Origin of the sequence: Georgenia sunbinii (genome assembly GCF_036421875.1) — a bacterium.
Taxonomy (GTDB): Bacteria; Actinomycetota; Actinomycetes; order Actinomycetales; family Actinomycetaceae; genus Georgenia_B; species Georgenia_B sunbinii.
Window position 1 is genome coordinate 1 of record NZ_JAZGOL010000001.1, and the last position, 55,846, is coordinate 55,846.

Genomic DNA, 55,846 nt, shown 5'->3' on the forward strand with positions numbered 1-55,846 from the left:
AAGAACACTGGGTTGATAGGCCGGATGTGGAAGCGGGGTTAACCCGTGGAGCTGACCGGTACTAATTGGCCGATAACTTCACCACAACTAAAAGACTCAATTATGAGCGCGTCCACTGTATGGTTCTGAAGGAACCCCCCGCACCACCCCAGACTCTTGGGGTAGGTGGGCCGGAGGGATATCTTCATAGAGTTACGGCGGTCATAGCGAAGGGGAAACGCCCGGTCCCATTCCGAACCCGGAAGCTAAGCCCTTCAGCGCCGATGGTACTGCGTGGGAGACTGCGTGGGAGAGTAGGACACCGCCGAACACCCTTTCGGGTATGGGCCGCAACCCTCCGGTTGCGGCCCATACTTGTCTCTACACCCGGGTGTGCCAGATCGAGGAGAAGTTCATGAGCGAGCGAGACAGAGAATCCGGCACCAACGGTGGCGGACAACGCCGGGAGCAGCGGGCCGGCGGTTCCGGAGCTCGCTCTGGCGACGGGCGGCCGCCCACAGGTGACCGCCGTGCGCCCCAGTCGGGGAGCGACCGGCCGCGTTACGGTTCGGGCCCGCGTACCAGCGCCCAGCGCTCCGACCGTCCGCGCTATGACAAGGACCGTCCGGCTCAGGGCGCCGGCTCTCGCCGTGACAGCGACCGTCCGCGCTACGACAGCGACCGGGAGGGCGGGGCTCGCCGCGACGGCGATCGCCCTCGCTACGGTGCCGGCCCCCGCGACAGCTCACGCGGCGGCGACCGTCCGCGCTACGACAGCGACCGTCCCACGCGTGACGGTGGACCTCGTCGTGACGGCGAGCGTCCCCGCTTCGACAGCGACCGGCCGCGTCGCGACCCCCGTGATGGTGGCGGCGACCGTCCCCGTCATGGCGCGGGTCCTCGTGACGGCGCGCGGGGGAGCGACCGTCCCCGCTACGACAGTGACCGACCCGCACGCGACGGAGACCGTCCCCGCTACGAGAGGGATCGGCCCTCGCGCGACAGCGGATCGCGAGACGACGGCGGCGATCGCCCTCGCTCCGACAGCGATCGGCCGCGTCGTGATACCCGTGACAGTGGCGGCCGCGGTGACCGGCCGCGTTATGGCGCTGGTCCTCGTGACAGCTCGCGCGGCGGTGACCGTCCGCGCTACGACAGTGCTCGCCCGTCACGTGACAGCGGCCCTCGTCGCGACGGCGATCGCCCCCGGTACGACGGCGATCGTCCGACCCGCGACAGTGGTCCGCGTCGCGAGGGTGGTGCTGACCGGCCGCGTTATGGCGCTGGTCCTCGTGACAGCTCGCGCGGCGGTGACCGTCCGCGCTACGACAGTGAGCGTCCGTCACGTGACAGCGGCCCTCGTCGCGACGGCGATCGCCCCCGGTACGACGGCGATCGTCCGACCCGCGACAGTGGTCCGCGTCGCGAGGGTGGTGCTGACCGGCCGCGTTATGGCGCTGGTCCTCGTGACAGCTCGCGCGGCGGTGACCGTCCGCGCTACGACAGTGAGCGTCCGTCACGTGACAGCGGCCCTCGTCGCGACGGCGACCGTCCCCGGTACGACGGCGATCGTCCGACCCGCGACAGCTCGCGTGGCGGCGACCGCCCCCGCTACGACCGTGACCGTCCGGCCCGCGACAGTGGTCCGCGTCGCGAGGGTGGCGGTGACCGGCCGCGTTATGGCGCTGGTCCTCGTGACAGCTCGCGCGGCGGTGACCGTCCGCGCTACGACAGTGAGCGTCCGTCACGTGACAGCGGCCCTCGTCGCGACGGCGACCGTCCCCGGTACGACGGCGATCGTCCGACCCGCGACAGCTCGCGTGGCGGCGACCGTCCCCGCTACGACAAGGACCGTCCCGCCCGTGACAGTGGTCCCCGTCGTGACGGCGACCGTCCCCGCTACGACAAGGACCGCCCGGCACGCGACAGCGGACCGCGTCGTGAGGGCGCTGACCGCCCGCGTCACGATGGCGGCCGTTCCCGTCAGGAAGCGGGATCCCGCGGCGACTCCCGTGGCGGCGAGCGCCCGCGTTTCGGCAGCGACCGGCCAGGACGTGACGCACGCGACAACGACACCCGCGCGCCGCGCCCAGATCGTCGGGACCGCCCGGTGGAGCCGGAGATCGATGCGGATGTCGAGCCCCAGATGCTCGACCGCGAAGCCCGGTCTCGGCTCCGCACGCTGTCGAAGTCGAACTCCGACCATGTCGCTCAGCACCTCGTCATGGCGGGTCGGCTCATCGACAGCGACCCGGAGCGTGCCTACGAGCACGCCAAGGTAGCGGTGAGCAGTGCTGGACGGGTGGATATCGCCCGCGAAGCACTGGCCCTGACCGCCTACGCCACCGCCCGATACGCCGAGGCGCTCCGCGAGATCCGGACGGTACGCCGCCTCAGTGGCATCGACGCACACCCGGCGATCGAGGCGGACTGCGAGCGTGGCCTCGGGCGACCCGAGCGCGCGCTCGACGTGCTGACCGCTGCGCGAGGACTCGACCTTCCTGAGGACGAGCTCGTGGAGATGGCGCTCGTGGAGAGCGGCGCACGAGCCGACCTCAAGGAGTACGACGCCGGCCTCGTCGTGGTGGAGAACATGGCCTCTCGCGTCAAGGACCCCGCGCTGCGCCAGCGCCTCGACGCCGTCCGCGCGGACCGGCTCCAGGAGCTCGGCCGCGGCGCGGAAGCCACGGAGCTGCGGGCAACGCTCCCTGCCGTGCTGCTCGACGTCGTGGTCGCTGACCTCGCCGGCGACGAGCCCGAGCCCGAGCAGGCTCCGGCCGCGAAGGCTGAGCCTGAGCCTGAGCCTGCCCCGGAGCCGGAGCCGGAGCCCGAGCCGGAGCCGGAGCCGGAGCCGGAGCCGGAGCCGGAGCCCGAGCCCGAGCCCGAGCCCGAGCCCGAGTCCGAGCCCGAGCCCGAGCCCGAGCCCGAGCCCGAGCCTGCCCCGGAGCCCGAGCCGGAGCCGGAGCCGGAGCCGGAGCCGGAGCCCGAGTCCGAGCCGGAGCCCGAGTCCTCGCCGTCGCCCGAAGCAGAGCCAGAGCCCGCGCAGCTCGAGCTGTTCGAGACGCCCGCGCTGCCGCTGGACCTGAAGGACGATGAATGACAGCGACGCTCATCGGAGCACCGGTCCCGCCGGCCCAGGCGCACGACGCCGCGCTCTACGACCTCGACGGGGTGATCTACCTCGGTCCCGAGGTGGTTGCGCACGCCGTCGAGTCCGTCCTCGCCGCGACAGCGGCCGGTGCGCGGCCGCTGTACGTCACCAACAACTCCTCCCGGGAGCCGGAGACGATCGCCGCGCAGATCAGCGGCTACGGGTTGGCGTGCGCCGCGTCTGAAGTCGTGACGTCCGCCCAGGCGGTCGCGCTGCTGCTCGAGGAGATCCTGGAGCCAGGTGCGACCGTCCTGCCCGTCGGCGGGGACGGGCTCCGCACCGCGGTGAGGGCCCGCGGCTTCTCCCTGGTCGAGAGCGCCGCCGACCGTCCCGACGCCGTCGTGCAGGGTTTTGCTGCCGACCTCGGCTGGCGGGACCTCGCCGAGGCGGCGTACGCGATCGGCGCAGGCGCCCGGCACGTGGCCACCAACCTCGACGGCTCGATCCCCAACGAGCACGGGATCGCGCCCGGCAACGGCGCCCTGGTCCGTGCGGTGGTCGAGGCGACCGGCGTCCAGCCCGTCGCGTCGGGCAAGCCGCAGCCGGAGATCTTCCGCCAGGCCGCCGAACGGGTGGGCGCCCGCGCCCCGATCGCGATCGGCGACCGGCTCGACACCGACCTCGAGGGGGCACGGTCGGCCGGCATGCCCGGCATGCTCGTCCTCACCGGTGTCACCACCGCCCGCGACACTGTTCTCGCCGTGCCGGCGCAGCGGCCCTCGCTGCTCGCCACCGACCTGCGCGGGCTGCACGAGGTCCACCCCGAGCCGCGCCACGCCGATGGCTGGTGGCACTGCGGTGACGCCGGTGCGCGGGTCCGTGACGGCCGCCTCGAGCTCATCGCCGGCGACGACGTCCGCACCCTGGAGTCCGGCACCGCTGAGATCACCCTCGACGAGTGGCGGGCGCTGTGCGTCGCCGCCTGGGCAGCCGCTGATGCCGGAGCCGGTCCCGAGCCGCGCTCGGTGCCAGCCCTGAGCGTCTCCGGGCGGTAACCTGGTCACGGCCACGACAGCAGGAGGGGAGGCCACATGTCGCACAGCGCACCGGGCCCGACCGCGCCGCGTCCCGGCCCGCCGGTGACTGCCGAGTCGTCCGCGGCCGCGGCGCTCGAGCAGCTCGACACGCTGACCGACCGCCCCCTCGGCGAGCACGTCGCGGTCTTCACCGCCGTCCACGACGCGCTGGCCGGCCGACTCTCCGCTGCCGAGAACTGACGTGGCCCGTCTCATCCGGGTCGACGCCGAGCTCGTGCGGCGGGGACTGGCCCGCTCCCGCCAGCACGCCGCCGAGCTCATCGCCGACGGGCACGTGCTGCTCGACGGCGGTGCGGTCACCAAGCCGGCGCGCCAGGTCGACCCCGCTCAGGCACTGCGGGTCGTCGCGCCCCCGGCGGAGGACTACGCCTCGCGCGGCGCCCACAAGCTCGCCGGCGCGCTGGACGCGCTCGGTGACCGTGCGCCGGTCATCGCCGGACGCCGCGCGATGGACGCCGGCGCGTCCACCGGCGGCTTCACGGACGTGCTGCTGCGGCGCGGCGCAGCCCACGTCGTCGCCGTCGACGTCGGTTACGGCCAGCTCGTGTGGGCCCTGCAGCAGGACCCCCGGGTCACCCAGCTCGACCGGACCAACGTCCGCACGCTCGACCCGGCAGCGGTGGCACCCGCGCCGGAGGTCGTCGTCGCCGACCTGTCGTTCATCTCCCTCACCCTCGTGCTGCCGGCGCTGGCGGCCGCAGCAGCGCCCGACGCCGATTTCCTGCTCATGGTCAAGCCCCAGTTCGAGGTCGGCAAGGAGCGGCTGGGCCGCGGCGGGGTCGTCCGCGACCCGGCGTTGCACGTCGAGGCGGTACGCACCGTGGCGGACGCCGCTGGTGCGCTCGGGCTGGGCACCACGGCGGTCGTGCCCAGCCCGTTGCCGGGGCCGAGCGGTAACGTCGAGTACTTCATCGGCCTGCGCCGAGGAACGCCCGACGCCATCGCACCCGAGGAGCTCGACGACGTGATCACCGCTGCCGTGGCCGACCGTCCGGCGGTCGCACCGTGACCCGCCGCGTCCTCATCGTGCGGCACGACGGCCGTCCCGAGGCGGTGACCGCGGCGCACTTCGTCGAGGCACAGCTGGCGGCGCTGGGGATCACCCCGGTGCACGACCTCGAGGGGGAGCGCCCCGAGCTCGTGCTGGTCCTCGGCGGGGACGGCACCCTGCTGCGCGCCGCCGAGCTCGTCCGCGGCCTCGACATCCCGCTCATCGGCGTCAACCTCGGCCACGTCGGCTTCCTCGCAGAGGCGGACCCGGACGGGCTGGGCGACGTCGTCCAGCGAGTCGCGGACCGCGACTACTCCGTCGAGGAACGCATGACCATCGACGTCGAGATCCATACTCCGGCGGGTGAGACCCAGCGCGGCTGGGCGATCAACGAGGCGACCGTGGAGAAGGTCGAGCGGTCACGGGTGATCGAGCTGGCGCTCGGCGTCGACGGACGTGGTGTCTCCACGTTCGGCTGCGACGGCATCGTGCTCGCCACCCCGACCGGCTCCACCGCCTACGCCTTCTCTGCCGGCGGCCCCATCGTCTGGCCCGACGTCGAAGCCCTGCTCGTCGTCCCGATCGCCGCGCACGCGCTGTTCGCACGGCCGCTGGTCGTCGGACCGTCCTCCGGCCTCGCCGTCGAGGTCCTCGAGCGCAACCAGCTGCCCGGCGACGTGTGGTGCGACGGCCGGCGCCGGATGTCCGCCCCCGTCGGCTCCCACATCGACGTCCGCCGCGGCCGCGAACCCGTCATGCTCGCGAGGATCGCGCAGACCCCGTTCTCCGGGCGGCTGGTGGCGAAGTTCAACCTGCCGGTCGCCGGCTGGCGGGGGGCGAGGACCGACCCGTGATCGAGGAGATCCGCATCGAGAACCTCGGGGTCATCGCCGCAGCGACCCTCGAGCTCGGCGAGGGCCTCACCGTCATCACCGGTGAGACCGGCGCCGGCAAGACGATGGTCCTCACCGGCCTCGACCTGCTGCTCGGCGGCCGGGTCAACCCGGCGATGGTCCGCACCGGGGCCGACCGCGCCGTCGTCGAGGGCACCTTCCGGGTCCCGGCGACGGTCGCCGAGCGCGTCGAGGACGCCGGCGCGATCCTCGACGACGACCTCCTGCTGGTCTCGCGGACGATGCCCGCCGAGGGACGCTCCCGCTCCTTCGCTGGTGCCCGCTCGGTGCCGCAGGCGCTGCTCACCGAGATCGCCGACGAGCTCGTCACTGTGCACGGCCAGTCCGACCAGCTGCGGCTGCGCAACCCGGCCCGCCAGCGTGAGCTCATCGACGCCGTCGCCGACCACGCCCCGCTGCTCCAGCAGTACCGCACCGTCTGGCAGCAGCTGGCCGACGCGCGGCAGCGGCTCGAGGACTGGCAGGCGCGCAGCGACGAGCGCGCCGGTGAGGTGACCCGGCTGCGGCACGGCCTCACGCTGCTCGAGGAGCTCGACCCGCAGCCGGGGGAGGACGACTCGCTGCGGACCGAGGCCGAGCGGCTCGGCAACGTCGAGGAGCTGCGCGGCGCGGCCGGTCGCGCCCACGCCGCGCTCGGCGGCGCGGGCGCCGACGTCGACGTCGACGCCACCGTGCTCGTCGCCGAGGCCCGGCACAGCCTCGACGTCGGCGACCCGGAGCTGGTCGGCCTCGGTGCCAGGCTCGACGAGGTTGCCATCCTGCTCGCCGACATCAGCGGCGAGCTCGGCGGCTACCTCGCCTCCCTCGAGCCCGACCCCGCGCGGCTGCAGCACGTCCACGAGCGTCGCGCCGCGCTGCGTGACGCCACCCTCCGTCTCGCGCTCACCTCACCGGACGCGCTCGTCGAGTGGTCCGAGCAGGCCGTCGCCCGGATCACCGAGCTGGACGGCCCGCAGGACCTCGGCGCGCAGCTGGCCGCCGAGGTCACCGAGCTGCGCACCACGCTCGACGAGCTCGCCGGCCAGCTGCGTGCCGGTCGGCTCGAGGCCGCCCGCCGGCTGAGCGAGGACGTCGACGCCGAGCTCGCCGGCCTCGCGATGCCCGGCGCCCACCTGGCGGTGAGCGTCGAGGAGCTCGACGAGCCCGGGCCGTGGGGCACCGAGCGCCTCGCCATCCTCCTGCAGCCGCGCCCCGATGCCCCGCCCCGCCCGCTCGGCGAAGGGGCGTCCGGCGGTGAGCTGTCCCGGGTGATGCTCGCCCTCGAGGTGGCCTCGGGCGCCGCCCGGCTCGCCGAGACCGCACCGGCGGCCGGCCCGGCGCCCACCTTCGTGTTCGACGAGGTCGACGCCGGGGTCGGCGGCAAGGCAGCCATCGAGGTCGGCCGCCGGCTCGCCCGGCTCGCGCGCGGCGCGCAGGTCGTCGTCGTCACCCACCTGGCGCAGGTGGCCGCCTACGCCGACACGCACCTGCTGGTCGCCAAGGCCACCGACGGCGTGACCACCACCGATGTGCGTGGCATCACCGGGGCCGAGCGGGAGCGGGAGCTGGCGCGGATGCTGTCTGGCCAGGAGGACTCCGACGTGGCGCGTCGTCATGCCGCAGAGCTCCTCGCCCAGGCCGTCGTGGCACCATGACTCGTGTGACTCCACTCTTCCGACGACGCAGCGCGCCCGCCGACGGGCCCGGTGTCGGTGGCCCCGTCCGGGTCGACGCGCGCACGAAGAACCTCACCAAGCGACTGCAGCCCGGGGACATCGCCGTCATCGACCACCAGGACATCGACCGTGTCTCGGCCGAGGCGCTCGTCGCCTGCCGACCGGCAGCCGTCCTCAACGCGGCGCGGTCGAGCACCGGCCGCTACCCCAACCTCGGCCCGGAGATCATCCTCGCCGCCGGCATCCCGCTCGTCGACGACCTCGGCGGTGCGGTGATGGCGCTGCGCGAGGGCCGCCCGGTGCGCGTCGACGGCGGCGAGGTCTACCACGGCGCCACGCTCGTCGCCGAGGGCACCACCCAGGACGAGGAGTCCGTGGCGACCATCATGGCCGAGGCCCGTGAGGGGCTCTCGGTGCAGCTCGAGGCGTTCGCGGCCAACACCATGGACTACCTCGCGCGCGAGCGGGAGCTCCTGCTCGACGGCGTCGGAGTCCCGGACATCACCACCGACCTTGACGGCCGCCACGTGCTCATCGTCGTGCGCGGCTACCACTACAAGGAGGACCTGGCGATGCTGTCCTCCTACGTGCGCGAGTACCGCCCGGTCCTCATCGGCGTCGACGGCGGCGCAGACGCGATCCGCGAGGCGGGGCTGACCCCGGCACTCATCGTCGGGGACATGGACTCGGTCTCCGACGAAGCGCTGCAGTGCGGCGCCGAGATCGTCGTCCACGCCTACCGTGACGGCCGCGCGCCCGGGCTGAGCCGGGTCGAGCAGCTCGGCGTCGAGCACGTCGTGTTCCCCGCGACCGGCACCAGCGAGGACGTCGCGATGCTGCTCGCCGACGACAAGGGCGCCGAGCTCATCGTCGCCGTCGGCACCCACGACACCCTCGTGGAGTTCCTCGACAAGGGCCGCGCGGGCATGGCGTCGACCTTCCTCACCCGGCTGCGCGTCGGCTCCAAGCTGGTTGACGCCAAGGGGGTCTCGCAGCTCTACCGCACAAGGATCGCCAACAGCCAGATCCTCCTGCTGGCGCTCGCCGGCCTCATCGCGATCGGCGTGGCGCTGGCCACCACCGAGGCCGGCCAGACCCTCTACCTGCTCATCATGGCGCGGCTGGACGGTCTGTTCGCCTTCGTCAAGGACCTGCTGGGCATCGCCCCGGCCGTCCCCACCACCTGACCTGCGAGGCTCCATGATCGACTTCCGCTACCACCTCGTCTCGCTCATCGCGGTCTTCCTCGCGCTCGCGCTGGGCATCCTGCTCGGCGCCGGCCCGCTCAACCAGCCCATCGGTGACCAGCTCACCGGGCAGGTCGAGGACCTTCGCGAGGACCGTGACCGGCTGCGCACCGAGCTCGACGTCAGCCAGACCGAGGTCACCAACCGGGACAGCTTCATCGACGACAACGCCGCAGCGATCCTCGGCTCGCGGCTCGAGGCCCGCACCGTCGCGATCATCACGCTGCCCGAAGCCGTCACCGACGACGTCGCCGCGATCCGGCAGCGGCTCGAGCAGGCCGGCGCGGTCGTCACCGGTGAGATCGCGGTGACCGAGGCATGGACAGACCCAGACACCGCCGCGTTCCGGTCGAGCTTTGCCGGTCAGCTCCTCGGCTACCTCGAGCCGGCGCCCGAGGACGACGCCGCCCCCGGCGTCATCCTCGGCACCGCGCTGGGCCAGGGCCTCACCCGCGGCGACGCCGAAGGCGCGTTCACGACCAATGCCGAGACGCTGCTCGAGCTGCTCTCCTCGGCGGACAACCCGCTCGTGGAGGTCGTCGAGGAGCCTTCGGTGGCCGCCAACGCCACTGTCGTCGTCGGACCTCGCGGCCACGCCCCGGGGGCTGACGGCGCCGAGGAGGGCGCCGAGGACGTCGCCGAGGACGAGGACCGCCTGGCCATCGAGGTCGCCCTCGCCCAGGGCCTGGCGTCGACTGGTGAGGGCGCGGTGGTCAGCGGCTCCTCGGCGACCGAGCGCGACCTGGTCACCGTCATCCGCGCCACTGCCCCCGAGGCGGTGACCACGGTCGACTCCGTCGGCGAGGTCCCCGGCCAGGTCAACGTCCCGCTAGCACTGGCGGCGGCGATCTCCGGAACCGTCGACCACTACGGCTTCGGCGCCGACGCCAGCACCCAGGTGCCGCCGTCGGTCTACCTCGCGCCGCCGGCACTTCCCGGGACGGAGCCGGGGCCCGGGACGGAGCCAGAGTCCGAGACGGAGCCGGAGTCGACCGAGGACGCCGCGTGAGCCGGCTGCGGGCCGCGCTCACCGGCGTCGTCGCCACCGGCGCCGTCACCGCCGCGCTCGAGGCACGGCCGCCCGGCGGGCCGGAGCGCTGGCAGCGGACCAACTACGCCGGCCGGACCGTCAGCCTGCTCGGCGGCGCGGTGCAGGCGGGCGCCGCCGGCCTCGCCGCGCTGATGGTCGGCGGGCGGACCGGCGCTGCCGGCGCGGTCGCCGTGGCGAGTGCCGGCGCGATGGGCGCCGTCGACGACCTCACCGAGGCCGAGGACGACCGCCACATCAAGGGCCTGCGCGGTCACCTCGGCGAGCTGCGCCAGGGCAGGGTCACCACCGGCGCGCTGAAGATCGCCGGCATCGGCGCCGGCGCGCTGGCCGCCGCGGCGCTGCTGCCGCCCGACCGTCGCCGGGGGCCGGTCACCCGGCTGGCCGACGTCGCCGGCCGTGGCATGCTCATCGCCGCCACCGCCAACCTCCTCAACCTCTTCGACCTGCGCCCCGGCCGGGCCGGCAAGGTCAGCTGTCTCATCGCCGCACCGCTGACCGTCGCCGGTGGCCCGGGTGCGGCGCTGGCCGCCGGCACGCTCGGCGTGGCGGCCGCCGGTCTGCCCGACGACCTCGGCGAGCGCACCATGCTCGGCGACACCGGGGCCAACGCGCTCGGCGCGAGCCTCGGCACCGCATTGGCCGCCCACCCGAGCCGCACCGTGCGGCTGGGATCGCTGGGTGCCGTCGTCGGCCTGACCCTGCTGAGCGAACGGGTGAGCTTCTCCGCCCTCATCGAACGGACGCCTGTCCTGCGGACGGTCGACGAGCTCGGCAGACGGTGACCGTCGGATGACCCCGGAGGGAGCCGGCCGGCTGCGCCGGATCCTCGGTGGCGTGGCGGGTGCCGCCGGCATGATCGCCGTCATCACCGTGCTCTCGCGCGGCGTCGGCTTCGTCCGCTGGTTCGTGCAGTCCGCCACGCTGGGCGACTCCGCGACCGCCAACGCGTACGCGACGGCCAACATGCTGCCGAACGTGCTGTTCGAGGTCGCCGCCGGCGGGGCGCTGGCCGGCGCCGCGGTGCCGCTCCTGGCGGCGCCGCTCGCCCGCTCGCTGCGGCGCGACGTCGACCGCATCGCCTCCGCGCTGCTCACCTGGACCGTCGTCGCTCTCGTGCCGCTCGGCCTGCTCGTCGCGGTGCTCGCCGGACCGATCGTCGCGCTGCTGCCGGACTCGGTGGGGTCGGACGTCGAGACCCAGCGCGAGCTCGCCACGTTCTTCCTGCGGGTGTTCGCGGTGCAGATCCCGCTCTACGGCGTCGGCGTCGTGCTCACCGGGGTGCTCCAGGCCCAGCGACGGTTCTTCTTCCCGGCCATCGCCCCGCTCGCGTCCAGCCTCGTCGTCATCGTCGCCTACCTCGGCTTCGGGGTGTTCTCCCAGGGTCTGGCCGACGACCCCGCCCGCCTCACCCAGGCGGCGCTCAGCTGGCTGGCCTGGGGCACCACCCTCGGTGTCGCGGCGATGAGCCTGCCGCTGCTCGGCCCGGTGCTGCGCTCCGGGATCCGGTTGCGGCCGCGGGTCGCGATGCCGCCCGGCGTGGGGCGCCGGGCGCTGCGGCTCGCCGCCGCCGGCATCGGCGCGCTCCTCGCCCAGCAGGTGAGCGTCGTCGTGTTCATCGTCCTCGCCCGCGCCGGCGGCGTCGAGGGCACGTTGCCGATCTGGCAGTACGCCCAGGCGGTGTACTTCCTGCCCTACGCGGTGCTCGCGGTACCGGTGGCCACCGCGGTGTTCCCCCGGCTGGCCGAGCGCGCCGGTGACCCGGACCAGACCCGCTTCGCCGCGATGGCGGTGGGCTCCACCCGCTCGGTCGTGGCGGTCTCGCTGGTGGGCGGCGCGATCCTCGCCGCGGTCGCCCCCGCCGCCACCGCGGTGTTCTCGCTGCAGGGCGAGATGGCCGGGATGACGACGGCGGTGGCCTGGCTGGCGCCGGCCGTCGTCGGGTACGGACTCATCTTCCACGTCTCCCGCTGCCTGTACGCCGTCGACCGCGGCCGGGCCGCCGTCACCGCTACCGCGGCCGGCTGGCTCACCGTCAGCGTCGCCGCGTACGCGCTCGTCCAGCTGTGGGCGCCCGACGGCGGCGACGGACCCGCGACGCTCCGGGCGCTGGCCGTGGGCACGACGGTGGGGATGACCGTCGCCGGGATCGCGCTGCTCGTCGCGCTGCGGCAGACGCTCGGCGCCGGGGCGCTGCACGGCCTCACCCGCACCATCGCGGTGGGCGCCGTCGGCGGCACGCTCGGTGGCGCGGCGGGCCGGGCGGTGACCGACGTCGTCCTCGACGGCGTCGGGCCGATGCTCGCGGGCGGGCTGAGCGCCGCGGTCGTCGGTGGCCTCGTCGCCGGGGCGGTCGCCCTGGGCGTGGTGCTCGTGGGTGACCGCAGTGCCCTGCGCGTGGCAGGCTGGTCCTGACGCCGGCCGGCGGCGTCGTGAGTGGCGGGCAGGAGCACGGGTGCGGATCGTCCAGCTGACCTCTTCCAGCGCGGGCGGCGTGGCGAGGCATGCCCGCCAGGCCGCCGAGCTGCTCGCCGCGGCCGGGCACCGGGTGCTGCTCGCCGGCCCGCCCGCCGTCGTCACCGACCCGCCGGTGCCCGCCGTCGTCGTCGACATCGCCGACCGGCCCCGTGCCAGCGACCTCCGCGCGCTACGAGACCTGCGCGACGTGCTGCGGGGCGCCGACCTCGTCCACGCCCACGGCCTGCGCGCGGGGGCCGCCGCGGTGGTCGCCGCCGTCGGGCTCCGTCCCCACCCCACGATCGTCGTCACGCTCCACAACGTTCCGGTCGGCGGCCGGCGGGTGCGGGCGGTGGCAGCGGTGCTCGAGCGGGTCGTCGTGCGCGGCGCCGACGTGGTCCTCGGGGTCAGCGGTGACCTCGTCGCCCGCACGAGGAGGCTCGGGGCACCGGGGGAGCGGGCCCTCGTGCCGGCGCCCGCCCGCGCCGCCGTCGACGACGGCGTGGCCGGCGCCGAGCTGCGCGCCGGCCTCGGGCTGCGCACCTACGAACGACTCGTGCTCACCGTGGCACGGCTGGCCCCGCAGAAGGGGCTCGACGTGCTCGCCGACGCCGCCGCCCTGCTCGACGGCGAGGTCGCGGCCGGCCGGCTGCCCTCGCTGCGGTGGGTGGTCGTCGGGGACGGTCCGCTGGCGACTGAGCTCCAGCAGCGGGTCATCCGGGACTCGCTGCCCGTCGTCGTCGCCGGGCGCCTGGACAATGTGCCGAACCTCATGGCCGTCGCCGACGTCGTCGTCTCCACGAGCAGCTGGGAGGGGCAGCCGCTGGTGGTCCAGGAGGCGCTGCAGGCGGGCGCGGCGATCGTCGCCACCGACGTCGGCGGCACCGGCGAGGTGGCGGGCGACGCCGCCGTCCTCGTGCCGTTCGACGCCGCCGCGCTGGCCACCGCCGTCGGGCGCGTGCTGCGTGACGACGTCGAGCGGGACCGGCTGCGGGGGNCCGGGCCCGGGCGCGGGCTGCCGAGCTGCCCACGCCGCAGGACATGCGCGCCCAGCTCGAGCGGATCTACTCCCACGTCCGGGGCTCGGGGTGCTAGGGTCGAAATCCGTGGTCACCCTTCAGCGTTCCGGTCCAGACTCGGTCACTCGACACATCTTCGTCACCGGCGGTGTCGCCTCGTCGTTGGGCAAGGGGTTGACGGCTTCCAGCCTCGGCCAGCTGCTCCGCGCACGCGGCCTGCGCGTGACGATGCAGAAGCTCGATCCCTACATCAACGTCGATCCAGGGACGATGAACCCGTTCCAGCACGGTGAGGTGTTCGTCACCGAGGACGGCTCGGAGACCGACCTCGACATCGGGCACTACGAGCGCTTCCTCGACGTCGCGCTCTCCGGTGCGGCCAACGCCACCACCGGCCAGGTGTACAACTCGGTCATCGCCAAGGAGCGGCGGGGGGAGTACCTCGGCGACACCGTCCAGGTCATCCCGCACATCACCGACGAGATCAAGGCGCGGATGCGCGCCCAGGCCAACCCGACCGACGGCAGCGCACCGCCGGACATCATCATCACCGAGATCGGTGGCACCGTCGGCGACATCGAGTCGCAGCCGTTCATCGAGGCCGCCCGGCAGGTCCGCCAGGACATCGGACGCCAGAACGTCTTCTTCGTGCACGTCTCGCTGGTGCCCTACCTCGGCGCCAGCGGTGAGCTGAAGACCAAGCCCACCCAGCACTCGGTGAGCCAGCTGCGCAGCATCGGTATCCAGCCCGACGTCATCGTCGCGCGCACCGACCGCGCGCTGCCCGAGGGTGTCAAGGCCAAGATCGCGCTCATGTGCGACGTCGACCGCGAGGCCGTCATCGAGTGCCAGGACGCCTCGTCGATCTACGAGATCCCCGCCGTGCTGCACCGCGAGGGGCTCGACGCCTACGTCGTGCGCCGCCTCGACGTGCCGTTCCGCGACGTCGACTGGGACCAGTGGGGCGAGCTCCTGGAGCGGGTGCGCCACCCGCGCGACGTCGTCGAGGTCGCGCTCGTGGGCAAGTACGTCGACCTGCCCGACGCCTACCTGTCGATCACCGAGGCGCTGCGCGCCGGCGGCTTCCACCACCGCGCGAAGGTCAACATCCGCTGGGTGCCGGCCGACGCCTGCGAGACCCAGGACGGGGCGCGGCGGGCGCTGCGCGGGATCGACGCCATGCTCGTGCCGGGCGGCTTCGGGGAGCGGGGCATCGAGGGCAAGCTCGGCGCGCTGCGCTGGGCGCGGGAGAACCAGGTCCCCACGCTCGGCATCTGCCTGGGCCTGCAGACCATGGTCATCGAGTACGCCCGCAACGTGCTCGGGCTCGAGGATGCCTCCTCGACCGAGTTCGACCTCGACACCCCGCACCCGGTGGTCGCCACGATGGCCGAGCAGGTCGACTTCGTCGAGGGCGGCAGCGGCGACATGGGCGGCACCATGCGCCTGGGCAGCTACGACGCGGTCCTCGAGAAGGGCTCGGTCGTCGCCGAGGCCTACGGCACCACGACGGTCGCCGAGCGGCACCGCCACCGCTACGAGGTGAACAACAAGTACCGCGACCAGCTCGCCGCGGCCGGGCTGCGGATCTCTGGCACCTCGCCGGACGGCACGCTGGTGGAGTTCGTCGAGATGGACCGCGAGAAGCACCCGTACTTCGTCGCCACCCAGGCCCACCCGGAGTTCAAGTCGCGCCCGACGCGGGCGCACCCGCTGTTCCACGGTCTCGTCGGAGCGGCGCTGGACCGTCAGCGCGCCGGCCGGCTGCTCGAGGTGGACGGCGACAGCGAACCCGCACCGGCCGTCGCGGAGTGAGCTTCGCCGACCGCCCCGACACCTCGCGCGAGGTCACCTCGCGGGAGCGGATCCACGAGGGCAAGGTCTTCGACCTCGTCGCCGAGCGCGTCCGGCTGAGCGCCGACGACGCCGAGCCGGTGCTGCGGGAATACCTCGACCACCCGGGCGCGGTGGCGATCGTGCCGCTGCGCGACGGCCCGGGCGGCGAGGAGATCGCGCTCGTCGACCAGTACCGTCACCCGGCGCGCGCCGTGCTGTGGGAGATCCCGGCCGGTCTGCTCGACGTCGACGGCGAGGACTACCTCGACGCCGCTCGCCGCGAGCTCGCCGAGGAGACCGACCTCCTCGCCGGGCGGTGGGACGTGCTCGTCGACTTCTTCACCACCCCTGGCGGCTCCAGCGAGTCGCTGCGCATCTACCTCGCTCGCGACCTGCGGCCGGTGCCCGACGCCGAGCGGTACCAGCGTTCCGAGGAGGAGCGTGACATGACGGTGCGCTGGGTCAGCCTCGACGAGGCTGTCGCAGCCGTCCACGCGGGCCGGCTGCACAACCCGAGCGCCGTCGTCGGCATCCTCGCCGCCGCCAGCGCCCGCGCGGCCGGCTGGGCGCCGCTCCGGCCGACCGACGCCCCCTGGATACGCTGACCGGCGGTTCGGCTACGAGAGCGCGGGGGTGCGCTCGTGGAGCGTCGCCACCGCGCGCACCAGCACGACGACGAGCAGCCCCGCGCCGAGCATGTGGACGACGACGAGCACCTCCGGCAGCCCGGTGAGGTACTGCACGTAGCCGATGACGCCCTGCAGGGCGGTGACCGCCAGCAGCCACCACCAGGCGCGGACGGTGGCGGGCCGGGCGGCCGGCTGCCGGCGGATGATCACGAGGCCGACGACGGCGACGACGACGAACGCCCAGACGGACAACGCGTGCAGCCGCGAGATGGCAGCCGGGTCCAGGGCCCAGCGGTAGGGCTCGGTGGCGTCCCCGGAGTGCGGGCCGGCGCCGGTGGTGATGACACCGAGCACCAGCAGCAGGACACCCAGCGCGGCGAGCAGCCAGGCCACCGAGCGGGCGGCGGTCGGCACGACGAGCCGCGGCGGGCCGTCCGGCGTGCCGAGGCGCACGAGCAGGTAGGTGGAGACCGCGACCAGCGCCAGCGATATGAGCATGTGGGACCCGACGATCGCCGGGTGCAGGTCGACCCACACCGTGATGCCGCCGATGACCGCCTGGATCGCGATGCCGACGAGGGGCAGCCAGGCGAGGCGCCGCAGCGAGGCGGGCCGGGACGCCGTGGGCTGGCGCCGGTAGACCGCGACGACGAGCGCGACGGCGATGATGCCGAGCACCCCGGTGAGCGTCCGGTTCCCGAACTCGATGATCGGGTGGAAGGACATCTCGGCGTGGAACTCCGGGGTGAAGGCCCCCGGCTCGCACATCGGCCACTGCGAGCAGCCGAGCCCGGACCCGGTGACGCGCACCAGCCCGCCGGTGACGATGATGCCGATCTGGGCGACGAGGTTCGCCACCGCCAGCGCCCAGGTGAACCGGTCGACCAGTGCCCGGCGGGCGGGCGGCTGACCGTCGGTGTGGGACGTGGGAAGGGTGGAGGGGCTGGTCACCGATCCAGGGTACGTCGTCGCCGCCCGCGGACCGGAACCTGGCCCGGGGGCGGGCCGAGCGCTGGCTACCGGCGGCCGCGGCGACCGCGGGGGCCACGACCGTGGCCGGTGGGGCCGCCCGGCCGTCCGGTGCCACTGGTGCGCCGGCCGGGGGCGCCGCGGGCGCCGGTGGTTCCCCGGCCCCCGGCCTTGCGCCCGGCGTCGCCCCGTGCCCGGCGGCCGCCGTCGCCGGCTGCGTCGGCGGCATCGCCTGAGGACGCGTCCCGCGAGCTGCGCTCGGTCCGCCCTCGGACGATGCCGATGAAGGTCTCCATCCGCGGGTCCTCGTTGTCCACCAGCCAGGCCAGCCCCACCTGCGACGGCATCACGCCGGCAACCGGCCGGTGGAGCACGTCCTTGCGGTGGTGCAGCCGGGCGAGCGACATCGGGACGATGACGATCCCGCTGCCGCTCGCGGCCACCTCGATCGCTTGCGCGACGGTCATCGGCGACGGGTCCAGCCGGGTACCGTCTCGCACCTCGTCGGCGACGGCCGTCCACTCCGGGACGTCCGCGGTGTCCTGCAGGAGGTGCTCGGCAGCGAGGTCGGCGACGTCGAGCTCGTCGAAGGCAGCGATCGGGTGGTCCTTGGCGGCCACGACGACCGGCACCTCGGCGTACAGCGGGATGACGTGGAGACCGGTCCGGTCGATCGGCAGCCGGACGAGGGCGACGTCGACGCCGGCGGTGAGGAGGATCTCACGCTGCTCGGCGACGTCCACCGGCACCGGCGCCAGCGGGGCGTCGGGCAGCCGGTCGGCCCACGTACGGAGCCACTTCCCGGGGCTGACACCGGGGACGAACCCGACGCGGAACGGCTCGACCATGTGCTGAGACTACGCTGCAGGGATGGCCAAGCCCCAGACGATGAAATCCCTGACCGCCGCGCGCAAGCTCGGGGTGCTGCTCGACGCCACCCCGGAGGACTTCCGCAGCCGCGACATCAGCCGTGACGAGCTCGACGAGCTGCAGGGAAACCCACCCGAGTGGCTGCGCGAGCTGCGCCGTGAGGGACCCCACCCACGTTCGGAGGTGGCGCGCCGGCTCGGTGTCTCCAACTCCGGCCTCGCCCGCGGTGGGCTGACCGAGCCGCAGACGACGGCGCAGATCAAGGCGCTCCTCGACGAGCCGCCCGCGTGGCTGGTCGCCGAGCGTGCCACTCAGACGCAGGTCCGCGCGGAGGAGGCCCGGCTGCGGGCACGTGCCGGCGGAGAGACCGCGGGCGGCGCCGGACGGTAGCCGCCGGGGCCCGCCGCTACTCGTCCCAGCGGAAGTAGCGGCTCGCCAGCCCCACGCCGAGCAGCGCCCACACCGCGAGCACCGCGAGCGCGGTGAGGTCGACGAGGCCGGTGGTCGCCAGCGCGCGCAGGGACTCACCGAGGGCGCCGGGCGGCAGGTAGCCCATGACGGCGCCGAGCGGCTCCGGCAGCAGCCCCAGCGGCATGAGCAGGCCGCCGCCGAGCACCATGAGCGCGAACAGCAGGTTGGCGATCGCCAGCACCGCCTCGGGCCGCAGCGTGCCGCCGACGACGAGGGCGAAGGACACGAAGGTCGCCGCGCCGAGCAGCACCAGCGCGGTACCGCCGAGCAGCTGGGCGGGCCCGATCCCGGCCGGGCGCCAACCCACCGCGGCGGCGGTGCCGGCGAGCACGACGACCTGGACGACGAGCACGCACAGCACGGCGCCGAGCTTGCCGGCGAGCAGGCCCTGCGGGCCGAGCGGTGTGGTGCCGAGCATCCGCAGCACCCCGCCGCGCCGGTCGAAGGCGATGGCGATCGCCTGCGAGGTGAAGGCGGTGGCAGCCACCGACATCGCGAGCGCACCGCCGAGCGCGGCCGCGGCGCGCGGCTCGGGCAGCGGCACCAGCTCGGTCGACGCGAGCACGACGACGGCGATCACCGGCAGCAGGATCGTCAGCAGCAGCTGTTCGCCGTTGCGGAGGACGGCGATGGTCTCGAAGCGGGTCTGGGCCAGGATCCGCCGGCCGGTGGCCCTCATGCCGCCTCACCGACCCGCATCTGGCGGCCGGTGAGCGCGAGGAAGGTGTCCTCCAGCGTGGGCCGGGTCAGGGCCACCTCGCAGCCCGGCCAGCCGAGCGCCGTCAGCGCGGTGGCGACCGCGGCCAGCGTCGCGGCGTCAGTGGTGGCGTCGGTCGCGGTCACGACCACCCGGTCACCGTCGGCACGCAGCTCGAGCCCCGCCGTCGTCGGCTGGTCGCGGAGCCCGGCGGCGAGCCGCTCGGCGGTGAGTCCCGACGGTGGCCGCACCCACACGTGAGGGTCGCCGCGCAGCTCGCCCGGGGTACCGGCGGCGACCACCTGGCCGCGGTCGACGACGACGACGTGGTCGGCCAGCTCCTCGGCCTCGGTCATCAGGTGCGTGGTGAGCACGATCGAGGTGCCGGCGGCACGCAGGTCGGTGATGAGGTCCCACACGGCGAGGCGCGACTGCGGGTCGAGCCCGGCGGTCGGCTCGTCGAGGAAGACCAGCTCGGGCTCGCCGACGATCGCGCAGGCCAGCGCCAGCCGCTGCCGCTGGCCGCCGGAGAGTCGCCGCACCCGGGTGCCGGCCACCTCGCCGAGGCCGAGGCGCTCCATCAGCGGAGCCGCGGCGCCGGGCCGGTCGTGGAGCCGCGCGACGTGCTGCAGCACGCTCCCGGCGGGCGGCGCGAGCGGCAGCCCGCCTTCCTGGAGCATGACGCCGACGACGTGGCGCAGGTGGGTGGCGGCGTCGGCGGAGCTGCGGTCGAGGCCGAGGACCTCGATCCGGCCGGCGTCCGGCCGTCGCAGGCCCTCGCAGCACTCGATGGTGGTCGTCTTGCCGGCCCCGTTGGGACCGAGCACGGCGGTGAGTGCGCCCCGGGCGGCGACGAGGTCGAGGTCACGGACGACGTCGCGGCTGCCGTAGCGCTTGGCGAGCCCCGTGACGTGCAGGGCAGGGGAGTCAGGCACCGCCACAGCGTACGTGCTGCCCGAGCGCCGCCGGTGAGGGTCGCCTTGCTTGCCCGGAATCATTTCAGCAACGAGACTGTTACCTATATCTGACAGGTCCGGGTCCGGGCTCACACCTGCGTAGAGGGGGCTGCTCAATGCACGATGCCATCGATGACGTCGACACCACCACGCAGGAGCGTGTCCTCTCGCTGGTCGTCGAGCACGGGCCGATCAGTGCCGTCGAGCTCGCCGAGCGCCTCGTCCTCACCCCGGCGGGCGTCCGTCGCCACATCGCCAGCCTCGAGCGCCACGACCGGATCGTCGTCCACGACCCCGCCGGCCCCGAGCAGCGGCGCCGTGGCCGTCCCGCGCGCTACTACGTCGCCACCGACACCGGCCGGGCCGGCCTCTCCGGCGCCTACTCCGACCTCGCCACCCAGGTGCTGGACTTCTTGGCAACGTCCGCCGGCCCGGAGGCAGTCGAGGAGTTCGCCGAGACCCGGGTCCGGCAGCTGGAGGAGCGGTACACGCCGGCGGTGCAGCAGGCCGAGGGCGGTGTCCGGGGCCGGGCGCAGGCGCTGGCCACCGCGCTCACCGCCGACGGCTACGCTGCCACCGTGCGGGACGTCGGAGCTGGCACGATGGCCCTCCAGCTGTGCCAGGGCAACTGCCCGGTGCTCGCCGTCGCCGAGGCGTACCCCCAGCTGTGCGACGCCGAGACCAGGGCGTTCTCCCGGCTGCTGGACGTCCATGTCCAACGACTTGCCACGCTGGCTGGCGGCGAGCACGTATGCACCACCCACGTCCCCACCATCCCGCTCGACCGACCGCAGGCACGCACCACGACGTCACCGACCGGTGACGACACGGAAGGAAACTGATGACGACTCCCACGCAGCAGCAGGTCGATCCTGCGGCGCCGATGACCCAGGACCAGACGATCGCGGAGATCGGCAGCAACTACAAGTTCGGCTGGCACGACAGCGACGAGGCCGGTGCCACCGCCCAGCGCGGACTGTCGGCCGACGTCGTGCGCAACATCTCGTCACTCAAGGACGAGTCGGAGTGGATGCTGAAGCGACGGTTGCGCGCGCTGGACCTGTTCGACAAGAAGCCGATGCCGAACTGGGGCGCGGACCTCTCGGGCATCCACTTCGACAACATCAAGTACTTCGTGCGCTCCACCGAGCGGCAGGTGACCAGCTGGGAGGACCTCCCGGAGGACATCAAGACCACCTACGACCGGCTCGGCATCCCCGAGGCGGAGAAGCAGCGCCTCGTCGCCGGCGTGGCGGCGCAGTACGAGTCGGAGGTCGTCTACCACCAGATCCGTGAGGACCTGGAGGAGCAGGGTGTCATCTTCATGGACACCGACACCGCGCTCAAGGAGCACCCCGAGGTTTTCAAGGAGTACTTCGGCAGCGTCATCCCTTCGGGTGACAACAAGTTCGCCGCGCTCAACACCGCGGTGTGGTCCGGTGGCTCCTTCGTCTACGTGCCCAAGGGCGTCCACGTGGAGATCCCGCTCCAGGCCTACTTCCGGATCAACACCGAGAACATGGGCCAGTTCGAGCGCACGCTGATCATCGCCGACGAGGGCTCCCACGTGCACTACGTCGAGGGCTGCACGGCGCCCATCTACGACAGTGACTCGCTGCACTCCGCGGTCGTGGAGATCATCGTCAAGAAGGACGCGAGCGTCCGCTACACGACCATCCAGAACTGGTCGAACAACGTCTACAACCTGGTGACCAAGCGCGCCACCGTCGAGGCCGGCGGCAGCATGGAGTGGGTCGACGGCAACATCGGCTCCAAGGTGACGATGAAGTACCCGGCGATCTACCTCATGGGCGAGCACGCCCGCGGTGAGACGCTGTCGGCCGCCTTCGCCGGCGCCGGCCAGCACCAGGACACCGGCGCCAAGATGGTGCACATGGCCCCCAACACCTCCTCCTCGGTGGTGTCGAAGTCGGTGTCGCGCAACGGTGGACGGTCCTCCTACCGCGGCCTGGTGCAGGTGCTCGAGGGCGCGACGAACTCGAAGTCGACCGTGCTGTGCGACGCGCTGCTCGTCGACACCATCTCGCGCACCGACACCTACCCGTACGTCGACGTCCGCGTCGACGACGTCGAGATGGGCCACGAGGCGACCGTCTCCAAGGTGAGCGCGGACCAGCTCTTCTACCTCATGTCCCGCGGGATGACCGAGTTCGAGGCGATGGCGATGATCGTGCGTGGTTTCATCGAGCCGATCGCGCGCGAGCTGCCGATGGAGTACGCCCTGGAGCTCAACCGTCTTATCGAGCTGCAGATGGAAGGGTCCGTCGGCTGATGACCAGCACCGCCGCGCCCGCACCCTCACCAGACAAGGAACCCATGAAGACCGACTACTCCCGTGCCGTCGCCGATGGCGCCCACAGCCACGCGGGCCCTCAGCCCGCCGGGCAGCGTTTTACCTCCTTCGGGCTCGCGGACTTCCCGGTCCCCAACGGCCGCGAGGAGGACTGGCGCTTCTCGCCGGTCGACCGCTTCCAGAAGCTGTTCGCCGGCGAGCTGACCGGGCCGGTGCCGACGATCACCGTCGAGGCCGCGCCGGGCGTCACCACCGAGCAGGTCGGCCGTGACGACGAGCGGCTCGGCCGTATCGGCCAGCCCGTAGACCGGGTGTCGGCCGCTGCCTGGAACTCGTTCACCGAGGCGACCGTCATCACGGTCGGGGCCAAGCAGACCCCGGAGCAGGTGACCTCGGTGACGATCACCGGCGCCGGTGACGACGCTCCCGCCGCCCAGCACGTCCTCATCGTCGCCGAGGCGCACTCCGAGGCCACCGTCATCCTCAACCATGTCGGTCCGGTCCAGCTGGGCCAGACCGTCGAGGTCGATGTGCGCGACGGTGCACGCCTGACGCTCGTCTCACTGCAGGAGTGGGATGCGGGCAGTGTGCACCTGAGCTCGCACCGGTCCCGCGTGGGCCGCGACGCCAAGCTCAAGCACGTCGTCGTCACCCTCGGTGGCGACGTGGTGCGGCTGACCCCGGACGCGGTGCTCGCGGAGCCCGGCGGCGAGGTGGAAGGCATCGGCATGTACTTCACCGACGCCGGTCAGCACCAGGAGCACCGTCTCCTCGTCGACCATGTCGCCCCCAACTGCATCTCGCGGGTCACCTACAAGGGTGCCCTGCAGGGCCAGGACGCCCACGCCGTCTGGATCGGTGACGTCGTCATCCGGGCCGAGGCCGAGGGCACCGACACCTACGAGCTCAACCGCAATCTCGTCCTCTCCGAGGGCGCGCGGGCGGACTCGGTGCCGAACCTGGAGATCGAGACCGGGGAGATCCAGGGGGCCGGCCACGCCAGCGCCACCGGTCGCTTCGACGACGAGCAGCTGTTCTACCTGCGCTCGCGTGGCATCCCGGAGATCGAGGCCCGTCGGCTCGTCGTCCTCGGGTTCTTCGCTGCGCTCATCAACCAGATCGCGGTGCCCAGCCTCACCGATCGACTCACCGAGGCGATCGAGAAGGAGCTGGAGCAGCACGAGGGCATCGCGGCATGACGGCCCAGTACGTGTGCGACACCGGCGACCTCGAACCGGGCGAGGCCATGCGCGTCGACCTCGAGGATGTCGACGGCCGCCCCGTACCGGTCTCCATCGTGCGCGACGAGGCCGGGGAGTTCCATGCCATCTCCGACATCTGCTCCCACGGGCAGGTCAGCCTGTCCGACGGTGACGTGGAGGACTGCACCATCGAGTGCTGGCTCCACGGCTCACGTTTCGATCTGCGCAGCGGCAAGCCACTGAGCCTGCCGGCCACCCAACCCGTGCCCGTCTACGGCATCTCGGTCGAGGGCGACAGCGTGCTCGTCGACATCGACGTGACCGTCACTGCCGGCGCCTGACCGACTCAGACCCAAGGAAGAAGAAACCCGAATGTCCAAGCTTGAGATCAAGAACCTCCACGTCGACGTCATTACCCAGGACGGCCCCAAGCCGATCCTCAAGGGCGTCGACCTCACCATCAACAGCGGCGAGATCCACGCGATCATGGGCCCCAACGGGTCCGGCAAGTCGACGCTCGCCTACGCCATCGCCGGCCACCCCAACTACGAGGTCACCGATGGCGAGGTGCTGCTCGACGGCGAGAACGTCCTCGAGATGACGGTCGACGAGCGTGCCCGCGCCGGCGTCTTCCTCGCCATGCAGTACCCGGTCGAGGTGGCCGGGGTGTCGGTGTCGAACTTCCTGCGCACCGCCAAGACCGCCGTCGACGGCGAGGCCCCGGCGCTGCGCCACTGGGTCAAGAACATGAACGAGGCCATGGGCAAGCTGCGCATGGACCCCGACTTCGCCCAGCGTGACGTCAACACCGGGTTCTCCGGCGGCGAGAAGAAGCGCCACGAGATCCTGCAGATGAAGCTGCTCAAGCCGCGTTTCGCGATCCTTGACGAGACCGACTCCGGGCTCGACGTCGACGCGCTGCGCATCGTCGGCGAGGGCGTCAACAGCGCCCAGGCCGACACCGGTGCCGGGATCGTGCTCATCACCCACTACACGCGGGTGCTCGAGCACATCAAGCCCCACTTCGTCCATGTCTTCGTGGACGGCCGCATCGCCGAGCAGGGTGGCCCGGAGCTGGCCAGCCAGCTCGAGGACGAGGGCTACGACAAGTACGTCTCGGCTGCAGTCTGACCGAGACCGACCGGAGAGGACGACGATGAGTGCACCGGCCACCACACCCGCGACCGGCTCGGGCGCGCTGAGCGCCGCCGAGCTGGCGGCGGTCCGCGCCGACTTCCCGATCCTGCAGCGGACGACGCGCAGCGGCCGGCCACTCGTCTACCTCGACAGTGCGGCCACCTCGCAGAAGCCGCAGTGCGTCATCGACGCCGAGCAGGACTTCTACGAGCAGCGCAACGCCGCCGTCCACCGCGGCGCGCACCAGCTCGCCGAGGAGGCCACTGAGGCCTACGAGCAGGCCCGGGCTGCCGTCGCCCGGTTCGTGGGGGTCGCGGACGACGAGATCGTCTGGACGAAGAACGCCACCGAGGCGCTCAACCTCGTCACCTACGCAATGTCCAACGCGTCCCTGGGGCGCGGCGGTGACCGGGCGCGGGAGCTGTTCGGCCTTGGCCCGGGCGACGAGATCGTCGTCACCGAGGCCGAGCACCACGCCAACCTGGTGCCGTGGCAGGAGCTGTGCGCCCGCACCGGCGCCACGCTGCGCTGGATCGGGCTCGACGACGACGGCCGGTTCGACACGGCCACCTTCGACGTCATCACCGAGCGCACCCGGGTGGTGGCCTTCACCCATGCCTCGAACGTCACCGGCGCGGTGAGCCCGGTCGAGGCCATCGTGTCGCGGGCGAACGCCGTCGGCGCGCTGACGGTGCTCGACGCCTGCCAGAGCGCCGCCCACCTGCCGCTGGACCTTGGTGCCCTCGGCGTGGACTTCGCGGCGTTCTCCGGCCACAAGATGCTCGGCCCCACCGGGATCGGGGTGCTCTACGGCCGTCGCGAGCTGCTCGCGGCGCTGCCGCCGTTCCTCACCGGTGGCTCGATGGTGCAGGTGGTGACCATGGCGGGCAGCACCTACGCCGACGCCCCTACCCGGTTCGAGGCGGGCACCCAGATGGTCGCCCAGACCGTGGGGCTGCACGCAGCCGTGGACTACCTGGCCGAGCTCGGGATGCCGGCGCTGGCGGCGCACGAGGCCGAGCTCACCACCCGAATCCTCGAGGGCATCGCGTCGGTGCCGGGGGTACGGGTGATCGGCCCGCAGGACACGACGGACCGGCTCGCCGTCGTCGCCTTCTCGGTCGACGGCGTCCACCCGCACGACGTCGGGCAGCTGCTCGACGACGCCGGCATCGCGGTCCGGGTGGGCCACCACTGCGCCCAACCGGTCCACCAGCGGCTCGGGGTGCACTCCTCGGCGAGGGTGTCGGCGGGAATTTACACCACTGCGGAGGAGGTTGACTCCTTTGTGGAGCAACTAGGACAGGTACGGCACTTCTTCGGGGTGAACCATGGCTGACGCGATGACACAGCTCTACCAGCAGGTCATCCTCGACCACTCCCGCGAGCGGCACGGCGCGGGGGAGCTAGACCCGTACGACGCCGAGTCGTTCCAGGTCAACCCGACCTGCGGCGACGAGGTCACCCTGCGGCTGCGCCTGGAGCACCTCGCCGGTGGCCCTCGAGTGGCCGAGATCGGCTGGCAGGGTCAGGGCTGCTCGATCTCCCAGGCCTCGCTCTCGGTGCTCAACGACCTCGTCACCGGACGGACCGTGCACGAGGTCGACACCCTCAACGAGACCTTCCGAGAGCTTATGCACGGCCGCGGCCAGGAGCTGACCGAGGAGAAGCAGGACCTGCTCGAGGACGCCTCGGCGTTCACCGGCGTGGCGAAGTTCCCGGCGCGCATCAAATGCGCGCTGCTCGGGTGGATGGCGCTGCGCGACGCCCTCGCCCACGCGCTGACCAGTGAGCCCGCGACGGCGGGCACGGACAAGGAGAACGACCGATGAGCGAGACCACCACCAACCCGAGCCCGACGACGGCTGCGGACGTCGAGGAGGCCATGCGCGACGTCATCGACCCCGAGCTGGGGATCAACGTCGTCGACCTCGGCCTGGTCTACGGAGTCACCGTGGACCAGCACAACAACGCGATCATCGACATGACGCTCACCTCGGCGGCGTGCCCGCTGACCGACGTCATCGAGGACCAGTCCCACCAGGCGCTCGAGGGACTCGTGGCCGAGATGCGGATCAACTGGGTCTGGATGCCGCCGTGGGGCCCGGAGAAGATCACCCCCGACGGTCGCGAGCAGCTGCGCGCCCTCGGCTTCAACGTCTGAGGACGATCCAGCCCGCCACCACGGGGATCTGCGGACAATCCAGCTCTCGACCACGGGGGCGTGGGGCGAGGGGCGAGCCCCCACCCCTCTTGACCACGGGGGGCGTGGGACGAGCCCCCACCCCTCTTGCCGAGAGCTGGATTCTCCACGCTCCACCTCCCCGCGGGCGGTGGTGAACGGCACCGCTGGCGTCGAGGATAACGGCGTGCGCCGGGACGTAGACTAGTGCGGCGCATCTCGCGCCCCACCACCCCCCTGTCATGACTTTGAGGTCTGCCCTGTGATCACCGCCCACGACGTCTCGATGCGCATCGGCGCCCGAGAGCTCATCCACGAGGCGTCCTTCCGGGTCGACAACGGTATGCGGGTCGGTCTCGTCGGGCGCAACGGTGCCGGCAAGACCACGCTCACCAAGCTGCTCGCCGGCGAGGAAGGCACCTCCGGGGTCGTCCAGCACACCGGTTCCATCGTCCGCTCCGGTGAGATCGGCTACCTTCCGCAGGACCCGCGCACCGGTGACCTCGATGTCATCGCCCGCGACCGCGTGCTCTCCGCTCGCGGCCTCGACGGCATCCTGCGCCGCGTGCGCCGCGCCGAGGAGCAGATGGCGACCACCACCGGCGACGAGCAGGTCAAGGCGATGGAGCGATACAGCCGCCTCGACGCCGAGTTCAACGCACAGGGCGGCTGGGCCGCGGAGTCCGAGGCCGCCCGGTTCACCTCGAACCTCGGGCTGCCCACCCGCGTGCTCGAGCAGCCGCTGCACACCCTCTCCGGCGGCCAGCGCCGCCGGGTCGAGCTCGCCCGCATCCTGTACTCCGGGGCCCAGACGCTGCTGCTCGACGAGCCCACCAACCACCTCGACCACGACTCCATCGTGTGGCTGCGCGAGTACCTCGCCAGCTTCACCGGTGGGCTGATCATCATCAGTCACGACGTCGAGCTGCTGCGCACCACGATCAACACCGTCTTCAATCTCGACGCCAACCGTGGCGAGCTGGACGTGTACAACCTCGGTTGGGACGCCTACCTCAAGCAGCGCGAGCAGGACGAGCGCCGCCGCCGCCGGGAGCGGGCGAACGCCGAGAAGAAGGCCTCGACCCTCATGGCGCAGTCCGAGAAGATGCGCGCCAAGGCCAGCAAGGCGGTCGCCGCGCAGAACATGGCGCGCCGGGCCGAGCGGCTGATGTCCGGTCTGGACGAGACCCGCCGCGCCGACAAGGTCGCCGCGCTGCGCTTCCCCGACCCCGCGCCCTGCGGCCGGGTCCCGCTCACCGCGGAGGGGCTGTCGAAGTCCTACGGCTCGCTCGAGGTCTTCACCGACGTCGACCTGGCCATCGACCGAGGCTCGAAGGTCGTCATCCTCGGCCTCAACGGCGCCGGGAAGACCACCCTGCTACGGATCCTCGGCGGCGTGGAGCAGCCGGACACCGGTGAGGTGGTGCCCGGGCACGGGCTGAAGATCGGTTACTACGCGCAGGAGCACGAGACTCTCGACGTCGAGCGCAGCGTCGTGGAGAACCTGCGGTCAGCCGCGCCGCAGCTCTCCGACACCGAGGCCCGGTCCGTGCTCGGCTCGTTCCTGTTCTCCGGGGATGACGCCCACAAGCCCGCCAAGGTGCTGTCCGGTGGTGAGAAGACCCGGCTCGCGCTGGCGGTGCTCGTCGTCTCCTCGGCCAACGTGCTGCTGCTCGACGAGCCCACGAACAACCTCGACCCGGCCTCGCGCGCGGAGATCCTCGGTGCGCTGCGGACCTTCACCGGCGCCGTCGTCCTCGTCACCCACGACGAGGGCGCCGTCCAGGCGCTGGAGCCGGAGCGGGTGCTGCTGCTGCCCGACGGCGACGAGGACATGTGGAGCGACGACTACGCCGAGCTCATCGCGCTCGCCTGAGACGGTTCGCCCCTGCTCGAGGTCGTCCATTCGATACCGAGACCGAATGTCTCGGCGCCCCTTCTCGCCGAGATCAGGTATCTCGGCGAGAAGAGACGGTGAGCTGGGCGTCGACGATGGCGTCTTCGGCGTCGGCGTCGGTGGAGCGGCGCTTCGCCGGCGCCGGTGAGCCTGCGAGGTCGGCTGCCTCGCGGCGGGCGAGGATGCCGGTACCGACGAGCGCGCCGGCGGCGAAGACCCACCACTGGAACGCGTAGGACAGGTGCGAGCCGGGATCGGTCGCCGGCCGCGGGAACTGCTGCAGCTCGGCACCGGTGGCCGAGGCGGGCAGCGGCGGCACCTCGGCGAGGAGGTAGCCGTCGAGCACCGGCAGGTCCGCCTGGACATCGGCGGCCGCGAGCACGGTCGCCGGGTCGATCCGAAACACCTGGCCGGCCGGCGCGCTGCGGGTGTCGACCGGCTCGGCCTGCCGCAACCGGCCGGTGACCGGCACCTGGCCCTGCGGGTAGGCCGGCGGGACGGTGCTCTCGCCGGCGAGCCAGCCGCGGTCGACGACGACGAGCGCCCCGCCGTCGTCGGTGGTCACCTCGAGCACCGCGAGCACCCGGGTGGAGTCCGAGCCCTCCACCGGCCGGTTGCGCAGCGTCAGCTGCTCACCGACGAACTGCCCGGTCACCTCGACCGGCAGCCACACCGTCCCCGCGGGCACCGAGCCGGGCACCTCGACCAGCGTATCGAGCGCGACCGGGGGAGCGTCGTAGTTGGTGGTGACGAGGTTGTTGGCAGCGGCACGGGACTCGTGACGGTTCCACTGCCAGCGCCCGAGCATGACGCACACCGCTGCGACGAGGATCGCGACGAGCAGGATCGTCAGCCAGCGGCGGGTGAGCAGGAAGTGGTAGCGGTTCATGGTGCGCCGACCGGCACGACCTCCCGCAAGAAGGACCGCGCGTCGAGGAAGGACTCGAGGTGGGCGCGGTGATCGGCACAGGCGAGCCAGGTCTTGCGACGGTCCTCGGTGTGCAGCTTGGGGTTGTTCCACCGCAGCTGCCACTCCGCCTGCTCGCGGCAGCCCTTGGCGCTGCACACGAGGTCGGCTGCATCGTTCACCGCAGGTACCCACCTCTCAGGTCGACGGGCAGGGTGCCCGGCCGGTACGGCGCCGCCTCGAGCTCGGGCCGCTCCAGCAGCGTATCTGCCGGGTCGGGGCGCTCACGACCGGCGTTGGCCATCACCACCGCGATGTAGGGCAGCACGATGGCGCCGGCGACCATGGCCCAGCTGAGCCAGCCCTCGGTGACGAACGCGCCGACGATGCACAGCGTGCGGATGGTCATCGAGATGAGGTACCGGACCGTGCGGGAGTGCACCTCCTGGCTGAGCGGTCGCCCGACGGAGGTGATCGACTGCACCGTGCCCTTCTTGCCCACGATCTGAGGTTAACCCCGCGAGGCCTGCCGCGTCGTCCCGCCCGGTCGGCTACCGTGCCCTGGGACCAGAACAGCAGGAGGACACCGTGACCGACATCGAGATGACACCGCGCAGCGTGCTCGTCACCGGAGCGACGCGTGGCATCGGTCGGGCGATCGCCGAGGCGTTCGTCGCCGCGGGGGACCGCGTCGCCACCATCTACCGTGGCGGCGAGCTGCCCGACGGCGTGCTCGGCGTGATCGGCGACATGCGCGACACCGCCGCCGTCGACAGCGCCGTCACCGAGATCGAGGCTGCCCACGGCCCCGTCGAGGTGCTGGTCGCCAACGCCGGGATGAACCGGGACACTCTCCTCATGCGGATGTCCGACGAGGACTTCACCGAGGTCCTCGACGTCAACCTCACCGGGGTGTTCCGCTGCGTGCGCCGGGTGAGCAAGGGCATGATCCGCAAGCGCTCCGGCCGCATCGTCCTCATGGGCTCGGTCGTCGGGCTCTACGGCAACGCCGGCCAGGTCAACTACTCCGCCTCCAAGGCGGCGCTGGTCGGCATGGCGCGCTCCATCACCCGCGAGCTGGGCTCGCGGGGCATCACCGCCAACGTCGTCGCGCCGGGCTTCATCGACACCGACATGACCCAGGCGATGTCCGAGGCCAGCCAACGCTCGCTGCGCGACGCGATCCCCGCCGGCCGGCTCGGCCACGTGAGCGACATCGTCGGAACCGTCCAGTACCTCGCCTCGCCCGCCGCCTCCTACGTCACCGGCGCGGTCATCCCGGTCGACGGCGGCCTCGGCATGGGCCACTGACCCACCACTACTAGGAGACAACACTCATCATGGGACTTCTCGACGGCAAGACCCTGCTGGTCACCGGGGTGCTCAAGGACAACTCGATCGCCTTCCAGGTGGCACGGCTGGCCCAGCAGGAGGGCGCGACCGTCATCCTCACCTCCTTCGGCCGCCAGCTGCGCCTCACCCAGGTCACGGCCCGCCGGCTGCCGGTCGAGGCACCCGTCGTCGAGCTGGACGTGACGAACGCCGAGGACCTCGCCGCGCTGCCGGAGCGGGTCCGCGAGCACGCCGACCACCTCGACGGCGTCGTGCACTCCATCGGCTTCGCCCCGCAGTCCGTCATGGGCGGCAACTTCCTCGGGGCCGAGTGGCCCGACGTCGCCACCGCCCTGGAGGTCTCCGCCTTCTCGCTGAAGTCGCTCGCGGTGGCCGCCCAGCCGCTGCTGACCAAGGGCTCGGGGATCGTCGGCCTCACCTTCGACGCTTCCTTCGCGTGGCCGGTCTACGACTGGATGGGCGTGGCCAAGGCGGCCTTCGAGTCCACCGCTCGCTACCTCGCGCGCGACCTCGGCCCCGAGGGCATCCGGGTCAACCTCGTCTCCGCCGGCCCCATCCGCACCACCGCCGCCACCTCCATCCCCGGGTTCAACCAGATGGAGGACACCTGGGACGAGCGCGCGCCGCTCGGCTGGGACGTCAAGGACGCCGAGCCGACCGCCCGCGCCGTCGTCGCGCTGTGCTCGGACTGGTTCCCGGCCACCACCGCCGAGATCGTCCACGTCGACGGCGGCGTGCACGCGATGGGCCAGTAGTGGCGGGCACCAACCGCACCCTCGTGGTGCTGCGCCATGCGACGGCGGAGCCCGAGGGGGACCTCGGCGACGCCCAGCGGCCGCTGTCGGGCCGTGGCCGTCAGCAGGCCGGCGAGATCGGCCGGCTGCTCGCCGAGCAGCTGGGCGGCTTCGACGTGGTGCTGGTGTCTGCGGCGCTACGGACGACCGAGACCGCCAAGCTGGTGACCGCGGCGTTGCCGGACCGGCCCGAGCCGCAGGTCCGCCGCGAGCTCTACGGCGCCGGCCCGCGTCAGGTGCTCGAGCTGCTCGCCGAGCTGCCCGCGGACGCCGCGCGGGTGCTGATCATCGGCCACGAGCCGACGATGTCCTCGTTGGCCGCGCTGCTCGGCGGCACGAAGGACCCGCTCACCGCCCAGGTGAGCTTCGGGATCGGCACCGGCAACGCCGTCGTCATCGACGTCCCGGTCGGCTGGGACGAGCTCGGCCGGGGGGCGGCGCAGCTGCGCGCGGTCCTCGGCCCTCAGGGGTAGCCGCCGGTCAGCGGCCCAGCAGCCCCAGGACCGCGTCGAGCCGCGGGAACGAGATCGACGCCGCGGCCTGCTCCCGCACGACCGGCTTGGCGCAGAACGCCACCCCGAGGCCGGCGGCCGCCAGCATGTCGAGGTCGTTGGCGCCGTCCCCGACGGCGACCACCCGGTCGATCGCGACGCCGTCCTCGGCGGCCCAGGCACGCAGCAGGTCGGCCTTGGCAGCGCGGTCGACGACCGGGCCGACGGTCCGCCCGGTGAGCCGGCCACCAGCGACCTCCAGCCGGTTCGCGGCGAGGTGCGCGATGCCGAGCTCGGCCGCGACCGGGGTGATGATCTCGGCGAACCCGCCGGAGACCAGCCCCACCCGGCCGCCGCCGGCGTGGACGGCAGCCACGAGATCCCGGGCGCCGTCGGTCAGCCGGACAGCTTGCCGCACGACATCGACGACGCCGGCGTCGAGCCCCGCGAGGGTGGCGACCCGGTCCCGCAGGCTCTCGGCGAAGTCGATCTCGCCGCGCATCGCGCGCTCGGTGACCGCGGCGACCTCGGCGCGGGTCCCGGCGTGCTCCGCGAGCAGCTCGATGACCTCGTCGGTGATGAAGGTGGAGTCGACGTCGGTCACCAGCAGACCGATCCCGTCGGCCACCAGCGCCCCGGTCGTCACGGCGACATCGACGCCGAGCGCGGTGGCCGGTCCGCGCAGCTCCTCGGCGAGTGCCGGCGCGCCGCCGGCCGCGTCGTCGACGACGGCGGTCCAGGCATGGCCGAAGAAGCCTGGCCGGGAGGTGCCGGCGCCGGTGACGGCGCCCGAGGTGCGGGTGGCCAGCAGACTCCGGGCGTGGTCGACGAGGCTGGGCGGCAGGGGGCGGGCCGACACCAGGCCCACGCGAAGGTCGGTCGGTGCGCTCACCCGGCCAGCGTACGGGCCGCCGTGACGGGCGGGGGGGGGGGGGGGGGGGGGGGGGGGGGGGGGGGGGGGGGGGGGGGGGGGGGGGGGGGGNGGTGCGCTCACCCGGCCAGCGTACGGGCCGCCGTGACGGGCGGCCGCGGTGCCCGGGGGCCGGACACCGCGGCGCCGCGTCAGCGGGTCACGTGCGTGCCCTTGGGGACGACGGTGATGCCGGACTCGGTGACCGTGAAGCCGCGCTCCCGGTCCCGCTCCTCGTCCACGCCGACCTGCGCGCCGTCGTCGATGCGGACGTTCTTGTCGACGATCGCCCGGTCGATGGTCGCGTTGCGGCCGACCTCGACGTCGTTGAAGACCACCGAGTCGCGCACCGAGGACCACGAGTTCACCCGGGTGCCGGGGGAGAGCACCGAGCCGATGACCTCGCCGCCGGAGACGATGACGCCGGGGGAGACCAGCGAGTCCAGCGCGTGCCCCAGCCGCTCGCGGTGGCCGTAGACGAACTTCGCCGGCGGCTGGCCCGGGTTGCCGGTGAACAGCGGCCAGTCGTTGTTGTAGAGGTTGAACTCCGGCGTCACCGAGATGAGGTCCTGGTGGGCGTCGTAGTAGGCGTCGACGGTCCCGACGTCGCGCCAGTACCGGTGGTCGCTGCCGGAGTCGCCCGGCACGATGTTGTCCTTGAAGTCGTGGACACCGGCGAGCCCCCGCTCGACGAACCAGGGGACGATGCTGCCGCCCATGTCGTGCTTGGAGATGGGGTCCAGGCTGTCGACACGCAGCGCCTCGACGAGGGCCTCGGTGGTGAGCACGTAGTTGCCCATCGAGGCGAGCACCTCGTCAGGGGAGTCCGCCAGGCCCTGGACATCGGTCGGCTTCTCGAGGAACTCACGGATCTTGCGGTTGTCGGAGGGGTCGACGTCGATGACACCGAGCTGGTCGGCGAGACCGATCGGCTGCCGGATCCCGGCGACGGTGAGCGCGGCACCGGTCTCCAGGTGCTGGTCCACCATCTGCGAGAAGTCCATCCGGTAGATGTTGTCCGCACCGACGATCACGACGATGTCGGGCTGCTCGTCGTCGATGAGGTTGAGGGACTGGTAGATGGCGTCGGCGCTGCCGAGGAACCAGTGCTTGCCCATGCGCTGCTGGGCGGGGACCGGGGCCACGTAGTTGCCGAGGTGGGTCGACAGCCGCCACGTCTTGGCGATGTGGCGGTCGAGGCTGTGCGACTTGTACTGGGTGAGGACGACCACCCGGAGGTAGCCGGAGTTGACGATGTTCGAGAGGGCGAAGTCGATGAGGCGGTAGATCCCACCGAACGGCACCGCCGGTTTTGCGCGTTCGTGAGTGAGGGGCATCAGACGTTTGCCCTCGCCGCCGGCGAGGACGATTGCGAGAACTCGTGGAGCAGCCATGCCCGAAGCCTAGGACTGGTTAGATGGCTCCGCAGACCTTTCATGCTTTCCGAGCGAGGAGTCTCCCCGTGCGCGTCGATATGCTCACCCGTGAATATCCCCCGAACATCTACGGCGGGGCAGGTGTGCACGTGGCGGAGCTGGCCGCGGTGCTGCGTGACCGTGCCGACGTCCGGGTCCACTGCTTCGACGGTCCGCGGACCCCCGGGCAGCCGGGTGGCGAGCCCGGGGTGACCGGGTACGACGAGCCGGCCACGCTGGCCCAGGCCAACCCGGCGCTGCGGACCTTCGGCGTCGACCTCGCGATGGCCGACGCCGTCGCCGGCACCGACCTCATCCACTCCCACACCTGGTACGCCGTGCTCGGCGGGCACCTCGGGGGGCTGCTCCACGGCGTCCCGCACATGATCTCGGCGCACTCCCTCGAGCCGCTGCGGCCATGGAAGGCCGAGCAGCTCGGTGGCGGGTACGCGCTGTCGTCGTGGGCCGAGCGCACCGCCTACGAGGGCGCCGACGGCATCATCGCGGTCAGCGGCGGCATGCGGGACGACATCCTGCGGTCCTACCCGGCGGTCGACCCGGGCCGGGTGCACGTCGTCCACAACGGCATCGACCTCGACGGCTGGGCGCGCCCCACCGGCGAGGAGGCCGAGCGGGGCCGGCGGGTGGTGCAGGAGCTGGGCATCGACCCCGACCGGCCGTCGATCGTGTTCGTCGGCCGGATCACCCGCCAGAAGGGCCTGCCGCACCTGCTGCGCGCCGCCCGCGGGCTGCCCGACGACGTCCAGCTCGTGCTCGTCGCCGGCGCACCGGACACCCCCGAGCTCGCCGAGGAGGTCAAGGGCCTCGTCGCCACGCTGCGCGAGCAGCGCGACGGCGTCGTGTGGATCGACGAGATGCTCTCCCGGCAGGACCTCGTCGCGGTGCTGGCGGCCGGCACGCTGTTCGTCTGCCCGTCGGTCTACGAGCCGCTCGGCATCGTCAACCTCGAGGCGATGGCCGTCGGGCTGCCGGTCGTCGCCTCGGCCACCGGCGGTATCCCGGAGGTCGTCGACGACGCCGTCACCGGCACCCTGGTGCCCATCGACCAGGTCGACGACGGCACCGGCACCCCCACCGACCCCGACGTCTTCGAGGCCGACCTGCTGCGGGCGATGACCGAGATGGTGTCCGACCCGGCCCGGGCCGCCGAGATGGGGCGGGCCGCCCGCACGCGCGTCGAGGACCACTTCGCGTGGACCGCGATCGCCGAGCGGACCCTCGACGTCTACCGCGCGGTGCTCGAGGGGCGCCGGTCGTGACGCCGGCCTAGTCGCCGTGCGCGGGGTGCTGGACGCTCGCGGCGGCCAGTGCCCCGCGGGCGACGTCGCGCAGCTCGGCCAGCGCGCGAGCACGGGCGCCGGTCTGCGCCGCCGCGACCGCCCCGCCGTCGTCATCCTCGGCGAGCTCGGCGAGCGCGAGCAGCCGGGCCGCCCGGACGACGACCTCCACCCGCGGGCCGTCGAGCCCGGGCGGCAGCAGGCCGCGCGGCAGCTCGCTGCGCAGCACCTGGGCGGCGAGCGCCGCGCCGTCCCCGCCGCCGGGCGCGAGGTCGAGGTCGGTGAAGGTGTCGAGCGCGCCGTGGAGCGCCGCGGCGATGTCCTGGCGGGCCTGGCGCAGCGAGCCGACGAGGCCGAGCAGGGTGGGCACCGGACGCTCCGCGAACGGCAGCCGGGACAGCTGCCACCGCACGAGGGTGCCCGGCTCCAGCGCGGTGCCGAACGCCTCGACCTGCGGGACCAGCGCCCACGAGCCGCCCTCGGTGCGCAGCAGCAGGCACTGCTCGGCCTCGAGCGCATCGAGCAGCGCCACCCCGGGGACACCGGCGGCGCGCCCCGGCACGGGCAGCACCGCGCCGACGTCGAGCACCACCTGGTCGGCGACCGCGTCGAGGACCTCCCGGACCGACCGGTGGCCGCCGTCGGCGTCGTCGACCACGTGGGTCTCGCTGCCGACGACGGCGCGCAACGCGGCCTCGACCGCCGCCGCCCGGTCCGGGCCGGGCGTCGAGCGCGCCCACCCCGAGGACCGGGTCGGCGGCGGTGCGGTCAGCGTGGGGAGCCAGAGGGCGCCCAGCACGGCGTAAGGGATGACGAGATCGGCCACACCTCCACCGTAGACGCGTACGGAGGAGTCCTGCCGATAGGGTCAGGGCATGAGTGACGTGCTGCACCTGTCGGACGTGAGCCTGCGTCGCGGACCCAAGACCATCCTCCACGACGTCAACTGGTCCGTCGCCGACGGCGACCGCTGGGTGGTGCTGGGCCCCAACGGCGCCGGCAAGACCACCGTCCTGCAGATGGCCGCCGCGCGGCTGTTCCCCTCCAGCGGCACCGTGGAGGTCCTCGGCGAGCGGCTCGGCAGCGTCGACACCTTCGAGCTGCGTCCGCGCATCGGGCTGGCCTCGGCCGCGCTCGCGGACCGGATCCCGGGCCGGGAGCGGGTGGGCGACGTCGTCGTCACCGCCTCCTACGGGGTCACCGGCCGCTGGCAGGAGGAGTACGACGAGTACGACGTCGGGCGGGCACAGGACCTGCTCGCCGCGTTCGGCGTCTCCCACCTGACCGACCGCACCTTCGGCACCCTGAGCGAGGGCGAGCGCAAGCGGGTGCAGATCGCCCGCGCGCTGATGACCGACCCCGAGCTGCTGCTCCTCGACGAGCCCGCCGCGGGCCTGGACCTCGGTGGCCGCGAGGAGCTGATGGCGGCCGTCTCGGAGATCGCCGGTGACCCGCGCTCGCCGGTCATCGTGCTCGTCACCCACCACGTCGAGGAGATCCCGCCCGGCTTCACCCACGCGCTGCTGCTGCGCGACGGCACCGTCGAGGCGGCCGGCCCGCTCGAGGAGGTCCTCACCCCCCAGCACCTGTCGCGGACCTTCGGCCTCGACCTCGAGGTAGAGCGCCACCGTGACCGCTGGAGCGCACGGGCCGCGGGGAGCGCGAGGCCCGGCGCCCGACGGCAGGGAAGCTGAGATGGCATGGCTCTGGTGGTTCGGCGGCGCACTGCTGCTCGGCGTCGTCGAGATGCTCACCGTCGACCTCGTCTTCCTGATGTTCGCCGGCGGCGCGCTGGCCGGCGGGGGAGTGGCACTGCTCGGGGCGCCGTTCTGGGTGCAGGTGCTGACCTTCGCCGTGGTGGCCGCGGTGCTGCTCCTCGCGGTGCGGCCGTGGGCGCTCGCGCGGCTCAAGGCCTCCACCCCTGACACGTTGACCAACGTCGCGGCGCACGTCGGCCGCACTGCCGAGGTGCTCGTCGACGTCACCGAGCACGCCGGCCGGGTCAAGCTGGTCGGCGAGGTCTGGACGGCGAGAGCCGCCGGGCCCGGCGTCGTCCTGCACACCGGGACCACCGTCCGGGTGGTGCGGGTCGACGGCGCGACCGCCGTCGTCGAGGCGATACCGCTCGACTTCACCCAGCCCGGCCGATGAGCTCCACCGCAGTCCGTTTCCGAACCATCCGAGGAGAATCGTGACCGACAACCCCGGGAGCCTCGTGCTCACCGTCGTCCTGGTCCTGGTGGCGCTGTTCGTCATCATCGCCATCTGGCGGGCGGTGCGCATCGTCCCGCAGGCCGTGGCGCTGATCGTCGAACGCCTCGGGAAGTTCAACACCGTGATGTACGCGGGGCTGCACTTCCTCATCCCGTTCGTCGACCGCGTCCGCGCCGGCGTCGACCTCCGTGAGCAGGTCGTCTCGTTCCCGCCGCAGCCGGTGATCACCTCCGACAACCTCGTGGTCTCGATCGACACGGTCATCTACTTCCAGGTGACCGACCCGAAGGCGGCGACGTACGAGATCGCCAACTACATCACCGGTATCGAGCAGCTGACGGTGACCACGCTGCGTAACGTCATCGGCTCGATGGACCTCGAGCAGACGCTCACCAGCCGGGACCAGATCAACGGCCAGCTGCGTGGCGTGCTCGACGAGGCCACCGGCCGGTGGGGGATCCGCGTCAACCGGGTCGAGCTCAAGTCGATCGACCCGCCGCAGAGCATCCAGGGCGCGATGGAGCAGCAGATGCGCGCCGAGCGTGACCGGCGTGCCGCCATCCTCACCGCCGAGGGTGTCAAGCAGTCCCAGATCCTTACCGCCGAGGGTGAGAAGCAGTCCTCGATCCTGCGGGCCGAGGGCCAGGCGCAGTCCGCGATCCTCCAGGCGCAGGGTGAGTCGCGCGCCATCCTCCAGGTGTTCGACGCCATCCACCGCGGCAAGCCCGACTCCAAGCTGCTCGCCTACCAGTACCTGCAGATGCTGCCCGAGCTGGCCAACGGCACCTCCGACAAGCTGTGGGTCATCCCCACCGAGTTCACCGCGGCGCTGGGCACCATCGCCCGTGGCTTCGGCGGCTCGCCCGGCGGCGGCGGCCCCTCCGACGACGATGACGACGACAACGGCCCGACCCCGCAGGTCGACTTCGGCCCCTACGGCACGACGCTGGCCTCGGGCCTGGCGGAGACCAGCCTGCAGGACCCCGACGAGGCGCTGGCGCAGGCCCGCAGCGAGGCCCAGCAGGCGACCTCGGAGGCCACCGCGGCCGGTGAGCGGTCCGGCAGCCCGTTCTCCCGCTCCGCCGAGCGCGGCCAGCAGCCCGCCGAGAGCCAGCGCGACACCGGCCGGACCCGGCGCCGCGACGAGACGCGGTTCGCGCCGCCCGCGGCGCCGGCCGGCTCCCAGGGGTTCCCGCCGCCGCCGAGCGCCAACCAGCCCGGCCCCACCGCCGGCCCGCCGGCCACCGTGGTCCCGCCGGCACCGGAGCCGGCACCGGAGCCGCCGGCACCAGGGGCCCCGCCGGCACCAGAGGCCCCGCCGGCACCGGACGCGCCGCCGGCACCGGAGCCCGACGACCAGCGCAACCAGTAGCCACCACGACCCGGGCACCTGAGGTGCTCGGGTCGCGGTGCGGGCCGGCCGCCACGCCCTCAGCGAAATGAGGTCGGGCCTCCCGCGGGACTGATCTAGGCTGTCCAGGCGTCCGACCCAGGTCGGGCCCGTGCCACCGGTCGCCATCGCCGTCGGTGGCACCGGATCGAAAGGCTGCCATGCTCATCCGTGCGCTTCGACGGTTCCTGCGCCCCTACCGGCGCGACGTCGGGTTCGTCGTCGTGCTCCAGTTCCTCCAGACCATCGCGGCACTGTCGCTGCCCAGCCTCAACGCCGCCATCATCGACAACGGCGTGGTCGCCGGCGACACCGGCTACATCCTGCGGGTCGGCGGCGTCATGCTCGCGATCAGCGCCGCCCAGGTGCTGTGCGCGATCGCCGCGGTGTACTTCGGCGCACGCACCGCGATGTCCGTCGGGCGTGACATCCGCCGGGCGACGTTCACCCGGGTGCAGCGGTTCTCCGCCGCCGAGCTGGGCCAGTTCGGTGCGCCGTCCCTCATCACCCGCTCGACCAACGACGTCCAGCAGGTCCAGATGGTGACGCTGATGACGTTCACCATCATCGTCATGGCACCGATCATGATGGTCGGCGGGATCATCATGGCGATCCAGCAGGACCTCGGGCTCTCCGTGCTGCTCGCCGTCGTCGTGCCGGTGCTGCTCGGGGTGATGGGCCTGATCGCATGGCGGATGGGGCCGCTGTTCAAGGTCGTGCAGAAGCGCATCGACCGGATCAACCTCGTCATGCGCGAGCAGATCACCGGCGTGCGGGTCATCCGGGCGTTCAACCGCCAGCCCACCGAGCGCCGCCGCTTCGAGACCGCCAACGACGAGCTGATGACCGTCAACCTGAAGATCGGCTATCTCATGGCGCTGATGTTCCCGGTGGTCATGGTCATCCTCAACACCTCGACGGTCGGGGTCATCTGGTTCGGCGCCGGGCGCATCGACTCCGGGGCGATGGAGGTCGGTGCGATGGTCGCCTTCCTCAACTACCTCATGCAGATCCTCATGTCGGTGCTCATGGCCTCGATGATGTTCATGATGGTGCCGCGTGCCTCGGTCTCGGCCGGCCGGATCATGGACGTGCTCGGCACCGAGCCGCAGATCGTCGCCCCGCCGTCGCCCCAGGCGCTGCCGGCCCGTGGCCAGCCGCTCGTCGTCGAGCTCGACGGCGCGAGCTTCGGCTACGCCGGCGCCGACGAACCGGTGCTCCACGACGTGTCGCTGCGGCTGGCACCGGGACGCACGACGGCGATCGTCGGCTCCACCGGTGCCGGCAAGTCGACCCTCGTCAACCTGCTGCCGCGGCTGCTCGACGTCACCGGTGGCGCCGTCCGGGCCGGCGGCACCGACGTGCGCGAGCTCGACCCCGCGGCGCTGCGGGAGCGGATCTCTATCGTGCCGCAGCGTGCCTTCCTGTTCTCCGGGACCATCGCCTCGACGCTGCGCATCGCGGCACCGCAGGCCACCGACGCCGAGCTGTGGGAAGCGCTGGAGGCCGCGCAGGCCCGGGACTTCGTCACTGAGCTCGGGCTGGACGCCCGGGTGGAGCAGGGCGGCTCGAACTTCTCCGGCGGCCAGCGCCAGCGGCTGGCGATCGCCCGCGCGCTGCTGCGCCCCGCCGACCTGTACGTGTTCGACGACTCCTTCTCGGCGCTCGACTACGCCACCGACGCCAGGCTGCGCGCGGCGCTGCCCGACGCCACGCGGGGCGCGGCGATACTCATCGTCGCCCAGCGCGTCGCCACCATCCGGGACGCCGACGAGATCCTCGTGCTCGACGACGGCCACGCCGTCGGCCTCGGCAGCCACGACGAGCTGATGGCGAGCAACCCGACCTACCAGGAGATCGTCCTGTCCCAGCTGAGTGTGCAGGAGGCAGCATGAGCGTCCCCCCGGGGCCCCCGCCCGGCCAGAAGTCCGAGAACTTCGGCGTATCGCTGCGGCGGCTGCTCGGCGAGATGCGGGTCGAGCGGCTGCGGCTGGTCGGCGTCGTCATCCTCGCCCTCGTGGCGGTCGCGCTGCAGGTCTCCGGCCCGGCGCTGCTCGGCCGGGCCACCAACGTCGTCTTCGACGGTTTCGTCGGCGCCTCTCTCGGCTCCCAGCTGCCGCCCGGCACCACCCGCGACGAGGCCATCGAGCTGCTGCGGGACTCCGGCCAGGACCAGGTCGCCGAGATGCTCACCGGGATGGACGCGGTCCCCGGTGTCGGCATCGACTTCGGTGAGCTGGCGCAGATCGTCCTGCTCGTCCTCGGGGTGTACATCGCCGCGGCCGTCTTTATGTGGATCCAGGGCCGGATCCTCGCCGGCGTCGTGCAGCGCACCGCGTTCCGGCTGCGCCGCGACGTCCAGGCCAAGATCGACCGGCTGCCGCTGCGTGAGCTCGACTCGCACGCCCGCGGCGACGTGCTGTCCCGGGTCACCAACGACATCGACAACGTCTCCCAGACCCTCCAGCAGACCCTGTCGCAGGTGATCACGGCGCTGGTGACCGTCGTCGGTGTCGTCGTCATGATGTTCGTGCTGTCCTGGCAGCTGGCGCTCATCGCGCTGGTGACCGTGCCGGTCTCCGCGTGGGCGACGATGATGATCGCCAAGCGCGCCCAGCCGCACTTCCTCGGCCAGTGGAAGTCCACCGGCGACCTCGGCGGCAAGGTCGAGGAGGCCTTCACCGGCCACGAGCTGCTCACCGCGTTCAACGCCCAGGAGGGCGTGCGCGACGGCTTCGACGAGGACAACGGCAAGCTGTACGAGGCGAGCTTCCGGTCGCAGTTCATCTCCGGCACGATCATGCCGATGATGATGTTCGTCGGGAACCTCAACTACGTGCTCGTCGCCGTCGTCGGCGGGCTGCGGGTCGCCTCCGGTGACCTCTCGCTGGGCTCGGTGCAGGCGTTCATCCAGTACTCGCGCCAGTTCAGCCAGCCGCTGTCGCAGCTGGCGTCGATGGTCAACCTCGTGCAGTCCGGGGTGGCGTCGGCGGAGCGGGTGTTCGAGGTGATGGACGCCCCCGAGCAGGGCGCCGACCCGGTGCCCGGCCAGCGCCCCGAGGCCGTCCGCGGCCTCGTCCGGTTCGAGGACGTCAGCTTCCGGTACGTGCCGGAGCGGCCGCTCATCGAGGGCCTGGACCTCGATGTGCAGCCGGGCCAGACCGTCGCCGTCGTCGGGCCCACCGGTGCGGGCAAGACCACGCTGGTCAACCTCATCATGCGGTTCTACGAGATCGACGGCGGGCGCATCCTGCTCGACGGCGTCGACACCGCCGCGATGACCCGCCACGACCTGCGTGAGTCCATCGGCATGGTGCTGCAGGACACCTGGCTGTTCAAGGGCACCATCGCGGAGAACATCGCGTTCGGCCGCGACGGCGCTACCGAGGACGAGGTCCGCGCGGCCGCGGTCGCGGCATCGGTCGACCGGTTCGTGCACAGCCTGCCCGACGGGTACGACACCGTCATCGACGACGAGGGCGGCGGGGTCTCGGCGGGGGAGAAGCAGCTCATCACCATCGCCCGCGCGTTCCTGTCCGACCCGCAGCTGCTCATCCTCGATGAGGCGACCAGCTCGGTCGACACGCGTACCGAGGTGCTCGTCCAGCTGGCGATGACCGAGCTGCGCAAGGGCCGTACCTCGTTCGTCATCGCCCACCGGCTCAGCACCATCCGGGACGCCGACGTCATCCTCGTGATGGAGGACGGCGCGATCGTCGAGCAGGGCGACCACGAGGCACTGCTGTCCGCCGACGGGCCCTACGCCCGGCTCTACCAGAGCCAGTTCGCGGCGCCGGTGGTCGAGTAGTGCCGATCGTCCACATCACCGATCCTGCCGACGAACGCCTCGCCGACTACACCGGCCTGACCGACGTCGCGCTGCGCATCAAGCAGGAGGCCGACGGCGGGCTGTACATCGCCGAGAGCAAGGCCGTCATCCGACGCGCGCTGGCGGCCGGCCACCGGCCACGGTCGTTCCTCATGGCCGAGAAGTGGGTCAGCGGGATGGCGCCGGTCATCGCCGGGGCACCCGGCAGTGTCGGTCTCGGCGACGGCGGGCCGGACGTGCCGGTCTACGTCGCTGACGAGACGGTGATGCGCGACATCACCGGGTACCGGGTGCACCGGGGCGCGCTGGCGGCGATGCACAGACCTGTGCTGCCTGCGGTGGGCGACGTGCTCGCCGGTGCCCGTGGGGGGCGCGGCGCACGCCGGGTGGCGGTGCTCGAGGACATCGTCGACCACACCAACGTCGGGGCGATCTTCCGCAGCGCGGCTGCGCTGGGCGTCGACGCGGTGCTGGTGACGCCGCGCTGCGCGGACCCGCTGTACCGGCGCTCGGTGCGGGTCTCGATGGGCACGGTCTTCCAGGTGCCGTGGACCCGGCTGCGGTCGTGGCCCGGCAGCGTCGCGGACCTGCACGACGCCGGCTTCACGGTGGCCGCGCTGGCACTGTCGGACGACTCGGTCAGCCTCGACGACTTCGCCGCCTCGCCGGCCGTGCGTGGCGAGGGCGCGCGGACCGCGATGGTGCTCGGCGCGGAGGGGGACGGGCTGGCACGCAGCACGATCGAGGCCGCCGACGTCGTCGTGCGGATCCCGATGGCCGGCGCGGTCGACTCGCTCAACGTCGCGGCGGCGTCGGCAGTGGCGTTCTGGGCGACGCGGTAGTGGCCGGCGGCGAGCTGCGCCTCGCTGCCGCCGACCGGTTATCGCGAGGACCCGACCCGCGCGGCTCTTGGTGTCATGTGGATGGCGTCGCGCGGTGTTGGCTCGGGTGGCGGTCGAGGTCCCCGAAGAGGGCGATTCCTACTTCGTCTCGTTCGGGTGGCTCGTGTGCACCTGCTCCAGGGAGACCGTGCGCTCGTGGACGTAGAACCAGATGCGCGCGGTGCCCTTCGCCGTCGGCTTGTGCTGCCAGCGCTCGTGGGTCGCGCCGCCGCGCGAGATCGTGCTGAGCTCGCCCTTGAGTCGGTAGTTCGTCGGCGTCGTGACCAGGGGCGTCCGCGTGAGGGAGTCCCAGGTCTCCGTCATCGGGCTGCGGATCGTCGCGACGAGGTCCCGCCATCCCTTCTGGGCGTCGGCGGTGGCGAATCGGATCTCGTACTCGGTCCTCTTCGGAGGGCGGGGGACCAGCTCGCCCTTCTTGGCGGCCGCCACGGCTACGGACGCTCTACGGTCTCGTCGTCGTCGAGCCACGCAAGGTCGGCGCTGCCGAGCCCGGCGGCGACGGCGGTCGCCGTCTCCTTCCAGGACGTCAGTTCGGCGATCGCGAGGTGCGGCTGGCCGGTGGAGAACGAGGCGCGCGCGGCGTCCACGAGGTCCTGCGCGCAGGATTTCCGGTCCGCGGGCGACAGGGCGAGCATCCACGGGAACGCCTTGGCCATGCGCGCTGCGAGAGGCCCGTCGTCGTCGAGGGTGACGGTGATGAGCTGCGCTGCGAAGTTCAGCAGGCGAGAGCGACCCTCGGCCTCGCGCTGCGACATGAGCACCAGCGCCTCGCCGTCGCGCCGGGTCACCGTCACGGGGTGGTCCTCGGCCTCGGCGAAGACCTCGGCGGAGTGCTTGCTCAGGTCCGAGGAGCGCCGGGTCGCCACGGGGAGGTCTGCTGCGGTGGTCATGGGCCCAACCTATTCGGAACGTGTTCGGAAGTCCAGTGTGCGTGATCATCGACCGAGCGTGAGCAGCATCTCGTCCACGGACGTGCTTGCCATCGATGGCCGGGCTGAGTCACCCCGATGGCTTGAGTGCTCGGTGCGCCGACTCTCGTCGCCGATGCCGAGGTCCCGCCCGCTCAGGCCCGCCGGCTCTGCTCGCGGTACGGGTGGGCCGGGTACACGCCGAGGATGTCGAGCTCGTCGGTGAAGTAGGTCAGCTCCTCGAGGGCGCGGGCCAGCGCGGGCTCCTCGGGGTGCGCCTCGACGTCGACGAGGAACCCGGTGGCGGCGAACTCGCCGTCCATCATGTACGACTCGAGCTTGGTCATGTTGATCATGTTCGTGGCGAAGGCGCCCAGCGCCTTGTAGAGCGCACCGGGGATGTTGCGGATCCGGAACACGAAGGTGGTGACGGTCGGCCCGCCGGTGCTCGGCGGGGTGGTGCGCTCGCGGGCGAGGACGACGAACCGGGTGGTGTTGTGCTTCTCGTCCTCGACGTCCGACGCGAGCGTCCGCAGGCCGTAGATCTCCCCGGCGAGCGCGGTGGCGAACGCGGCGCGGGAGGGGTCGTTCGCCTCGGCCACCTCGCGGGCCGCCCCGGCGGTATCGCCGGCGACGACGGCGGTCAGCCCGAGCTCGGCGGTGATCCGGCGGCACTGGCCCAGCGCGTGCACGTGGCTGTGCACGGTGCGCACCGACGCGCGGGTCGCGCCCTCGACGGCCAGCAGCTGGAAGTGGATGGGCAAGAAGAACTCGGCGACGATGTGCAGCCCCGAGCGCGGCAGGAAGTGGTGGATGTCCGCCACCCGCCCGTTGCTGGAATTGTCGATCGGGATCATCGCGAGGTCGGCGGCGCCGGTCTGCACGGCGGCGAGGGCGTCCTCGAAGGACGCGCTCGGCAGGCCCTGCCCCTCCGGGTAACACTCGCGGCTGGCGATGTCGGAGTTCGAGCCGGGCTCGCCCTGGTAGCTGATGGTCGTGGTCACCGGAACATTATCCCTGCCGCGTGGCGTGCTCCGGTGCCGTCATCCTCGCGGCGTACGGCGTCGCTACCTGCGGACGACGACCTCACCACCGCCGCCCCGGACGCTGGAGGTGATCCGGCGCCCGGCCGGAACTCGTCCGGAGAGGAGCACCCCATGTCGGTCCGCACCCCCGCCCCGACCCGTCTGCCCGTCACTGCCGTGCCCAGTGCGCGCTGGTGGTCGAGGCTTGCCCTGCCGGTCGCCGCGCTGTGGTCGCTGGCGTACCTCGTCCTCGGCCTGCGGTGGCTGCAGGGCGGCAGCGGCAACCCGGCGGACCCGGCCGTTGACCCGGCGCTGCTGCTCAGCGTGCTCGAGCCGCTCGGTCCCACCCGCGCAGCGGCGCTCTACACCGGGCTGGCCGCCGCCGGTCTGCTGCTCGCCGCGGTGATGGCGGCGCGGCGTCCTCGCCCGGGTCGGGCCGGCGCGGCGGACCGGGTGGCGGCCGGCGCCGCCGTCGTCCTCGGTGTGGTGCTCGCCGTCGTGCTGACGGACTTCCGGATCCTCGCCAACCTCGGCTACCTCCCCATGCTGCCGCTCGCCGCGCTCGGGCTGCTGCCCGGCGGCGGTGGCATACCTGCGCTCAGCTGGCCGGATGTCAACCTCCTGGTGCTGATGGCCGCCGGCCTGGCATGGGTCGGCGCCGGCATCTGCCACGGCGGTGCCGTCAACCGGTACGACGGTGACCGCGGCCGTCCGTGGTGGACCGCACCGGCCGCCGTCGCCCGCTGGGGCCGCCTGGCGACCTACGTCGCGATGGTTGTACCGCTCGGGTACGCGGCCACCCGGTACGCCTGGGCGCTGGGCATCCCGTTCGGGGTGCGGCAGGAGCTGCTCGACGAGCTCGGCCCGGGAGTGCTCGCCGGCGCCGGGTTGGCGACCGGCGCCGTCGTCGGGGCGGTGCTGACCTGGGGGCTGCTGCGGCCGTGGGGCACCACCGTCCCCCGCTGGTTGCCCGGCGTCGGCGGGCGGCGGGTACCCGTGGCAGTGGCCGTGGCGCCGGCGAGCCTGGTCGCCGCGGCGGTCACCTCGGCCGGCCTGATGTTCTGGCGCTTTCTCCTCGCCGACCGGTTCGGCGAGTACTTCCCGGGCACGGAGGCCGACGTCGCCGCCTGGCTGCCGGAGCTGTTCTGGCCGGTGTGGGGGGTCGCGCTGGCCGCGGCGACGTACGCCTACGTGCTGCGCCGCCGGGCTCAGCCCCGGGGACGAACCAGCCCGCTCTCGTAGGCCAGCACCACCGCCTGCACCCGGTCGCGCAGGCCGAGCTTGGTCAGCAGCCGGCCGACGTGGGTCTTCACAGTCGCCTCCGAGAGGAACAGCCGGCCGGCGATCTCGGCGTTGGAGGCGCCGGTGGCGACCTCCAGCAGCACCTCGCGCTCCCGGACGGTGAGCCGCTCGAACGGGTCGGCGCCGGACCGCGGCCCCGGCAGGCCGGCCGCGACGTGGGCGATGAGGCGCCGGGTGGTCGAGGGAGCAAGGACGGCATCGCCGTCGTGCACCGCCCGGACGGCGGCGAGCACCTCCGCGGCGGGGGCGTCCTTGAGCAGGAAGCCGCTGGCGCCGGCCTTGAGCGCGGCGAAGGCGTAGTCGTCGAAGTCGTACGTGGTCAGCACGATCACCCGGGGGATGTCGGGGTGGCGCGCCAGCAGCCGACGGGTGGTCGCCACGCCGTCGAGGCCCGGCATCCGGACGTCCATGAGGACGACGTCGCAAGGAGTGGTGGCGACGAGGTCGAGGGCGCTCGGGCCGTCGGCGGCCTCGCCGACCACCCGCATGTCGGGTTGCGAGTCGACGACCATCGCCAGGCCGGTCCGCACCAGCTCCTGGTCGTCGACGAGCGCCACCCGGATCATGCCCGCTTCTCGTCGTCCTCGGGGCGCCGTCGCGTCCCGCTGCGCCCCGAGGGTATCGAGGCCCGCACGACGAAGCCGTCGTCGCGCGGGCGGGCGACCAGCTCGCCGCCCTCGAGGTCGACCCGCTCGCGCATCCCGAGCAGCCCGAGCCCGGATTCGCCGGGCGGCGGCGGCGAGCCACCGGCGTCCTCGACGGTGACGGTCAGCGAGTCCGCCGCCCAGGCCAGTCCGACACACGCCCGGGCGCCGTCGCCGGCGTGCTTGACCACGTTCGTCAGTGCCTCCTGCGCCACCCGATAGGCCGCTAGCCGGGCGGTCGGCGAGAGCCGCACCGGGGTGCCGGTGACCACCAGGTCGACCGGCAGGCCGGTGGCCCGCACCCGCTCGACAAGCGCCGGTATGTCCTCCACCGCGGGGTCGCCCCGTTGCTCGCCGTCGGTGTCCGTCCCGTCGCTGCGCAGCCGGCCGAGCACCGTGCGGGTGTCGTCCAGCGCGTCCCGCCCCGTCTCAGCCACCGTGTCCAGGGTGCGCAGCGCGACCGCCGGGTCGTGCTCGCCGGCGAGCCGGCCGCCCTCGGCCTGCCGCACGATGACGGCGAGGCTGTGCGCCACGATGTCATGCATCTCGCGCGCCACCCGGGTGCGTTCCTCGGCCGCGGCCTGGGCGACCTGCCGGGCCTCGCGCGCCTGCGCCTCGCGGGTCCGCTCCTCCAGCTGGCCGAGGTAGGCCGCCCGGACCCCGCGGAACCGGCCCAGCCCCCAGCCGGCGAGGACGACGGCGAGCAGCGCGCCGAGCACCATCGCCCGGGGGAGCAGCTCGGTGGTGTCGACGGCCGCGGGGCCGCCGAGGGCGGGCGACACCCAGTCCGGGCCGGTCCACAGCGGCACCGCGGTGATCACGGCGCCGAGCAGCCCGACGGCGAGCGCCAGCGTGGGCCACGGCGGGCGGGCATAGGCGGCCGCCGAGTAGAGGAGGACGGGAAACACGAGGGCGCTGGGTAGCAGGATCGCTGGGAAGGGGCCGACGACGGCGCCGTTCGTCGTGACGGTCACCGGGACGAGCACGAGGACGAGCATCGCGGCCGCGCCGGTGGCGTAGGCGGCCGCGGGCTTGGTGCGCCGGAGCGCGACCGCCAGGTGGGCGACGACGATCGCGGCGATGGCCGGCAGGAGCCACGGGGCGGTCGGGCCGCCGGCCAGCAGCGGACCGAGGGACGCCGGCGCGAGGACGGCGGCCAGTGCCGCGGCGAGGACCGCGTCGGTCAGCCACGGCCGCCGGCGCAGCCAGGAGTCCACCCCGCCGAGGCGGGGGGCCGGTGGCACGGTCCGCGGGTCCACGCCCGCCATCGTAGGGGTGCCCTCCGACGGACCGAAGCGTCAGACTCCGCCGGCGTAGCCGAGCTGGCGCCAGGTCTCGTAAGCGCCCACGGCCGCGGCGTTGGACAGGTTCATCGACCGCGCCTGCGGAATCATCGGGATCCGGACCCGGTCGGTGAGCCGCGAGTCGTCGAGCACGTGGCCGGGCAGCCCGGTGGGCTCGGGCCCGAACAGCAGCGCGTCACCCGCCCGGTAGGCGACGTCGCCGAACGAGGTGGTGGCGGCGCCGGTGAACGCGTAGACGCGCCCCGGCGCCACCGCGGCCAGCGCGGCATCGAGGTCGGCGTGGACGACGACGTGCGCGAGGTCGTGGTAGTCCAAGCCCGCGCGGCGCAGGTGGGCGTCGCTCAGCACGAAGCCGAGCGGCTCGACGAGGTGCAGGGTGGCGCCCAGGCACGCGGTCATCCGGATGGCGTTGCCGGTGTTCGGCGGGATGCGGGGCTCGTAGAAGATGACGTGGAACACCGCGACATCCTCCCACCATGCTCGGCGCCGGTCGTCGCCGTACCCTCGGACGAGGAGAACGACCGCGACGAGGAGACCGATGGGCAAGATCAGCGTGATTCTCAGGACGGCGACCCGGCTGGGGCCGTTCGTCTACGCCGGGGTCAAGGGGGTGGCCGCGCTCATGCGCGACAACCCCGAGCTCGCCCGGTACGGCCAGGACCTGCTCGACCGGTTCAACGGCGCGCGGTCCGGGCGGTCGCGGCCCGACCGGCTGCGGCGGTCGGTCGCGCTGCTGCGCACCCAGTCGCAGGCCCGGCTGGCCGAGGCTGAGGACCCTGCTGAGACGGCGCAGGCCCAGCGGTGGCTGGCGCAGGCGGACCGGCTCGACGACGCCGTCGAGCTGATGGCGATCCACCGGGGCCGTCGTCAGGCCCGCGACGCCGCCGCGGTGGAGGCCCGGGTCGAGGAGCTGTTCGCGGAGATCTTCGCCTCGTCCATCCAGTACCGCGCCGACCGCGGCATCGAGCCGTAGTTGCTACGGCGCGCGGCCGCGCAGCACGCCGGCCAGCGCCAGCGTCGCCAGCGCGAGCACCGGCACGATCGCCAGGCCTACACGCAGCCCGAAGGCGTCCCCGAGGGCCCCGACCACCGGTGGCGACAGCAGGAACGCGAGCCGCATCAGCCAGGAGACGATGGTCAGCCCGCTGCCCTTCCGGATGCCCGGGATGTCGTCCGCGGCGTTCATCGCCGCCGGGACGAGCGTCGCGGAGCCGAAACCGGCGAGCGCGAAGCCGCCGGTGACGGCGCCCACGCCCGGCCCGACGACGACGACGGCCATCCCGAGGATGATCAGCACGGCGCCGAGCCGGGCCACCGCCCGCTGACCGAGCCGGTCGGTCATGGGGTCTCCGAGGGTCCGCCCGATGAGCTGGGCACCGACGAGGGCCACGAAGCCGAAGCCCGCCACCGCCGGCCCGGCGCCGAGCTCCTCGCTGAGGTACACCGCCGACCACGTGTTGCCGGCGTCCTCGACCATCGTCCCGCTCATCGCGATGACCACGAGCGCGACGAGGACGACGGCAGGGCGCCGCAGGGCCGCCCGGAACCGTTCTGCCGGGCCGCTCGCCTGGTGAGGGTCCGGCGGGTCGGCGAGCCGGTCGAGCTCGGCTGCCGCGGCGGCGGAGAGCCCGTGACGCCGCGCGGCAACGGCGACGACGAGCCACAGCAGGCTGCTCGCCGTCAGATGGATGCCCAGCGGGACGTCCCGGGCGGCGGCGAGGGTGCCCGTGAGCCCGCCGGTGACCGCCCCGGCGCTCCACACGGCGTGGAAGGAGTTGATGATCGAGCGTCGATAACCGCGTTGCACCGACAGCCCGTGGGAGTTCTGGGCGACGTCGACGATCGCGTCCATCGCCCCGCCGGCGAACAGGGCGACGACGAGCAGCCACAGTGATGGCACCCACCCGACGAGGGCGACCGCCACCGCGAGCAGCACCGTGGTGACGGCGGCCGCCGTCGCCGCCCCGAGACGGCGGACCGTGGCGGCGGCCAGCGGCCCGGCGATGACGGCGCCGAGCGGGAAGGCGATGACGACGAGCCCGAACTGGGTGTTGCTCAGCTCCAGCCCGGACTTCACCGTCGGGTAGCGCGGCAGCAGGTTGGCGAAGATCGCGCCGTTGGTGAAGAACATCGCCGCGGTGGCCACGCGTGCGTGCTGGAGCCGTCGCGACGGACGGTGCCGGCCCGTGGCAGCTGCGGGGACAGACATGGTGCTCACTAGGTTCCGGGTGGTGCCGCGGTGCCGCGGCGGCCGGTCAACTGTACGTGCCGGTGGGCTGCGGCGGCGGGTTCGGTGCCGGCCGGCCGGCGTGGCTAGCGTCGACCGCTCGACCGCGTCGGCATCGGGCGACGGCGCAGTCGCACGGTGATGCCGGCGCCGACGAGGAACGCTCCCAGCAGGAGCAGGGCGCCCGCGGTGACGCCGCTGGTGCTGAGGCGCTCGCGGTCCGCTTCACCCGGCTCGCCCGGCTCGGGGGAGTCGTCGTGGCCGTGGTTGTCGTCGTCGGAGGGGGCGACCTCTCGGAAGCCGAGTCGCGACAGCACCTGACCGGCCTGCGCCCGCGTGCTCGCCGGGGCGTCGGCGGACATGGCGACGTCGAGCCCCAGCCGCAGCGGAGCGCCAGGTTCGGCCACCGGGCCGTGCCAGGTGGAGCTCGGCGTCGTCGACTGGCCGTTGAGGTGGACGGTGAGCCACTCACGGAGCTGGGTGCCCGCCGGGTCGACGAGGTCGTCGCCGAGCGTCACGGTGAGCTGGGCCGGTCCCGGGCCGTGGTGGCGGATCCACACGACGGCGGTGGCGTGCTCACCCGGCACGAGCAGTGTCGTCGGGAAGAGCGCCGGGAGCTCGGTGGCCCACTGTGCGCCGTCCTCGGAGAACTCCATCGGCGGCCCGGTGGCGGCCCCGGCCGGCTGGACCGGGAGCAGCGCGCCGAGAAGGACGAGGAGCGCAGCGATCGCCGCGGCCGCGGTCGTCCTCATACGGCAGGTACTTGCTGGGCCTCGCGGCGCCGGGCGCGGACGCCGGAGCCCATCTGCCACAGACCGTAGGAGATGAGCGCGCCGGCGGCGACGACGACGAGCCCGCTCCGGGTGTCGACGTTGATCGCGGAGTTGACGTGGCCCAGCCACGGCAGGCTGTAGGCCACTGTGCCGCGGATCTGCACCGGGAGGATGGCCTCGGGGTCCGGTGATCCGTTGGCGTCGCCCTGCGTGACGAAGCTGCGGTCCCCGCCGGTGTTCGCGTTGACGCCGACCACGCGGTGGGTGATGACCTGCGGCTCGCCCGGCGCGATCTGATAGGTGACGACGTCGCCGACCCGGATGTCCGCCGGGTCGGTCGGGGCCACGATCGCGAGCGTGCCCGGTTCCAGGTGGGGCCGCATGCTCCCGGTGAGTACCGTGTACGGGGTGGCGCCCATGACCTTGGGCACGACGACGGTCGCCAGCGCGACGGCGATCGCGACGGCCAGTGCGAGCGCGCTGAGAATGGTGCCGATCAGGCGGAGGGGGTTAGGCACAGCGGACTCCTGTGAGCCCGAGGAGCCCCAGGCGGATCTGGACGCTCGCGGTCGGAGCCGACTCCCAGCCGGACCCGTGGACGGCGGTCACTGTGAGGGCCGGTCTGGCTCCGCCGATAATCAGATCGAGCAGACCCTGGAGAACGCCGGTAAGCAGTCCAGCCTTGAGCTCGAAGCTGCGAGTACCGCCGCTGAGCCTGGCGATCTCGAAGAGCTCTCCGTCGGCCTCGGCCCGGACGATGTAGCCATCAGGCTCTCCACCTGCTGGCTCTGGCCAGGAGAGTTCGACGTGTTGGGCGACGAGCCCCAAGAGGCCGCCCTCGGTGCTGCACTGAAGAGTCGCCGGCGCCGCGACCACGCCGGCGGACGCCGTCGTGGCGTCGAGCTCGACACTATGGCTCCACAGACCCCAGGCCACCGTCGGTCCGGCCGCGAGCAGCATGATCAGCGCGACGACGATCCCGGCACGGGCCCCGCGGCGCGGTCGACGCGCTGGAGCCGTCACTGCAGCACCTGCTCTGCGGTCACGGTGACGGTGACGTCCGCCGTTGCCGCCTGGAGGTCGCTCGGAGTGTCGGGCGCCAGGGTGAACCGGACACAGAAGTCGGTCGAAGTCTCGCCGTCCAGTGCGGTGCCGTTGGGGGTGCCTATCGCGAGCGGTTCGCCCACGCACTCGGCATCGGCGTACCAGCCGACGTCCACGTGCTCGCCCAGCGCGCCGGTGGCGTCGCGAGTGACCCGGTACTGCCAGGCCGCGTCGCTGTCCATGGTCACCCGTGCGGTGCCGGTGGCCGTGTCGCCGGGAAACAGCCCGGTGACCTCGGGCTCGTCGACCCACTCGGCAGTGATGTCAAAGCTGCCGCTGGTCAGCTGGACCGCGGGCAACGGCTGGGAGACCGACCAGAGGGCATGGGCCAGCGCGCCGCCGCCGATCACGAGAACAATCGTGACGGCGGCGGCAAGCACTGACCTACGCAGCATCTGCGTCGAGCCTCTGGTACCGATCAGTTGCCGACCGCTACCTGGGCGAGGTTGAACACCACGCTGCTGAGGTTGACCGTGCTGTCCGTGGCGACCTGGTCCTCGGTGTCCTCGTCAAAGGTGATGGTCACCCCGGCGTTGACCGAGTCATAGGAAGCATTGCTGGGAGCGATGTTGAACGCGTTGGTGCCGGCAGCCGTCGCCCATGTGGCGTCGTCGGCAGGCATGGTGAAGGAGACGTCGAGCGCCTCGATGAGCTCGGGGTCGCCGCTGAGGTCGGTGGCGTCGACCGTGAGCACGGAGGCCAGGTCGTCACCGATCGCGGTCACGGTCACCGGCTGGTTGAGGGCGAGGACGTCACCCGGAACGATCTGCACCTCGTCGACGTCCGCCACCGGAGCGCCGTTGAGCTGCCACGAGGCGTCTCCCAGGACCAGGTTGAGGTCACCGGACTGGATGGTTCCCTGGTCGTCGACTGCCTCGCTCACCGACCACCAGGCGTAGGTGCCGGCGCCGCCGAGCAGCAGTGCCGCACCTGCGGCGACAGCAATGGTTCCCTTGGTCATCTTGTTGGCCATGAAAAGTTCCCCTTTTCTTGTGCGCGCGAATAGTCAGCGGCGCATCGTGAATGCCCTCGACCGCATGACGATGTTCGTCACGTGGAGGGCATGGCCCCAGTCTATGCTTTTGCATGCACTCGAGGTGGGGTTGTAGGGGAGATTCGCGTCACTGCGTGCGGCCGGCCGGGCCGACCCGCCGGCGTCAGGCGACCGGCAGCCCCAGCCCGTCGACGACCTCGGCCCGCGGCAGGGCGGCGAGCACCTCGCCGGGCAGCAGGATCTTGGACCGCCGCAGGCCGCTGCCGATGATCGCCGGGCCCTCGGCCGCGGCGCCGTCGACGAGCAGCCGCCAGGCGTCGGGCACCCCGATCGGGGTGATGCCGCCGTACTCCATGCCGGAGGCCACCACCGTCTGGTCGGTGGGCCAGAAGGAGGCCTTGCGGACGTCGAGCAGCTTGCGCACGGTGGCGTTGACGTCCGCCCGGGTGGTGGCGCGGACCGCGCAGGCGGCCACCCGCTCCTCACCGGCACGCTTACCGGCGACGAGGACGCAGTTGACCGAGGCGGACAGCGGCAACTCGTAGGCCTCGGTCATCGCCGCGGTGTCGGCCAGGTCCGGGTCGATCTCGGCGACGAGGACACGGTCCGCGCCGGCGAAGACCTCCAGGGCGGCGACGACCGGTGCGGCGAGCAGGTCGCGGCGGTCGAGCGCGGGCACCCAGGTGAGCGTGCCGAAGCGCGCCGCGCCGGGCTGCTCGGGCACCGGCGTCGGGTCGATCGTCGCGCTCACTGCTGGAAGGTGGCGGTGAGCGTCGCGCGCGCGATCGTGTGGAACAGCGCGGTGAAGGCGACCTTCGTCGGGCTGTCGTCCGGGTCGAGGTCGAGGGTGTCGACGTCGAGCGCGTGGACGGCGAAGACGTAGCGGTGCGGCCGGTCCCCGGCCGGCGGGGCCGCACCCTCGTACGCGTGGGTGCCACCGTCGTTGCGCACGTGGTAGGCCGCGCCGGGCAGCATGAGGTCGCTCTCGCCCCAGCCCTGCTCGAGCTCGGTGAGGTCGGAGGGCAGGTCGACGACCGTCCAGTGCCAGTAGCCGGCAGGGGTGGGGGCGTCGGGGTCGAAGCAGCTGACGAGGAAGCTCTGGGTCTCGGCGGGGAAGCCGGACCAGTTCAGCTGTGGCGAGGTGTTCTCCCCGGCCTGTGAGAACTCGGCCGGCAGCGGCTGGCCGTCGGTGAGGTCAGTGCTCGTCAACGTGAAGGTCGCGACCGGCGGGAGCAGGTCGTAGGGCTCGGGGGCGACGGGTCGCTGCAGGTCCATGGTGGCCTCCTGGTCGGTTGGCGGACGTTCCCCCAATCTATGGCTCCGTCCGCCCGGGGGCACAACCGTGGCAGCCGGCGCCCCGGTCGGCGATGTCAGGGATCCGGTCTACTCTTCAATCTCGAACGT

Annotated in this window: 59 protein-coding genes and 2 rRNA genes; 37 read left to right on the forward strand and 24 right to left on the reverse strand. The window is 72.7% G+C overall.

Translation table 11 applies throughout. The annotated features are described in order from the left end of the window. The 15 genes from V2J52_RS00005 to V2J52_RS00075 all read left to right on the forward strand — a co-directional run. A 23S ribosomal RNA gene (locus tag V2J52_RS00005) occupies window positions 1-85 on the forward strand; the annotation flags it as partial. Window positions 86-193: 108 nt separating this feature from the next. After that, window positions 194-310, forward strand: a 5S ribosomal RNA gene (rrf, locus tag V2J52_RS00010). A gap of 1,815 nt (window positions 311-2,125) precedes the next feature. Further along, a complete protein-coding gene (locus V2J52_RS00015; protein WP_331225612.1) occupies window positions 2,126-3,079 on the forward strand; it encodes a hypothetical protein in 954 nt (317 codons plus the stop codon). Next, window positions 3,076-4,125 (forward strand): HAD-IIA family hydrolase, encoded by a 1,050-nt coding sequence (locus tag V2J52_RS00020; protein ID WP_331225613.1) that lies wholly within the window; start codon window positions 3,076-3,078, stop codon window positions 4,123-4,125. The genes V2J52_RS00015 and V2J52_RS00020 overlap by 4 nt, the downstream gene beginning before the upstream one ends. 36 nt (window positions 4,126-4,161) lie before the next feature. Next, window positions 4,162-4,347 (forward strand): hypothetical protein, encoded by a 186-nt coding sequence (locus V2J52_RS00025; RefSeq protein ID WP_331225614.1) that lies wholly within the window; start codon window positions 4,162-4,164, stop codon window positions 4,345-4,347. 1 nt (window position 4,348) lies between these two features. Further along, window positions 4,349-5,176 (forward strand): TlyA family RNA methyltransferase, encoded by an 828-nt coding sequence (locus tag V2J52_RS00030; protein WP_331225615.1) that lies wholly within the window; start codon window positions 4,349-4,351, stop codon window positions 5,174-5,176. After that, complete coding sequence (locus V2J52_RS00035) at window positions 5,173-6,012, forward strand: NAD kinase (RefSeq protein ID WP_331225616.1); 840 nt, start codon at window positions 5,173-5,175, stop codon at window positions 6,010-6,012. The genes V2J52_RS00030 and V2J52_RS00035 overlap by 4 nt, the downstream gene beginning before the upstream one ends. Beyond that, complete coding sequence (recN, locus tag V2J52_RS00040) at window positions 6,009-7,706, forward strand: DNA repair protein RecN (RefSeq protein ID WP_331225617.1); 1,698 nt, start codon at window positions 6,009-6,011, stop codon at window positions 7,704-7,706. Before V2J52_RS00035 ends, recN begins: the two co-directional genes overlap by 4 nt. Next, entirely contained in the window at window positions 7,703-8,914 is a 1,212-nt protein-coding gene (steA, locus tag V2J52_RS00045) for a putative cytokinetic ring protein SteA (RefSeq protein ID WP_331225618.1), read from the forward strand. The genes recN and steA overlap by 4 nt, the downstream gene beginning before the upstream one ends. 13 nt (window positions 8,915-8,927) lie before the next feature. Beyond that, window positions 8,928-9,983, forward strand: a complete 1,056-nt coding sequence (locus V2J52_RS00050; RefSeq protein ID WP_331225619.1) for a copper transporter — start codon at window positions 8,928-8,930, stop codon at window positions 9,981-9,983. Next, a complete protein-coding gene (locus V2J52_RS00055; protein ID WP_331225620.1) occupies window positions 9,980-10,807 on the forward strand; it encodes a hypothetical protein in 828 nt (275 codons plus the stop codon). Before V2J52_RS00050 ends, V2J52_RS00055 begins: the two co-directional genes overlap by 4 nt. A 7-nt stretch (window positions 10,808-10,814) precedes the next feature. Then, entirely contained in the window at window positions 10,815-12,437 is a 1,623-nt protein-coding gene (murJ, locus tag V2J52_RS00060) for a murein biosynthesis integral membrane protein MurJ (protein ID WP_331225621.1), read from the forward strand. Between the two features lie 133 nt (window positions 12,438-12,570). Further along, a complete protein-coding gene (locus tag V2J52_RS00065) occupies window positions 12,571-13,791 on the forward strand; it encodes a glycosyltransferase (protein WP_434056368.1) in 1,221 nt (406 codons plus the stop codon). Continuing rightward, the gene (gene pyrG, locus V2J52_RS00070) at window positions 13,673-15,313 is read left to right on the forward strand and encodes a CTP synthase (RefSeq protein WP_331225623.1); all 1,641 of its coding nucleotides are present in this window, start codon (window positions 13,673-13,675) and stop codon (window positions 15,311-15,313) included. The genes V2J52_RS00065 and pyrG overlap by 119 nt, the downstream gene beginning before the upstream one ends. After that, complete coding sequence (locus V2J52_RS00075) at window positions 15,310-15,939, forward strand: NUDIX hydrolase (protein WP_331225624.1); 630 nt, start codon at window positions 15,310-15,312, stop codon at window positions 15,937-15,939. The genes pyrG and V2J52_RS00075 overlap by 4 nt, the downstream gene beginning before the upstream one ends. 12 nt (window positions 15,940-15,951) lie before the next feature. Here V2J52_RS00075 and V2J52_RS00080 read toward each other — a convergent pair whose 3' ends face one another. Further along, on the reverse strand, window positions 15,952-16,914 hold the full coding sequence (locus V2J52_RS00080; protein ID WP_331225625.1) for a COX15/CtaA family protein: 963 nt from the start codon (window positions 16,912-16,914) through the stop codon (window positions 15,952-15,954). A 65-nt stretch (window positions 16,915-16,979) separates the two neighbouring features. Then, entirely contained in the window at window positions 16,980-17,780 is an 801-nt protein-coding gene (locus tag V2J52_RS00085) for a LysR substrate-binding domain-containing protein (protein ID WP_331225626.1), read from the reverse strand. 22 nt (window positions 17,781-17,802) lie between these two features. Between V2J52_RS00085 and V2J52_RS00090 the strand changes: the two genes are divergently transcribed. After that, window positions 17,803-18,192, forward strand: coding sequence for a DUF5997 family protein (locus V2J52_RS00090; protein ID WP_331225627.1), 390 nt, complete (start codon window positions 17,803-17,805; stop codon window positions 18,190-18,192). A gap of 16 nt (window positions 18,193-18,208) precedes the next feature. Here V2J52_RS00090 and V2J52_RS00095 read toward each other — a convergent pair whose 3' ends face one another. Beyond that, window positions 18,209-18,952, reverse strand: a complete 744-nt coding sequence (locus tag V2J52_RS00095; protein ID WP_331225628.1) for an ABC transporter permease — start codon at window positions 18,950-18,952, stop codon at window positions 18,209-18,211. Continuing rightward, entirely contained in the window at window positions 18,949-19,905 is a 957-nt protein-coding gene (locus V2J52_RS00100; RefSeq protein ID WP_331225629.1) for an ABC transporter ATP-binding protein, read from the reverse strand. The genes V2J52_RS00095 and V2J52_RS00100 overlap by 4 nt, the downstream gene beginning before the upstream one ends. Before the next feature lie 137 nt (window positions 19,906-20,042). On the opposite strand from V2J52_RS00100, the gene V2J52_RS00105 reads away from it, so the two are divergent. From V2J52_RS00105 to V2J52_RS00145, 9 genes are all read left to right on the forward strand, one after another. Continuing rightward, entirely contained in the window at window positions 20,043-20,768 is a 726-nt protein-coding gene (locus V2J52_RS00105) for a helix-turn-helix transcriptional regulator (protein WP_331225630.1), read from the forward strand. Next, window positions 20,768-22,219: a Fe-S cluster assembly protein SufB gene (gene sufB, locus V2J52_RS00110; protein ID WP_331225632.1), complete on the forward strand. Its 1,452-nt coding sequence runs from the start codon at window positions 20,768-20,770 to the stop codon at window positions 22,217-22,219. The genes V2J52_RS00105 and sufB overlap by 1 nt, the downstream gene beginning before the upstream one ends. After that, window positions 22,219-23,439, forward strand: coding sequence for a Fe-S cluster assembly protein SufD (gene sufD, locus V2J52_RS00115; protein WP_331225633.1), 1,221 nt, complete (start codon window positions 22,219-22,221; stop codon window positions 23,437-23,439). Before sufB ends, sufD begins: the two co-directional genes overlap by 1 nt. Beyond that, window positions 23,436-23,783 (forward strand): non-heme iron oxygenase ferredoxin subunit, encoded by a 348-nt coding sequence (locus V2J52_RS00120; protein ID WP_331225634.1) that lies wholly within the window; start codon window positions 23,436-23,438, stop codon window positions 23,781-23,783. The genes sufD and V2J52_RS00120 overlap by 4 nt, the downstream gene beginning before the upstream one ends. Before the next feature lie 31 nt (window positions 23,784-23,814). After that, the gene (gene sufC, locus V2J52_RS00125) at window positions 23,815-24,573 is read left to right on the forward strand and encodes a Fe-S cluster assembly ATPase SufC (protein WP_331225635.1); all 759 of its coding nucleotides are present in this window, start codon (window positions 23,815-23,817) and stop codon (window positions 24,571-24,573) included. A 25-nt stretch (window positions 24,574-24,598) separates the two neighbouring features. Further along, window positions 24,599-25,918 (forward strand): cysteine desulfurase, encoded by a 1,320-nt coding sequence (locus V2J52_RS00130; protein WP_331225636.1) that lies wholly within the window; start codon window positions 24,599-24,601, stop codon window positions 25,916-25,918. Between the two features lie 4 nt (window positions 25,919-25,922). Beyond that, complete coding sequence (gene sufU / locus V2J52_RS00135) at window positions 25,923-26,411, forward strand: Fe-S cluster assembly sulfur transfer protein SufU (protein ID WP_331225637.1); 489 nt, start codon at window positions 25,923-25,925, stop codon at window positions 26,409-26,411. Then, the gene (locus V2J52_RS00140) at window positions 26,408-26,743 is read left to right on the forward strand and encodes a metal-sulfur cluster assembly factor (RefSeq protein WP_331225638.1); all 336 of its coding nucleotides are present in this window, start codon (window positions 26,408-26,410) and stop codon (window positions 26,741-26,743) included. The genes sufU and V2J52_RS00140 overlap by 4 nt, the downstream gene beginning before the upstream one ends. Window positions 26,744-27,023: 280 nt before the next feature. Then, entirely contained in the window at window positions 27,024-28,637 is a 1,614-nt protein-coding gene (locus tag V2J52_RS00145) for an ABC-F family ATP-binding cassette domain-containing protein (RefSeq protein ID WP_331225639.1), read from the forward strand. A gap of 73 nt (window positions 28,638-28,710) precedes the next feature. Here V2J52_RS00145 and V2J52_RS00150 read toward each other — a convergent pair whose 3' ends face one another. The 3 genes from V2J52_RS00150 to V2J52_RS00160 are packed head-to-tail and all read right to left on the reverse strand — an operon-like array spanning window position 28,711 to window position 30,067. Continuing rightward, window positions 28,711-29,547, reverse strand: coding sequence for an SURF1 family cytochrome oxidase biogenesis protein (locus V2J52_RS00150; RefSeq protein WP_331225640.1), 837 nt, complete (start codon window positions 29,545-29,547; stop codon window positions 28,711-28,713). After that, window positions 29,544-29,747 (reverse strand): hypothetical protein, encoded by a 204-nt coding sequence (locus V2J52_RS00155; protein WP_331225641.1) that lies wholly within the window; start codon window positions 29,745-29,747, stop codon window positions 29,544-29,546. Before V2J52_RS00155 ends, V2J52_RS00150 begins: the two co-directional genes overlap by 4 nt. Then, on the reverse strand, window positions 29,744-30,067 hold the full coding sequence (locus tag V2J52_RS00160; RefSeq protein WP_331225642.1) for a DUF3099 domain-containing protein: 324 nt from the start codon (window positions 30,065-30,067) through the stop codon (window positions 29,744-29,746). The genes V2J52_RS00155 and V2J52_RS00160 overlap by 4 nt, the downstream gene beginning before the upstream one ends. Window positions 30,068-30,168: 101 nt before the next feature. On the opposite strand from V2J52_RS00160, the gene fabG reads away from it, so the two are divergent. The 3 genes from fabG to V2J52_RS00175 are packed head-to-tail and all read left to right on the forward strand — an operon-like array spanning window position 30,169 to window position 32,185. After that, window positions 30,169-30,876: a 3-oxoacyl-ACP reductase FabG gene (gene fabG, locus V2J52_RS00165; RefSeq protein WP_331226464.1), complete on the forward strand. Its 708-nt coding sequence runs from the start codon at window positions 30,169-30,171 to the stop codon at window positions 30,874-30,876. A gap of 29 nt (window positions 30,877-30,905) precedes the next feature. Beyond that, the gene (gene fabI / locus V2J52_RS00170) at window positions 30,906-31,673 is read left to right on the forward strand and encodes an enoyl-ACP reductase FabI (RefSeq protein ID WP_331225643.1); all 768 of its coding nucleotides are present in this window, start codon (window positions 30,906-30,908) and stop codon (window positions 31,671-31,673) included. Continuing rightward, a complete protein-coding gene (locus tag V2J52_RS00175) occupies window positions 31,673-32,185 on the forward strand; it encodes a SixA phosphatase family protein (protein ID WP_331225644.1) in 513 nt (170 codons plus the stop codon). Before fabI ends, V2J52_RS00175 begins: the two co-directional genes overlap by 1 nt. 7 nt (window positions 32,186-32,192) lie before the next feature. Here V2J52_RS00175 and serB read toward each other — a convergent pair whose 3' ends face one another. Together serB and glgC are read right to left on the reverse strand one after the other, a co-directional pair. Further along, the gene (gene serB / locus V2J52_RS00180) at window positions 32,193-33,095 is read right to left on the reverse strand and encodes a phosphoserine phosphatase SerB (RefSeq protein WP_331225645.1); all 903 of its coding nucleotides are present in this window, start codon (window positions 33,093-33,095) and stop codon (window positions 32,193-32,195) included. A gap of 170 nt (window positions 33,096-33,265) precedes the next feature. Beyond that, window positions 33,266-34,507 carry a glucose-1-phosphate adenylyltransferase gene (gene glgC / locus V2J52_RS00185; RefSeq protein ID WP_331225646.1) on the reverse strand — a complete coding sequence of 414 codons (1,242 nt, stop codon included), beginning with the start codon at window positions 34,505-34,507 and terminating at the stop codon, window positions 33,266-33,268. A 68-nt stretch (window positions 34,508-34,575) separates the two neighbouring features. Between glgC and glgA the strand changes: the two genes are divergently transcribed. Beyond that, entirely contained in the window at window positions 34,576-35,808 is a 1,233-nt protein-coding gene (gene glgA, locus V2J52_RS00190; RefSeq protein WP_331225647.1) for a glycogen synthase, read from the forward strand. A gap of 7 nt (window positions 35,809-35,815) precedes the next feature. Here glgA and V2J52_RS00195 read toward each other — a convergent pair whose 3' ends face one another. Further along, window positions 35,816-36,652, reverse strand: coding sequence for an Rv1486c family protein (locus V2J52_RS00195; protein WP_331225648.1), 837 nt, complete (start codon window positions 36,650-36,652; stop codon window positions 35,816-35,818). A gap of 49 nt (window positions 36,653-36,701) precedes the next feature. Here V2J52_RS00195 and V2J52_RS00200 point away from each other — a divergent pair, with 49 nt between their 5' ends. The 6 genes from V2J52_RS00200 (at window position 36,702) to V2J52_RS00225 (ending at window position 44,101) form a co-directional block, all read left to right on the forward strand. Continuing rightward, the gene (locus V2J52_RS00200) at window positions 36,702-37,520 is read left to right on the forward strand and encodes an ABC transporter ATP-binding protein (RefSeq protein WP_331225649.1); all 819 of its coding nucleotides are present in this window, start codon (window positions 36,702-36,704) and stop codon (window positions 37,518-37,520) included. A gap of 1 nt (window position 37,521) precedes the next feature. Beyond that, entirely contained in the window at window positions 37,522-37,977 is a 456-nt protein-coding gene (locus tag V2J52_RS00205; RefSeq protein WP_331225650.1) for an NfeD family protein, read from the forward strand. A gap of 37 nt (window positions 37,978-38,014) precedes the next feature. Further along, window positions 38,015-39,412 (forward strand): SPFH domain-containing protein, encoded by a 1,398-nt coding sequence (locus V2J52_RS00210; RefSeq protein WP_331226465.1) that lies wholly within the window; start codon window positions 38,015-38,017, stop codon window positions 39,410-39,412. A gap of 179 nt (window positions 39,413-39,591) precedes the next feature. Next, complete coding sequence (locus V2J52_RS00215; protein ID WP_331225651.1) at window positions 39,592-41,325, forward strand: ABC transporter ATP-binding protein; 1,734 nt, start codon at window positions 39,592-39,594, stop codon at window positions 41,323-41,325. Then, window positions 41,322-43,238: an ABC transporter ATP-binding protein gene (locus tag V2J52_RS00220; RefSeq protein ID WP_331225652.1), complete on the forward strand. Its 1,917-nt coding sequence runs from the start codon at window positions 41,322-41,324 to the stop codon at window positions 43,236-43,238. Before V2J52_RS00215 ends, V2J52_RS00220 begins: the two co-directional genes overlap by 4 nt. Window positions 43,239-43,243: 5 nt before the next feature. Beyond that, entirely contained in the window at window positions 43,244-44,101 is an 858-nt protein-coding gene (locus tag V2J52_RS00225) for a TrmH family RNA methyltransferase (RefSeq protein WP_491062140.1), read from the forward strand. A gap of 138 nt (window positions 44,102-44,239) precedes the next feature. Here the strand turns inward: V2J52_RS00225 and V2J52_RS00230 are convergent, their stop codons facing one another. From V2J52_RS00230 to V2J52_RS00240, 3 genes are all read right to left on the reverse strand, one after another. Next, window positions 44,240-44,590: a hypothetical protein gene (locus tag V2J52_RS00230; RefSeq protein WP_331225654.1), complete on the reverse strand. Its 351-nt coding sequence runs from the start codon at window positions 44,588-44,590 to the stop codon at window positions 44,240-44,242. A gap of 2 nt (window positions 44,591-44,592) precedes the next feature. Next, window positions 44,593-45,051 carry a prevent-host-death protein gene (locus V2J52_RS00235; protein WP_331225655.1) on the reverse strand — a complete coding sequence of 153 codons (459 nt, stop codon included), beginning with the start codon at window positions 45,049-45,051 and terminating at the stop codon, window positions 44,593-44,595. Between the two features lie 173 nt (window positions 45,052-45,224). Continuing rightward, the gene (locus tag V2J52_RS00240; RefSeq protein ID WP_331225656.1) at window positions 45,225-46,073 is read right to left on the reverse strand and encodes a prephenate dehydratase; all 849 of its coding nucleotides are present in this window, start codon (window positions 46,071-46,073) and stop codon (window positions 45,225-45,227) included. 153 nt (window positions 46,074-46,226) lie between these two features. Between V2J52_RS00240 and V2J52_RS00245 the strand changes: the two genes are divergently transcribed. Then, window positions 46,227-47,336, forward strand: a complete 1,110-nt coding sequence (locus V2J52_RS00245; RefSeq protein ID WP_331225657.1) for a hypothetical protein — start codon at window positions 46,227-46,229, stop codon at window positions 47,334-47,336. On the opposite strand, the gene V2J52_RS00250 is transcribed toward V2J52_RS00245, so the two are convergent. From V2J52_RS00250 to V2J52_RS00260, 3 genes are read right to left on the reverse strand one after another with little or no spacing between them, the layout of a single operon-like run. Beyond that, window positions 47,303-47,962, reverse strand: coding sequence for a response regulator transcription factor (locus tag V2J52_RS00250; protein ID WP_331225658.1), 660 nt, complete (start codon window positions 47,960-47,962; stop codon window positions 47,303-47,305). The two genes, V2J52_RS00245 and V2J52_RS00250, sit on opposite strands and share 34 nt — an antisense overlap. Next, on the reverse strand, window positions 47,959-49,299 hold the full coding sequence (locus tag V2J52_RS00255; RefSeq protein ID WP_331225659.1) for a sensor histidine kinase: 1,341 nt from the start codon (window positions 49,297-49,299) through the stop codon (window positions 47,959-47,961). Before V2J52_RS00255 ends, V2J52_RS00250 begins: the two co-directional genes overlap by 4 nt. 39 nt (window positions 49,300-49,338) lie before the next feature. After that, window positions 49,339-49,803 carry a tRNA (cytidine(34)-2'-O)-methyltransferase gene (locus V2J52_RS00260; protein ID WP_331226466.1) on the reverse strand — a complete coding sequence of 155 codons (465 nt, stop codon included), beginning with the start codon at window positions 49,801-49,803 and terminating at the stop codon, window positions 49,339-49,341. Between the two features lie 79 nt (window positions 49,804-49,882). Between V2J52_RS00260 and V2J52_RS00265 the strand changes: the two genes are divergently transcribed. Beyond that, window positions 49,883-50,317, forward strand: a complete 435-nt coding sequence (locus V2J52_RS00265; protein WP_331225660.1) for a hypothetical protein — start codon at window positions 49,883-49,885, stop codon at window positions 50,315-50,317. A 3-nt stretch (window positions 50,318-50,320) separates the two neighbouring features. Here the strand turns inward: V2J52_RS00265 and V2J52_RS00270 are convergent, their stop codons facing one another. From V2J52_RS00270 to V2J52_RS00305, 8 genes are all read right to left on the reverse strand, one after another. Further along, window positions 50,321-51,553, reverse strand: coding sequence for an MFS transporter (locus tag V2J52_RS00270; RefSeq protein ID WP_491062151.1), 1,233 nt, complete (start codon window positions 51,551-51,553; stop codon window positions 50,321-50,323). A gap of 104 nt (window positions 51,554-51,657) precedes the next feature. Then, a complete protein-coding gene (locus V2J52_RS00275) occupies window positions 51,658-52,323 on the reverse strand; it encodes a hypothetical protein (RefSeq protein ID WP_331225662.1) in 666 nt (221 codons plus the stop codon). Next, entirely contained in the window at window positions 52,320-52,862 is a 543-nt protein-coding gene (locus V2J52_RS00280) for a signal peptidase I (RefSeq protein ID WP_331225663.1), read from the reverse strand. The genes V2J52_RS00275 and V2J52_RS00280 overlap by 4 nt, the downstream gene beginning before the upstream one ends. Then, complete coding sequence (locus V2J52_RS00285) at window positions 52,855-53,304, reverse strand: hypothetical protein (protein WP_331225664.1); 450 nt, start codon at window positions 53,302-53,304, stop codon at window positions 52,855-52,857. Before V2J52_RS00285 ends, V2J52_RS00280 begins: the two co-directional genes overlap by 8 nt. A gap of 59 nt (window positions 53,305-53,363) precedes the next feature. Next, window positions 53,364-53,843, reverse strand: coding sequence for a hypothetical protein (locus V2J52_RS00290; RefSeq protein WP_331225665.1), 480 nt, complete (start codon window positions 53,841-53,843; stop codon window positions 53,364-53,366). Between the two features lie 23 nt (window positions 53,844-53,866). Then, window positions 53,867-54,421, reverse strand: coding sequence for an alternate-type signal peptide domain-containing protein (locus V2J52_RS00295; RefSeq protein WP_331225666.1), 555 nt, complete (start codon window positions 54,419-54,421; stop codon window positions 53,867-53,869). A 184-nt stretch (window positions 54,422-54,605) separates the two neighbouring features. After that, window positions 54,606-55,193, reverse strand: coding sequence for a YbaK/EbsC family protein (locus V2J52_RS00300; protein ID WP_331225667.1), 588 nt, complete (start codon window positions 55,191-55,193; stop codon window positions 54,606-54,608). Beyond that, window positions 55,190-55,717 carry a YbhB/YbcL family Raf kinase inhibitor-like protein gene (locus tag V2J52_RS00305; protein WP_331225668.1) on the reverse strand — a complete coding sequence of 176 codons (528 nt, stop codon included), beginning with the start codon at window positions 55,715-55,717 and terminating at the stop codon, window positions 55,190-55,192. Before V2J52_RS00305 ends, V2J52_RS00300 begins: the two co-directional genes overlap by 4 nt. Window positions 55,718-55,846 lie beyond the last annotated feature (129 nt).

Coding starts and splice junctions, on each gene's coding strand:
- V2J52_RS00050 (WP_331225619.1), top strand. CDS start 8,928: ATGATCGACTTCCGCTACCACCTCGTCTCGCTCATCGCGGTCTTCCTC.
- V2J52_RS00105 (WP_331225630.1), top strand. CDS start 20,043: ATGCACGATGCCATCGATGACGTCGACACCACCACGCAGGAGCGTGTC.
- V2J52_RS00150 (WP_331225640.1), bottom strand. CDS start 29,547: ATGAACCGCTACCACTTCCTGCTCACCCGCCGCTGGCTGACGATCCTG.
- murJ (WP_331225621.1), top strand. CDS start 10,815: ATGACCCCGGAGGGAGCCGGCCGGCTGCGCCGGATCCTCGGTGGCGTG.
- V2J52_RS00285 (WP_331225664.1), bottom strand. CDS start 53,304: ATGCTGCTCGCGGCCGGACCGACGGTGGCCTGGGGTCTGTGGAGCCAT.
- V2J52_RS00015 (WP_331225612.1), top strand. CDS start 2,126: ATGCTCGACCGCGAAGCCCGGTCTCGGCTCCGCACGCTGTCGAAGTCG.
- V2J52_RS00270 (WP_491062151.1), bottom strand. CDS start 51,553: ATGTCTGTCCCCGCAGCTGCCACGGGCCGGCACCGTCCGTCGCGACGG.
- steA (WP_331225618.1), top strand. CDS start 7,703: ATGACTCGTGTGACTCCACTCTTCCGACGACGCAGCGCGCCCGCCGAC.
- V2J52_RS00200 (WP_331225649.1), top strand. CDS start 36,702: ATGAGTGACGTGCTGCACCTGTCGGACGTGAGCCTGCGTCGCGGACCC.
- fabG (WP_331226464.1), top strand. CDS start 30,169: ATGACACCGCGCAGCGTGCTCGTCACCGGAGCGACGCGTGGCATCGGT.
- V2J52_RS00215 (WP_331225651.1), top strand. CDS start 39,592: ATGCTCATCCGTGCGCTTCGACGGTTCCTGCGCCCCTACCGGCGCGAC.
- V2J52_RS00130 (WP_331225636.1), top strand. CDS start 24,599: ATGAGTGCACCGGCCACCACACCCGCGACCGGCTCGGGCGCGCTGAGC.
- sufD (WP_331225633.1), top strand. CDS start 22,219: ATGACCAGCACCGCCGCGCCCGCACCCTCACCAGACAAGGAACCCATG.
- sufB (WP_331225632.1), top strand. CDS start 20,768: ATGACGACTCCCACGCAGCAGCAGGTCGATCCTGCGGCGCCGATGACC.
- V2J52_RS00265 (WP_331225660.1), top strand. CDS start 49,883: ATGGGCAAGATCAGCGTGATTCTCAGGACGGCGACCCGGCTGGGGCCG.
- V2J52_RS00235 (WP_331225655.1), bottom strand. CDS start 45,051: ATGACCACCGCAGCAGACCTCCCCGTGGCGACCCGGCGCTCCTCGGAC.
- V2J52_RS00275 (WP_331225662.1), bottom strand. CDS start 52,323: ATGAGGACGACCGCGGCCGCGGCGATCGCTGCGCTCCTCGTCCTTCTC.
- V2J52_RS00140 (WP_331225638.1), top strand. CDS start 26,408: ATGAGCGAGACCACCACCAACCCGAGCCCGACGACGGCTGCGGACGTC.
- fabI (WP_331225643.1), top strand. CDS start 30,906: ATGGGACTTCTCGACGGCAAGACCCTGCTGGTCACCGGGGTGCTCAAG.
- V2J52_RS00095 (WP_331225628.1), bottom strand. CDS start 18,952: ATGAGGGCCACCGGCCGGCGGATCCTGGCCCAGACCCGCTTCGAGACC.
- V2J52_RS00305 (WP_331225668.1), bottom strand. CDS start 55,717: ATGGACCTGCAGCGACCCGTCGCCCCCGAGCCCTACGACCTGCTCCCG.
- V2J52_RS00290 (WP_331225665.1), bottom strand. CDS start 53,843: ATGCTGCGTAGGTCAGTGCTTGCCGCCGCCGTCACGATTGTTCTCGTG.
- V2J52_RS00085 (WP_331225626.1), bottom strand. CDS start 17,780: ATGGTCGAGCCGTTCCGCGTCGGGTTCGTCCCCGGTGTCAGCCCCGGG.
- sufU (WP_331225637.1), top strand. CDS start 25,923: ATGACACAGCTCTACCAGCAGGTCATCCTCGACCACTCCCGCGAGCGG.
- sufC (WP_331225635.1), top strand. CDS start 23,815: ATGTCCAAGCTTGAGATCAAGAACCTCCACGTCGACGTCATTACCCAG.
- V2J52_RS00120 (WP_331225634.1), top strand. CDS start 23,436: ATGACGGCCCAGTACGTGTGCGACACCGGCGACCTCGAACCGGGCGAG.
- V2J52_RS00245 (WP_331225657.1), top strand. CDS start 46,227: ATGTCGGTCCGCACCCCCGCCCCGACCCGTCTGCCCGTCACTGCCGTG.
- V2J52_RS00090 (WP_331225627.1), top strand. CDS start 17,803: ATGGCCAAGCCCCAGACGATGAAATCCCTGACCGCCGCGCGCAAGCTC.
- V2J52_RS00250 (WP_331225658.1), bottom strand. CDS start 47,962: ATGATCCGGGTGGCGCTCGTCGACGACCAGGAGCTGGTGCGGACCGGC.
- V2J52_RS00295 (WP_331225666.1), bottom strand. CDS start 54,421: ATGGCCAACAAGATGACCAAGGGAACCATTGCTGTCGCCGCAGGTGCG.
- glgC (WP_331225646.1), bottom strand. CDS start 34,507: ATGGCTGCTCCACGAGTTCTCGCAATCGTCCTCGCCGGCGGCGAGGGC.
- V2J52_RS00025 (WP_331225614.1), top strand. CDS start 4,162: ATGTCGCACAGCGCACCGGGCCCGACCGCGCCGCGTCCCGGCCCGCCG.
- V2J52_RS00020 (WP_331225613.1), top strand. CDS start 3,076: ATGACAGCGACGCTCATCGGAGCACCGGTCCCGCCGGCCCAGGCGCAC.
- V2J52_RS00220 (WP_331225652.1), top strand. CDS start 41,322: ATGAGCGTCCCCCCGGGGCCCCCGCCCGGCCAGAAGTCCGAGAACTTC.
- V2J52_RS00205 (WP_331225650.1), top strand. CDS start 37,522: ATGGCATGGCTCTGGTGGTTCGGCGGCGCACTGCTGCTCGGCGTCGTC.